The organism is Kitasatospora sp. NPDC051984 (assembly GCF_044593455.1).
Classification (GTDB): Bacteria; Actinomycetota; Actinomycetes; order Streptomycetales; family Streptomycetaceae; genus Kitasatospora.
On record NZ_JBIUCB010000023.1, the window covers coordinates 56,288 to 113,030 of the forward strand.

A 56,743-nucleotide genomic window follows, 5' to 3' on the forward strand; every position below is an offset into this window, starting at 1 on the left:
GGGGCCTCGCCATCGCCGCCTTCGGACTCGTCCACAACCTGCCGCTCGGCCTGCTGCTGCTCGCGGCGGCCGGCTGCGCCGACACCATCTCGATGATCTTCCGCAACACGATGATGCAGGTCGCCGCCCCCGACGAGATGCGCGGCCGCCTCCAAGGCATCTTCATCGTGGTGGTGGCCGGCGGCCCCCGCCTCGGCGACTTCGAGTCCGGCACCGTCGCCACCCTCACCACCCCCACCCTCTCCATCCTCACCGGTGGCCTCGCCTGCATCGCCGCCGTCCTCCTCCTCGCCACCCGCCGCCCCGCCTTCCTCCACTACGACGCCCGCCACCCCACCCCCTGACCCCGCCCCCCGCCACACCCCCCGAAACCTGGCAGCGAGCACCCCCCGACGTGCTGTATTGTTTTCCACGTCGCCGGGAAACACCGGAGACAAGGTCAGAAAGCCAAGAAGTCCACCGGGCAACGCGGCAGACGACCACGGGACGTGGCGCAGCTTGGTAGCGCACTTGACTGGGGGTCAAGGGGTCGCAGGTTCAAATCCTGTCGTCCCGACGTGAGTCGGAAAGGCCGCTGGCCGGGAGAAATCCCAGGTCAGCGGCCTTTTGCGTGACGGGCCGTCAGGGGCCACGGGAATTGGTTCGCATGCTGTTTGGGACCACTTTGGGACCAGGGCCCCGGGGGTGGGGGTCAGCCCCCTTGGCTGGGTCCGATTTGCCCGTTTTGCATGTCACTCTCAGTAGCCGATGCGAGATCGTAACAATTGATTTCCGGCCATGTTTTTGGCGGAAATCCCGCTTGCGTGGCGGAAGTTGGCCACAGCTGACGGCCCCTCAGGTGGCGGCATGGTGTCAAAGAAGAGACCTTCCGGCTGGGGCTGTCGATCGCCAGGTGATTCCGGAGCCGGAAAGGTGGCTCTGCGTGACGGCGCGTCGGTGTGACCGCCTCTCGCACGGCCCGCGCTCCGCGCTGGCCCCCTGGGCGGGAGCGCACTTGACCCGGGACCGAGTGGCCTTCCGTCCGGTTACGTGCCGGTGAGGCCCAGCCGGTCCAAGGCGGGATCGCCGGGGAACGCGATCGACTCGATGCGCGCCGGCGGAATCGGGGACGTGTAGTGGACGGTGGCGTCGACGGTTTCGCCCAGCGCCTTGCCCAGGAGCACGTGCGCCAGCGACGGTGCGGTGCCGACCGCCTTCGGTCAGGTCCAGGAGGGCGGTGACGACGGCCGGGCGGCCGAGCGACCGCAGCGGGCCCGTCATCTCCGGGTCGTCCTCCCTGGGCTGGTAGACCGCCCCCCCGCCCCAGAATGCCCGCAGGCGCCAGCCGAGGGCCTGGTTGGGGGGAGTGCGTCGCCGGACAGGGTCAGGAACACGAAGCCTTTCCGTCCGCCGGCCTTGCGGGTGATGAGGTTCGCTTCCTTCAACGCCGTGTACTGCGTGGTGGTGAGGTGGCCGAGGCCGGCGGCGCGGGCGAGGCGCTCGGCCACGCCCTGGCCATCGGCGAGAAGTAGTCCGTGCTCCCGGATGCTGTCCGCCTCGTGGTCCAGCAGGCGAGTGCAGTGCTGTGTCCGGACCAAGTACCGGGAGAGCAGCGGGGCCATCGCGTCCAAGTCGGCGTAGTCGCCGATGTCGGTGTCGGCCTTGTCGCCGGCGGTGAGCCTGTCGACCAGGTCGTAAAGGGTGCGGGAGGGGGTGCCGCTCGCGGCAAGGCCCAGGGCGAGAAGCCGCTGGACCTCCGTCCTCGGAAGCCAGTGCGTCCCATCGGACTCGCGAACCGGCACCGCGACGGTGAACGGGTTCACCTACCCGGGCTTGCCGCTGGGCGCGGCCACTACGTACGGAGATTCCCCGCTGCCTGCGGCGGCACGTCGATGAACACGACGCCATGCCCGGGGCTGTCGTGCTCGATCCACTCGATCGAGACGTTGCGCGGCGCGGGAGTGATCCGCTCCCGCAGGAGCTTGCGCATCTGGTCCAGGTCCACAGACGACCGGTCGAACGGCAGCAGCCGGTCGAGGATCTCCTGCCCGTTCTCCAGCCGGGTGCCGATGCCCAGGACGATGACGCCGCCTTCGGTGGAGTTGGCGAAGGAGGCGACGTCCTTGCCCAACTCCTCCACCGCCGAGGGGTTCTTCAACTCGTACGAGGCGCCCTTGGCGTCCAGCTAACGGCATTCCAGGAGGCCAAACAGGGTCGAAGGATCGTTGGCGTATAGGGCGGTTCGGGCCTGTTCAAGTCCGGTCTCTGGCACCGAACCAGTATCCCGTGCGCGCCAGCGAGGTCTGCCGAAGTCCGATACGGCGCCCGCCGGGTTCGCGGCATCCGATGCCGTGCGAGCACGGCAGATCCGGGAACGTCGCACTTATCGGGATTCGGGCCGGAGCGTGGGAGCGAAGCGGTTCCACAGCCAGCGAAGGCTGCGATGTTGCCGCACCGGGACGGTGCTGAGCAACGCGCCGCCCGTGGTGAGGAGGTCACCTGGCTTTTGGCTGCGATGGTGCCGCACCGGGACGGTGTGGAGCGACCGGCTACGGCCTGGACCTGCCCCCGGGCGCAGTACCTCGTGCTGTGATGGTGCCGCACCGAGATGGTGCGGAGCGGCATGGGCGTACTCTGACCTGGGGTCCACCGATAGCGGCTGCGATGGTGCCGCACCGGGACGGTGCGGAGCGACGGCGCGGCCGTCGTCCTGGTGATGCACAATCTGGAGCTGTGATGGTGCTACACCGAGATGGTGCGGAGCGACCTCGCGTCGATGGCCTCGCTGGACCTCGGCCCGATGCTGCGATGGTGCCGCACCGGGATGGGTGCGAAGCGACCTACAGGTCGAAGTCGGTATGCCGGGCCGTACCAGCTGCGATGGTGCTGTACCGGGATGGTGCGGAGCGACACGCGGGTACGCGCGGGTGGCGTTCGCGGACGTGCTGCTGCGATGGTGCCGCATCGGGCCGGTGCGGAGCGATCGGCCACCATGCGTTTTGAACCGGCAAGGAACAGTCGCTGCGATGGTGCCGCACCGGTGAGGTATGGAAGACATCCTTACCGCCGGAGAACGCGACGTAGAGGACCGGGCTGCGATGGTGCTTCGTGAGGTTCGGAGGAACTGGGCAGTCAGATCGCGGTCCTGGAAACCAAGGAACAGCCGCGATGGTGCCGCACCCGTGAGCTGCGGAGGCGCATTCGGTGGGTTGGTCGGAGTAGGGATCAGCCATCAAGCTGCGACGGTGCCGCACCGAGATGGTGCGGAGCGACGAGGGCCACACCGTAGTGCTCGGCACGCTGAAGTGCGTCCTGCGATGGTGCCGCGCCGGGGTGGCACGGAGCGACGACGTTCGTGGGTATGTGGCCGTCGGCCAGCAGCGGGCTGCGATTGCGCCGCACCAGGACGGTGTGAAGCGACCCGGTGCCGGGCCGAAGTACTGCTCGCGCGAGGACCAGCTGCGATGGTGCCGCACTGGGACGGTGCGGAGCGACAAGCACCTCTGGCGGGCGGCGGCCGGATGTCTCCAGCTGCGATGGTGCCGCACGGGGCGGTGCGGAGCGCCCCGCCGCCTGGTCCGAGAGGTGACGTTGACCTTGGAGCTGCGATGGTGCCGCACCGGGACGGTGCGGAGTGACCGGGTCACCCGGTCCGAACGCGACCACGCCACCGCGCTGCGATGGTGCCGCACGGGGCCGATGCAAGCGACGCGCGGTGACGGCGGCCTGTTCCTCCTCCGTGGCGGGGCTGCGACGGTGCCGCACCGGGACGGTGCGGAGCGACGAGGGAGTGACCGTGGTGACGTGCACCTGGAAGTCGCTGCGATGGTGCTGCGCCGGGACGGCGCGGAGCGACTTCGAGCGGCGGCCGGCGGATCGCCTCGGCGATCAGGCTGCGATGGTGCCGCACCGGCACGGTGCGGAGCGACACGGCGTCCACGTCGCGGTGGGCCGCACGGGCGATGCTGCGATGGTGCCCGCACCGGGACGGTGCGGAGCGACACCGGATACCGCGCGATTGATGCCCTGGCACCCGCAATGCTGCGATGGTGCCGCACCGGGGTTGGTGCGGAGCGACGATGCGGCAGTCGGTGAAGATCAGCTCACCGAAGGAGCTGCGATGGTGCCGCACCGGGACGGTGCGGAGCGACAGAGCGCCGGCGTTCTCCGCCTTCTTGGACAAGGTGCTGCCATGGTGCCGCACCGGGATGGTGCGGAGCGACGCGGCACCGTCTGTTGACCGAATGACGACCGCGCTGGCTGCGATGGTGCCGCACCGGAACAGTGCGGAGCGACGCGGGAGTAGTTGTTCATCGTGCCGATGGTGTCGGCGCTGCGATGGTGCCGCACCGCGACAGTGCGGAGCGACCTGTCGCCGGCCGCGACGAACGTCGGCAACCTCGCGGGGCTGCGATGGTGCCGCACTGGGACAGTGCGGAGCGACGGGATTCTGTCCGCAGGTGTGATCCCGTTCCGCAAGCTGCGATGGTGCCGCACCGGGACAGTGCGGAGTGACCTGGACGGTGCGCATGGTCGTGTCGCCAAGTGCGTCGCTGCGATGGTGCCACACCGGGATGGTGCGGAGCGACGAGCCGTTCGACCTCCCATAGATCGCCGTTCTTCACGCTGCGATGGTGCCGCACCGGGACGGTGCGGGAGCGACCGCTTGTGAAGGCCGATAACGGCGATAGCGGGAAAGCTGCGATGGTGCCGCACCGAGGTGGTGCGGAGCGACTCTCCGTCAACGACGAAGTCGTGCTCTACGCGAAGCTGCGATGGTGCCGCACCGGGATGATGCGGAGCGATCCGGATCGAGTTGTGGAAGTTGCTCAGCTGGGCTTCGGGGCCGCGATGGTGCCGCATCAGGACGGTGCGGAGCGACGAAGGCCCTGAGGCTGGCGCGGTTCATGGTTGGCCGGCTGCGATGGTGCCGCACCATGAAGGTGCAAAGCGACACGAAGTCTGCCTTGGCGACAACGTCGTGGTGCTCGGGGCTGCGATGGTGCCGCACCGGGACGGTGCGGAGCGACACGGACCTGAAGGGCCGTGCCCAACACCGTCAGGTGGCTGCAATAGTGCCGCACCGGGATGGTGCAGAGCGACTCCTCGACGGTGATGGCGTCGCGACGCCGTTCGAGGCTGCGATGGTGCCGCAACGAGATGGTGCGGAGCAACCGTCCGGCGGGCCCGTTCTCCGGAGGCCACCTGCCGGCTGCGATGGTTCCGCACCGGGATGGTGCGGAGCGACGTCCGACCACGCGGTCGGGGTGAGCGCCCGCAGGCGGCTGCGATGGTGCCGCACCGGAATGGTGCGGAGCGACGGCCATCGCGGCGTCGATCGCCGGCCAGCACCGCGTGCTGCGATGGTGCCGCACCGGTGAGGTGTTGAGGTGCTGTCTGACGAGGAAAGGCACATGTGACGGTTCGTCGAGCTGCGATGGAGCCGCACAGGTGAGGCGCGGCGGCGGCCGGTACCACATGTCGGATGAGGCGTGGGCTGACATGCTGCGATAGTGCTGCACCGTACCGGAGTGGTACGGAGCGATGCGGAGCATGGTGGGTTGGCACAGCTGGACGTAGTCGCTGCGATGGTGCCGCACCAGGACGGTGCGGAGCGACTCGTGTTGGTGACGTTCAGCGGCAAGGGGGGTGTGGGGCTGCGATGGTGCCGCACCGGGACGGTGCGGAGCGACTCCGGCTCTAGCAGATCCCCCAGTTCGTCGCCGAGCAGCTGCGATGGCGCCGCACCAGGCTAGTACGGAGCGAGCGACCGACCCGTCCGTGCCGGTCACCTGGTAGAGGGCGAGCTGCGATGGTGCCGCACCAGGATGGTGCGGAGCGACTACGGGTTGCCAGCGGCGATCGCATTGAGCTCGGTGCTGCGATGGTGCCGCACCGGGACGGTGCGGAGCGACCCAGGCGGTTCGTGGTGGGGGCCGACTCCGTAGAAGCTGCGATGGTGCCGCACCGGGACGGTGCGGAGCGACCGCCCCGACGACGGGGAGGAGCCCCAGGCCCAGCCGGCCGCGATGGTGCCGCACCAGGAAGGTGCGGAGCGACCCGGGCGGTCCGCGCTTGCGGACCGGATCGCCGGTGCTGCGATGGTGCCGCACCGGGATGGTAGGGAGCGATCAGGAGCTCGGGGATCAGGTCGGCCAGCTCGATCGGGCTGATGGTGCGGAGCGACGAGGACGACCGCGGAGCGCTCAGAGCTTCGCCCAGTTGCTGCGATGGTGCCGCACCGAGACGGTGCGGAGCGACGTGCTTGCGCATCTCACGTTCGAGCGGCTCCGACTTGCTGCGATGGTGCCGCACCGGAACGGTGCGGAGCGACGAGGAGGCGCTCGTCCGGCCACCCGTTGTACATGCAGCTGCGATGGTGCCGCACCGGGACAGTGCGGAGCGACCATCGGCGCCGACACCGAATGGATCCGCGACGCCGCGCTGCGATGGTGCCGCACCGGGATGGTGCGGAGCGACTGGACGAGCCGTCGGCCGAGGTGTTCCCCTCGATGGTGCTGCGATGGTGCCGCACCGGGATGGTGCGGAGCGACACGAGTTGGTGGTACTCGACGGCACCTCGGTCGCACCGCTGCGATGGTGCCGCACCGGGATGGTGCGGAGCGACCCGCAGTCGAGCCGGTCGGCGGGATCACCCGCTCGGAGCTGCGATGGTGCCGCACCGGGATGGTGCGGAGCGACGGTGTCTGAGCTGCAGGCTTGATGGTCCGACGAGTCGGCTGCGGTGCCTGCCTGGGTGTCTTTTTGGGCAATTCGGACTTGTTGCTTCGGTGCGGTGGGGTGTTTTCGTGTCTGCTTGTGGTTCCGAAGTCGTGTCCGGCCGGGATGCCGTTCTCTGTGTTGGCGCTGTGGAGTTGTCAAGGACCGTGTGGTGGGCGGTTGGTGGTGGGGTTCAGGGCCAGAGGTGGCGGCTTGCGGCGAGGGGGCCGTTGGACTGTTTGAGGCCGGTTCGGGATGCGGTGTAGAGGGAGGTGACGCCGAGGTCGGTGAGCATCGCGGTGTTGTGGTTCGTGCCGGGTTCGGTGGCGCGGACGGCGGGGTGTTCGAGTAGGACGGTGACGGCGGTGGAGGTGAGGGGTGGTGTCCAGGCGGGCCATCGTAGGGCGCCGCGGCGGTTGGTGGTGTCCCAGCTGGTGGCGGTCTGGGTGTTGCCGGTGGCGGTGAGGCGGAAAGTGCCGAGGGCGTGGAGGGCGAGCCAGGTCGGGCCCGGAGCTCCCCGCTGGTAGGGCTTGCCTTCGGAGTTGGTGTGGGCGTCGCCGAGGGAGCGGTGGTCGAAGTTGGCGGAGGCGTAGTCGGGGACGCGGCGCCAGCCGTCGAGGGCCGAGCGGATCTGCCGAGGGTCGTTGTGGCAGCCGAGGACGGCTTTCTGCATCAGGCCCGTGATGGTCATCTGGCCGGCGGCGGCGATCAGCGGTGTGACGGGCGTGCGTCGAACCGTGGTGGGCGTCGCCCCTTCGACAGGTTCCGGGTCGTTCTTGCCGGTCTTGGGTTTGTAGTCCTCAAAGCACATGACGTTAGTCAAGGCGGCGAACCAGCGGGCCTGGCGGTCGCCCGTCTCGCGTTCGGCCTGGGCGAGTCCGCGCAGTGTGTGGTGTGCGGTGTCGACTCGAAGGCGCAGGGCTTCGTTGGGGGCGGTGGTGTCTTCGCGGGTGCGGGTGAGGAGTCCGGGGACATGCGGGAAGGAGTCCCAGCCTTCGTCCTTCGTGCCGGCCGTGTCGGTGTCCTCGTCGTCTTGGTCCTCGGTGTCGGCCGTATCAGGCTGCCCGGCCGTGGGGGCGCGCTTGGGCGGGAGGTGGGCCGTGAGGAGGTCGGTGAGGGTGTCGAGGGTGAGGGGCTGGTCGATGGTGAGGACGGCGGGGCCGGCGGGGCCGTTCCAGTGGAGGCGGGGTTTGGCGGTGAGGGTGGCGGTGGTGAGTTCGAGGATGCCGAGGGCGGCGAGGAAACCGAGCGGGTCGTCGGCGTGCAGGGCGGGGAGTTCGAGTTGGTGCACGGTCAGTTGCCTTCTTCGGAGCAGGCGATGTCGGCGAGGCGGACGACGGATTCCAGGAGGGCCAGGCCCCAGAAGCCGTAGCGGTGGTTGAGCGTGTCGAAGCGGTCGGGGCCGTTCCAGTCGGTGCCGATCGTCGTGCTGGAGACGGTGACGGTGGTGTCGTCGGGCATGGTGCACTCGACGAGCACGGGCTCGGAGTCGGCGAACGCGGGCAGCATCGGGCGGGCGTAGCCGTGGTGCGCGGCGACGAGGTGGATGACGAGGTCGTGGTCGAGCCCTTGGGCGGCGGCGGGGCCGATGGAGAGCCAGGTCTGGACGGTGGCGGCGCTGAGGGCTTCGTGGCGCAGGTCCTTGGACCAGTTGGCCAGTCGGGCGGCGCGTCGCCGGGTAGCGCGGTCGGCGGGGTCCATGCCGGACTTGGCGAGGGCGTCGGGCAGGGATTCGGCGAGCAGGCGGTCACCGGAGCAGAGCATGCACTGGAATCGCGGGTGGTGTTTCCCGCAGTCGTGGGCCTGGGCGGCCAGCTCGACGGCGTCGACCAGGTCGTCGGGCAGTCCGACGGCCCGGGCGAAGGCGCGGGCGCGTTCGCCGACCTTCTGGTGGTGGTGTTGGAGGGTGACGGTGCGGGTGAGGCTGCTGCTGTCCGGGTCCTCGTCGTCCACGGAAATCCGGTAGCGGCCGGCGTCGGCGCGCCGCGGCGGGAGGAGGACGATCCGCCCCTGACCATCGCGGTCGACCAGCACCGCCCCGGCCGCAGCCGACCGTCCGGTGCGCCACTCGGCGACCTCCAACAGGCTCTCCAGGCGCCGGCGCAGCGCCGGGGTGTGCCGGGCGGGGCCGTCGGGTGCGGTGTCGGTGGGCAGGGTGGTGAGCAGGCTGGTGATCGCGGTGCGGATGGCGTCGGTCGTGCTCACGGCGTCCGGGTCGTCGGGGTCGGTGGTCAGGTCGGTGATGGCCTGTTTGACGATCGGGGTGAACTGCTCGGGGGCGGTGCCGGTGGTGCTGGCCAGGACTGCCGGGTCCAGGCGTAGCGGGGTGCGGGTGTGGTCGGTGGGGTGGTCGCCGAGGTCGGGGACGGGGGTGTTGGGGTCGGCGGTCCAGCCGTAGGCGTCGTGGCCGCCGGCGGTGGTGGGCAGGACGAGGGTGGTGCCGGGTTTCAGGTCGTCGGTCGTGTGCGGGGTGGTCCAGGTGCCGTCGGCTTCGCGTTGGAGGACGGTGGTGCGCAGGCGGGTGGGTGGGTTGCGGGGTTCGGGTGTGGTGTCGGCGTCGGGGCCTTCGAGGTCGCTGGTGTCGGGGGTGCGGCGGGGTTCGGTGAGGAAGCGGCGCACCGCGGCGAGGGGCATGGAGAGGGTTTCGGCGGTGTGGACGGGGGTGGTGGACAGGTGTTCGGCGAGGGCGTCGGGGTCGGTGGTGTCGGTGGTGAGGTCGGCGCGCCACAGGAGTTGGACTTCGGGCTGGCCGGTGTCGAGGCCGTGGAGGAAGGGGGCGGGGGATTCGTCGGGGACGGGGATGGGGCTGGTGCGGGCGAAGGCGTCCACGCGCACCTGGTGGACAGGGGGGATGTGTTCGCCGGCGCGGGTGAGCGGTGCGGTGTCGGTGCCGTCGAGGAGGCCGGGCAAGGTGGCGGGGTTGAGGACCAGGCCGTCGAGGAGGTGGGGGGTCAGTTCGGCGGGGTCCTGGGTGTCGAGGGTGGGGGTGTGGTGGGTGAGCCACTGCCAGGTACGGGCGGCGGCCGGGCCGTAGACGGGGATGCGGTCGGCGTCCTCGGAGTTGTGGGTGCGTACGAGGATCGCGGGCACGGGGCCGAGTTCGCCGCGGCGGTCGAGGCGCCCGAGGCGCTGCAGGGCGGAGGCCCAGTCGCCGCATTCGCTGACCATGGCTCCGAAGGTGCAGTCGATCCCCACTTCGAGGGTCTGGGTGCTGATCACGACGATGGGGCGTTCGCGGTCGGGGTCGATGCCGGTGAGGAGTTCGGCCAGCGGGCCGGTGACGAGCAGGTCGCGCTCCGCTGGCCGGCAGCGCCCGGTCAGCAGCAGCACGTCTACGTCGGTGCGCCGAGAGAGTGCTTCGTGGGCGGCGCGAGCGTGGGTGATGGTGTTGGCGATCACCGCGACCGCGGGCAGCTTAAGGAGGGGAAGGACGGCGTCCAAGCCGGTTTCGGCGGCGAGGGCGAACGCCTCGGCGGGCTTCTTCGACCAACTGCTGGCGTCCAGCAGCGTTACGTGGCGCTCGGCGGCGATCCGCCGCCCGGCGATCGGATGGGCGCGGTCGGCGTCGCCGATGCCCAGGCGGGGCCGCCCTCCGGTGGCGCTGGTCGCCGACAGGCTCACCACCCGAAGCGCCCGTAGCGCTAACTCCGCTCGCGCCGCTGTCCGCTGGTAGAGAGCGGTGTCGGCGGCGGTCGCCAGCAGGGCCTTCGACAGGTGGGCCTCGTCCAGGGCGAGCAGGGCGTCGTACCCGGTCAGGGCGGCGTCGATCGGAGCGCGCTGCGGTGAGGTGTGGTAGCCGCGGAACAGCAGGCGGCTGCCGTACTGGTCCACGGTCGACGTCACCACCAGCGGCTGGGCCGGGCTGCGTACCCAGTTCGACTCCCACCTGGTGCCGCCGCGCATCCGCACCACCTCCAGAGGCGCTGTTCCTCCGCCGAGGTCGCGCAGCGATGCGGCGACCTTCGCCCGCACGGAACCGGCCGGTGCCCCGGCGAGGGCCGCGGCCAGCTCGAGGGAGTGCTGGTGGGCCTGGTCGACCACCAGGCGCCGGTCGACGCAGAAGAACAGCCGCAGCGGCACCGTCCGGTGCTTCCGGCCCACCCCGCGGGCGTGTTCCCAGGCGAGGAGGAAGAGCCAGATGTCGATGAACGTCGTCTTGCCCAGCGCGGTCGGCACATCGAGGTCGGGCCACCTCGCGCCGTCGGCCACGGCGTCCAAGTAGGCGCTTTGCCAAGGGAACGGCGCCCAGCCCTCGCACCCGTCGCACACCACAGTCGCGGCCCCGTCCGGGCAGTGGGTGTGGTGGTGGACTTCCCGGAAAAAGGTCGGGAACTCAGCCGCCTCGATCCTCGGCAACCGCTCGGTGCCCGTCACTGGTCGTCCTCCTGGAAGTCGGGCTCCGGACGGCACAGGCCCAGGCCGAAGTTCTTCTTGCTGCCCAGCACCACCGGTCCCGTCACCGGAGCAGGGAAGGTCAGGCGTACGTGGCAGCTCGGCAGCGGCCGCTCTCCGTCCTTGCGGCGCACCGGGAAGCCGTCCACCCTCGGGGCTCCGGGCATGAGCGCGCCGCGCGGGCTCACCTGTACCTGCGCGGGTTCGGGGAGCCCTGCTGCGACGCAGCTGGCGGTGACCGAGTGGGCCCACGAGGCTTCGTCGTACTTCTTGGGGAAGCGGTCGAGGACCATCGGCAGCACTGTGGTCCACACGGTCGAGGGTCTCTGCCACGTCCCCGGTTGGAGGGTCTGCGGCCACGAGTCCTGGTCGGCGGGGCTGACCCGTACCAGGTCCAGCGGCTGCCCGTCCGCCTGCCGGATCCAGCGCAGGCCCCCGTCGTGGCGGAGGAGGGCTGCGAGCAGTGCCTTGCGGTCCTGCCTGGGCATCTCGCGGGGCAGGGCGATGCCCAGGCCGCGAAGCATCCCGTCGGCGTGATGGTGGCCGATGAACGGCAGCGCGAGGTAGGCCACCGGGCGTGGGTCGTCCGGGCTGTTCTTGTGGCCGTGGACGGTGGTCATCGCCTCGACGTCGTGGCCCATCGCTTCCAGGGTGCCCAGCACCGTGCTTCGCAGCCGGCCGGTCAGCTCCAGCGTCCACCGCGGATCCAGCGCCACGCCCGGGGCGAAGGAGAACGTCAGCAGGTCACCGAACGGGCCATCCGCTGCTGGCGTTCCGGGCCGGTCGTCGTGGTCGGGGTCGAGGTAGTGGTGGGTGACCGACTGGCTCCAGGCCGGCCGCTGTTCCTCGAACGCCTCCTCCAGCCAGGCCAAGTAGCCGCGGTAGGGGACGCGGATCGGCCGCGAGCCCTTCGGGTACTCGCCGGCGGGAGCTGGCAGCCAGCGCAGCCGCCGCCCATCGCCGTTGCCGGGCTCGTCGGGCCCGCACCAGGCCTCCAGCAGCCCCGCCCCGGTTGAACGCCCGAAGTACGGCACCCGGCGGACCAGTTCCTTCAACACCGGGGCGAGATCCTCCCCCGGCTCCGCGGCCCAACTGAACACCATCCGCGAACCCGACAGCGTCTTCTGCGCCCACCTCCGGGGGACACCGCCCGCGGTGCGCCCGGGCAGCAAGGTGTGGGTCGCCTTCGCCGGGTTCACGATGTTGGTCACCACCCATGCCGCGCGCGGGTGTTCCGCCTCCAAGTGCTTGGCCGGCACCGTGACCACCGGCGGCTCCTGGGCCTCCAGCCACGTCAACGCGATCCGGTGCGCGGCATTGTCGAGGTCGGCGTGCGCGACGAGCGCGCAGAACAGGCGGGCCGGGTGGGGCGGCCACTCGGCCTTCTCACCGTCCATCGCGGTCGCCTGGTAGAGCGGTTCAAGCAGCTCCACCGAGATGTGGAAAGGCATGACGCTCTACTCGCCTTCCGCCTCGCCGATGCCCTCCAGGCGGAAGGAGCGCTCGATCGCCTGCTGCACCTGCGCGTTCGGCCGCAGCCGCACCGGCTCCTTCGACCACATAAGGCCCGCCTCCTCGGCCCGCGAGCGCGCGAACTCGAACAGCTCCAGAGCCTGCCCTGCCGTCTCCAGCTCCAGCGGCTCCGTCACCGCCACGCCCTCACGCCCGCGCCCGACCCACTCGATGCGCTCCGACACCAGCAGCAGGTCGCAGCCCGACCGCAGCCGTACCGCCGGCGCCGCGAACGCCAGCCGATCCCCCAGCAGCGCGAGCGCCGCCAACAGCGCCCTTGCTGCCCGCACGTACTCCTTCGATGCGTCGCCGAAGCGCAGCGCCCTCAGGCCCGCCAAGGCCAGTGACGCGTTCCGCTCGATCGCCTGCACCGTCACCCCGCCCATCCCGGCGACCGGCGGAATCATGCCGTGCCCGACCGCCGACGCCTTGAGCGTCTTCCCCTTGCCGCTCTTCTTGCCCGCGCCGTCGACCGGCCGCCAGCCGTCGGCGGTCAACTCCACGTTGTCGCCGGGGAAGTTCCACACATCCAGGCGCCCCGCCGCGCGCTTTCCGGACAACGGACGCAGGCCCACCATCTCCGAGGTGTAGGCGCGCGGTACCTTCAACTGCACGCGGCGCTTGCGGTGCGAATCCCACAGCCCGTACACCAGGTCCGAGGGCGCCGACTCCAGGAAGGCGCGCACGTCACCGGTTCCCGTGTCGCGCAGCGCTCGCCCCGCAACCGTGTCGTCGAACTTCGCTCCGGACTCGTCCAGCGCGTCACGGAAGTAGGCGTCACGGGAACGGTGCGGGGCGTCCAGGTTCGTCATCCGCAGTTCCCGGCCCTCCGCGCTCACGTGCAGCGCCAGATGCGGCAGCAGCACATCGCCCTGGTCGACCGCTTCCAACAGAGCAGTCTCGCACCGGTTCGCCTGCGACTGCCGCTGGTCCAGCAGCACCACCTCCGCGGACTCCTGCCCGACCCACCGGTCCTCGAACAACTGGCCCGGCCCGTCGACCTCCCGCTCCTTGCCCGTCGCCAGATCTCGGACGGTCCGGGTGACCTTCACGGTCGGCGGCGACACCGGCGTTCCCACGCCCGCCACAGGCTCGTACCGGGCCGTCACCCGGATCGCACCGTCCACCGCAAGGCCGCTCGCTGCCTCGGCCAGCCGCTCGTACAACGCCTCCATGGAACCCTCCTTGTGCAGGAATCTCTCGGACAGTTCGCATCGAAGCAGCCCCCGCCGACAGCCCCCACCCATTTGGATGATGACCCGTCAGAACACTTTCTAGAGGTAGCAGTTGCCCTAAGATGGTCCGCTCTTCCAGTCGGGGCTCGCTGGCGGGCCGTCGGTTCTCCGATTCGGTCCCGTGCAGGTCCGTGCCCGCCGTAAGCGATGGGGGCGGGATAAGCGAACTGCACCCCCGCGCCTGACTCCGAGAACTCGCCCGGCTCGCTTTGTAGCGTTTTTGCATGCCACGCTCCGCGCCGACGGGCGCCTACCACGAACTCATGGTCCTGACGGCCGCTGACGGGAACCCCGTCAGCCACGCCCAGCTCGAACGCTGGCGGCGCGAGAAGCTGCTGCCCGCCCCCGACAGGGTGTACCTGGGCGGGCAGGCCGGCACTCGCACCTCCTACCCGCAGGAGGTGAAAGACCTCGCCCGCGCGCTGGCACGTCGGCACCGGCCCGGTCGCCGGCTGGACGACACCGTCCTGCTCGCCTTCTTCTGCGACAGCGCCCGAATCCCGGAGGTCCCATTGAAGTTGGCGCTCATCAGGACGTACTTCCCCGACCGGGAGCGCCACCGCGACGCGGCGGCCAAGATCGTGGACGCCGTCCCCGCCGACCCCGGCTCCGAACGGGACATCTACTACGACTGGGCGGAGGCCGAAGCCATCCTCGAAGTCAAGAAGGGCGGGATGGTCATCCGGAAGATGCGCGCGAACCTGCGGCGACGGCCCAATCTCGCGCACGCCTCGCGGGAAGAGATCGACGGCCGCCTGCTCGGCGTGCTGACCCACCTCAACTCGCCCCACCTGCCCGAGGACGACCTCGATCTCATGCGCGACCTGGAGGCCGCGATCGACCTGGACTCCGATGAATCCAGCGTCGCCCGCCTCGCCGTCTGGGAGTGCGTCGCCGCGGCCCACGCGTGCCAGATGGCCCGTTTCGGGGAGACGAACGCCGAGGAGCGCTTCGACACGCTCTGCCGCACCCCGCCGGAGGAGCTCCACCGTCTGCGGGACGAAGTGGTTGCCGCCCAGCAGGAGGTCTGGCGGCGCGCCACCGGCGGGCGCCGAGGCACCCTGGCTCCCGAAACCGTGTCGATGAGCAGGAGCGCCGCCCGCGCGCTCGCCGAATGGACCACGGCCCGAAAAGCCCACCCCGAAGGCTCCTCGTACGCCGACGTCCACTTCACCGACAGCCTCCTCGACCTGGCCCGCGCCACCGCCCTTGCGTGGCTGCTGAACCACGCCGGCCGCGAACGGGCTGCGATGCCGCCCGTCGACAAGGCGGGAGAAGGGCGTACGGCGTTCATTGCCCGCACCGCTGGGGCAGCCGGCCGGCGGCGCCGGACCCGCTGACCCTTGCTGGAGCGTCGGCGGGCTTCGTGGAACCCGCGATCCGCGGGTTCCAGGTGGCACTGCAGGTCCGGGCTCGGGGCCGGCGCGAGGTGGCGGCGAAGGTGCAGGGGCTCGGGGCGCTGACCCGGTTGGTGAATCCAGCCGGGCTGCTCCGTCGAGGAGGTGTGCAGCTGGGCTCGGCCCTGAGGGCTGTGAGGAGGTTGACGTCGCTGGCGTCGTTGGCCTGCTCCTGGCCCGGCTTCTCCTCGGCGGTCGCTCTGGCCGGCGCGCTGCTTCCAACAGTGGCCGCGCTCGTCTTAGCCGCAACCGAAGTAGATGCCGCACCAGGCGCTCTGCGCGGGGAAGTCGGAGGGCTCGCCCCGGCTGCAGTCTTACTCCGTGCGGCTCGGCGCTGGCCGCCCGCTTCGGAGCAGCGAATGGATGGAGCCGATGAGCGGAATGACGTGATCCACTAATTCCCGTGCGGGAATCATCGTTCACTCGAACGGGCTAATGCCGCGACCTCTTTGTCGATCCAAACTCGACCATTTTCTGTCGGCTTGGGCGGCGCGATGCGACGACTATCCCGCTGTTGGCGGGCTCGACGATCGATCAAGGGCCGCTTATGACTGATTCCGACTGATCCAATGGCAAGTATGTAATTCCCGCCGAGCTGCCGAAAGTTGGCAGCATCGACGAATGGCGAGGGACGGGCATTGGGAGTGTGTAGCGTTCTTCCTGTGAGCCGACAGGCACACAAGCGCACGTATGGAAAAGCACCTCGGTGCGGGTGGTCGAGACCCGCACCGAGGTCCCTAGCGAGGAGTGCAATTGCAGTACCGCGCAATCTCAGGGCGACCCATCCGCCCCGTGATCATCCCCGAAGCTACCAGTTGGCCGCTTGCCCGAGACGGCTTCGTTTCCTGGGAGGTCAACGTCTCCCTGGGTGCGATCGTGGCGCCGCTGGCGGCCATGTGCGTCGCGTTCGGAGTGGTGGTGGAGCCCTGGGCGGGGGTGGCGCTCGGCGGCTTCGTCGGTGCGGCGAGCCGCGCCAGGCTGGCCTATCGCCGCGTCCGTCTCCTCTGAGACGTCTTGTGGGGCCGGCGGGTGATCCCCCGGCCCCACGGGGCGGGGCTGCCGTCGGTGGCGGTCGTTTCAGTGTTCCGCACCGGTGCCAACTCACCCGGAGCGGCGGGAGAAAACTAGGCGGGGACGGATGATCACATGGGAGACGGTGCGGTGCGCGGTGTGCGAGCGGCCGTTCCGGCGGGAGCGGGGGCGTCCGGGACGCCCCCGGGTGTATTGCGGGCGCAGGTGCCGTCGCGTGAGCCAGCAGGTACGGGACGCCGCCAAGCGGGAGCCGCGGAAGACCGAGCGATGGGCCAGCCGGATCGCCGAGGACACACTCGCATTGGCCGGCGACATGGTGGAGGCCGAGCACGAGCGGGCCCCGCTGGCGGTGCAGCTGCGCCTGGCACGGGAGTTGGCAGCGGACGTGCAGAACTTCATTGCGGCGGCCGTCCACGACGCCCGTACGGTCGGCCATTCGTGGAAGGCGGTCGGTGAGGCCGCAGGGGTGAGCACCGACACGGCTCGGGGGCGATGGGCCGAAGGGAAGGTGCTTCAGCAGTTGCAGCGCCGTGACCGGCGGCGCGCACCGGCCCCGCACGCGGTGTCGCCGACGTCGGGTGAGCCGGGCGTGCCGCAGGTACGCGCCACCCGGCGTGAACAGCTGGCGTCGGCGCTGGCCACGCTCCACCGCCGAAGCGACGTCACGGTCCAGCGGGCGGCCGAGCTGGCCCACTGCTCGCCGTCCTACGTGTCGAGAGTGATCGTGGGTGAGCGCGTGCCGTCCTGGCCGTTCGTCCACATGCTGGTGACGATCCTTGGCGGGAACCCGGCCGAGATCCGGCTGCTGTGGGAGGGAGCTAGGGGGCTGGCCCCGTCGGGCAGGCTCGCTGTCGGCGATGCCGCCGAGCAACTGCTGGCCGCGCTGCGGGGACTCCACCTTGCGGCCGGCGAGCCGGACCTTGGCGACGAGGAGGCCCGGGCGGTGCTGCGCGGGGACGTCGTGCCCGAGTGGCCAGTGGTAAGCGCCGTCGTTGTCGCCCTCGGGGGACAGCCCGCTGATGTGCGCCCCGTGTGGGAGGACCTCCACTATGCCGCACTGGCGTCCGCTTTCGACGACGCCCTGCCACCTTACGGTGCCTTCCAATGCGCGACGGTGGGCGAGGCCGGGGAGGTGCCCGAGGCGAGCGGGGGCGGGGGGAACGGGCTGTGAACCTGGCGATCGGATACGCCGCATTCGCTCTACATCACCGGGTGCCCTACCAGCGGTACGCAGCGGCACGGCTGAACAGTGACGAACTCGGAGACCTGGTGACCGAGCGCGTGCTGGACGTTTTGTCCCGCCAGTGGCCGAGGGTGGTAGGAAGCGAGAGCCCGGCCGCCGAGGCGTGGGCGTTGCTGCAGCAGGAGGTCGTGGCCGAGCTGGGTCTGCGCGGGAGCTGTCCTGACGTGTTGCACCGCAACCTGGCGCCGGCCGCCGCCGACGTAGCTCTGCTGCACTACCGGCTCGGAATGCGGCTGACGGAGGCGGGCGTGCTCATGGGAATACGCGCTTCATCGGTGGCCGCGCACCTCTTGGCGGCCGAGCGGGCCCTTTCCCCCGCGATCGCACGTGAGCTGACGAGCCATCACCGCCATTGACCGTGGCGCGTTTTTCCCGGACAGCGGGGGGTGGCGCGAGGTTTCGCACCTACGCCACCCCTTCGCTCATGTGCGCCCCTCTGTCACTCCAGGGGTTCAACCGATCGAGTTCCTGACGGCGTGCGACCTGGCGGCCCTCCAACCCGGCTCCCTACGATGGCACTTCGACCGCCGGCTCCACGCTGGCCGAAGGCCGAAGGGGGCGCCGCATGGACAACGAGAGAAAATACGAGGCACGCGATTTCGATCCCGACGAGCCCAGCGTCGCAAGGATGTATGACTACTTGCTGGGCGGAGTCCACCACTACCCTGCCGACCGTGAGGGCGTCGAACAGCTGCTGATGATCGCACCCAGCACAGAGGCCGTTGCAAAGATCAACCGGGCCTTCCTCGGCCGTATCGTCCGCACCTTGGTTGAGGACTACGGCGTGCGGCAGTTCCTGGATCACGGGTCGGGTCTGCCGACGCAGCAGAACGTGCACCAGATCGCGCAGGCGATCCACCCCGACTGCAGGGTCGTCTACATCGACAACGACCCCATGGTGCTGGGAGCGGGCCGCTCACTGCTGGCCGAGAACGACAGGACGGCCGTAATCCATGCGGACATGCGCGAGACCGAGAGGATCTTCGCGGACCCGGAGGTGCAGCGCCTCATCAAGCCCGGGGTCAAGACCGCGGCGCTCTTCGTCTCGGTGCTCCACTGCATCCGCGACGACAGCAACCCGACACCTGCCGAACTCGTCCGCTCCGTCGCGGACAGGCTTCCGCAGGACGCGGAGTGCTACATGGTGATATCGCAACTCGTCAGCGACCGCGCCTATGTCAGGGACGGCATCACCCAGCTCATGGCAGAGCTGACCCATAACACCTGGGGGCAGGTCCGCACGCCGCAGGAAGTGCTCGGCTACTTCGATGGGATGGACGTTCTGCAACCGGGTGTCGTGGAGGTCTCCAGTTGGAGGCCGGCACAGACCGGACTGCGGCCCGTCCAGAAGACCGACGAGTGGATCGAGTACGGGGGGGTGGCACGGCTGCGACGCTAGCTGATCGGCGACCACCGCCAGCCGGAGGACTGTTCGTCGCCGGCCCAGCCGATGGCCTTGTCAATGAGGTCAAGACTGGTCCGGCGGTCGGCGACCTGCATCTTCAACCGATCGAGCAGATAGCGGTACAACTCGACCTCGGAGTCCTTGCTCACGTAGGAGGCGCCGTTCTGTATCTGCTCGACGTACACCACCTCTGCTGGCCCGGCCGGGTCGAAGCTGAGGTAGGTGAAGGCGGTGCGTGGAGGGGTGACCCCGGATTCGACCGGCAGGATGCGGACGTTGACCTGGTCGTCGGACAGCTGCGCATCGCGTAGACGGTGCAACTGGCCGATCAGGACCTCCGCACCGCCGATCCTGCGGTAAAGGACGCTCTCGTCCAGAAGTACCAGCAGCGCTGGCGGTTTCTCGCTGCGCAGGATCCGCTGGCGCTCCATCCGCTGCTCCACGAGGCGCTGGACGTCCTGCAACTGGTTGGAGGCTTTCTTGTAGCGTCCCGCGCGGATGATGGCCTCGGCGTATTCGCGAGTCTGCAGCAGACCCGGAACCACCACGCCCTCCCAGATTTGGATGCGCGCCGCAGCCCGTTCCAGGCCGATCAGTCGTCGGAACCACCCCGGGGTGATGTCCGAGTACTCGCCGGCCCAGGGCGCGGCACTGATGTGCCGCAGCAGTTCCTCGATGTCGGTGATCTCTTCAGAGTTTTGAACGCCGTAGATCCTGACCAGCGACCACACGTCTTCCGCTGCTGGCGTGCACTCTCCCCGCTCCATCCGGCTGATCTTGGAGATAGAAGCCCTAATCGCGGGGGCGATCTCCCGGATGGTCAGCCCGTTGGCTTCGCGCTGGCGGCGCAGGTACGTGCCGAGGACCTTCGCAGCAGCGGCGGGTGGAGCGCCGCCCAGACGGCGGTTCGGCGGATCCGGCAGGCTGCGGACGACCGGGTCGGCGGACATGCGGGACTCCCAGGCAAGCGACAACTGCGGTCACTATGCCACGCGTCGGACTCCCGCATGCCCGCTGTTCTAAAATCCGACCGGCCTCACGCCCCTGCGGGGATCAGGTGATCGAAGGCACCAGACTTGACGCCCTGGGCGAACGCGACGGCCTCCGCACCGGTGAAGACGAGCGCCGGACCGGTGGGGAAGCGGGAGTTGCGAATCGCCAGGCCACCCCCCGGGAGGGGTGCCAACTCCACACAGTCGCCCTGCTCCATGCTCTGCGGCGCTTTCACCCACACTGCGGGGATCGAATCACCGGGAACACCGTTGTCGAAGATTTCAGGCATGTCTGATCTCCGTTCAGCTATGGTATGAATAGCCCACAAGACGCATTCAAGGGGTGGGGATTCGGCCATGCAATCCCATCTGCAATTGCATGCCGGGCGGGGCTGGCGAAATACTAGTGTCCGGCGAATCGAACGCGGTGTCCTCCGAACGGGTGTCGTTCGGGAGCGGCGGGCGCGGGTTGAGATCAGTCCTGCGGGGGAAGACCATCACTGGGCGGCGGGAGAGGGTGCCGATGAGCGAAACCCGCAAAGGCGGAGGGCACCTGTTCGACCTGGGACTGGAAGCCGGGCTCGGTACTCCCCTATTCACGGCCTGCCGCATCCGTCACGAGTCCGCTGCTCTGGCAGACCTGCGCAGATTCATTCATCGGACGCTGGCTTTTTGGGGCCTGGACGCCATGGGCGAAGACACCTCCAGCGTCGCCACTGAACTCGCCCATCGCCTCATACCCGAACCGGGATTCCCCTTTGGTGCCACCACCGGCTGGGTGAGCCTGGCGGTTGTCGGCGGGCCGAACGCCACCCTGCTGTGCGTAGCCAGCGGCCTACCCGGTAAGAGCCCGCAGCCTCCGGCTCCTTCCGCCCACTCTGATCGCATCCTCACCGCGCTCACCCGAAACTGGGCGCACGCAGCTGGCGCGACGTGGGCGCGGCTTCCCCTGCGGTGAGCCATCCCGCATGGTTGCCGCCCCGAGCGCACTGAATCGGAGTCTGTATATTTCCTGCCCCCCTTGGGGATGGTGATGTCGCCGGCCCAGCAGATCCCCGTTGGGGCCATGGGGCGGGCTTGCGCGGCTTGCCCGCACGGGGCCGTGCGGCATGTGCCGAACTCCGCCAATGATCGATCAGTCGCTCGGCCGGATGGTGCCGCTTGCTGCCCGATCGAGCTCTGATGCGACCCCCGAACCGCCCGACACGCGCCCCGGCTGTCGGCGCCGACGCGCAAGTCAGCCGAAACGGCGACGGTTTGCCATGTAACTTCCGGGAAGCTGGGTGTGGGGGCGGCCGGCCGCTCGGTATCGAATTCCAGAGCATGGGTCGCATGCATCTTCGACGCATCATCGTCAAAGGGCCGACGGCGCAGGCCGAGCCGGTCATTGATCGCGGCGGTCACAGAGGTGTTCAGCGGAGCGGCGAGGGCGATAGTGGCCTGGCCGCTGAGCTACTGACAATGATTCAGTGAAGCTCGCTCCGGCCTGGCAATCGGCCAGGCCGGAGCGAAGCGAGGCACTCTCGTGGCCGGAGTGGGGTAGATCAATGGGGCCCGTGAGGTGCTGGCTCCCGGCTTCGTCGAGGGTTGGGCGCAGTCCTGCGAGGCAACCGCGCTCGTAGTAGCACGCTCAAAAGTTGAACTCCCTCTTGATGACGCCGAGTTGAAGGCCGGGTAGGTGGCGCGGCAAGGTGTCAGAGTCCGCGTCAGCGGAAATAGTTCAATCATTCATACGCCTGCGTTCGAATGAATTATTCGCCCTGCTTTCCTGTGATTTGTCTGATCTGAGTGCTGCACTCGGCGCATGATAAGTACACGCACCATCCGTCGGGGGGGCGCGTCCCCCGGACGATGAGGACCAGGACACGATCGTTCAGCGTCTGCTGGACCGCGAGGAAAGCCGGCTTCTGGCCGAGGCCTGGGAGCCGGAGTCGGGCGACGGCTGGCTCGGGCTGGTCTCCGACGCGGGTTTCGTGCGCAAGTGCATGGTGCTGGCGCACTCGGCGCCATTGCACCGGATCGATCAGCGGCAGGCGTGGCAGCAGTTTCCGACCGGCCTGTACGACCCGCGCACGATGGCCCTGGCCGCGCTGGAGGCCGTGGTGAGCCAGCAGGGCATGGAGCGGGAGGCGACGACCGAGGAGGTGGTCGTCTTCCTGGCGGAGCTGGCCCGCAGGGCGGCGCCAGATCGCGACGGTGCGGAGCACGTGGCGGTCGCCCGGTTCGTCCTAAGGGAACTGCTCAACGACAACGGGGCCGCGGAGCAATTCGCCCTCGGCTACAGCGACTACCGCGAGGGTCACAGCCGGGACGAGGTGCTCTTTCGCTACCTCGAAGAGGACATCGGCCTCCGGGGCGAGCCGGTGCTCAAGGCCAGTACCTCCGCCATCAACATGCTGCTGTCCGGGCTCGACCACGACCTCGAGGACCAGCAGGCGGCCTACGACGAGATGCTGCGCCGCCAGGTGTCGACCGGCCGCTGGGGCCGGGCGGAGGAGAGCGCCGCGCAGAGTCTGAAGCTCTCGCTGCTGCTGGCCGAACGCGTCCGGACGGTCCTGGCCGAGACGGAGCGCGACGTGCGGTCGGTCGACTGGTCCGGCCGGGTCGCGGGCCTCCTCGACTCCTCCCGGACGCACTTGACGGAACGCCAGGGCGTCGAGGCCGGCCTGATGGAGCTGATGCGGCAGGCCCGCAACAACATCACCGACGGGGACGTCCGCATGACCTGCGTGCGCATCCTGCGCCTGCTGGAGCGGGCGAACCTGCGCCACACCCAGCTGCTGAAGAGGGTGATCGGCGCCAGGTCCGCCTTCCTGCGGGCGCAGGCAGAGCAGTGCTTCCGGCCGCGGCAAGACCGACGCGCTCTGGCAGGCCATGGTCGCCGTTACCGCCGCTGCCGCATCCGAACGGGCCGCCGCCATGCGGAAAGTGGTCGAGCTGGCCGGCGGCCAGACCGCAGCCGCGCCGATCCTCGGCCTCGACCAGACCACGATCAGCCGCACCCTCGGACGGGAGCGGACCCTCCCTCCGCTCCCGGCAGACGCGGTAGCCGCGTTGAGGGAGCGGATCACGCAACTGCTGGACAGCGGGCCCGTGTTCGCGCCGATGGATGCCGAGACCTTCGCCCACTACCGAGGCGTGCTGGGGCTGGACAGCTCGAAGGCGAAGGCCGTCAAGAACAAGAAGTCCGCCCACAAGGCCAACGGCCTGAGCGGCAGGCCCAAGAAGCCGAAGGGCGCGGGGAAGAAGAAGCCGGGCGGGACATGGCCGCAGTGACGGTGAGCGCCTGCCCTCCGGAGTGCACGCGACAGGGGAGGGCGTGGCACCCCGGAGGGCCGTGCTGGCCGGTCACTGCTCCGCCGGCCGCGTCCGTCCCGCGCGTGTGTGGGGCACCCAGGACGGGGCTCGTCTGCGACTCGTCAGTTCCAGCCGCTGTCGGAATCGGTCACGCCTCCTCCAGACGAGTGCCGGACGGCAGATCTGCCGGCGGTGGGCCGCCCAGTGGGCGAGCGTTGTGCAGACCGTAGACCTCGCCACTGACGCTGTCATGCCAGTATGCCGTGAACGGCCGGGAATCCGCCATCGAAGGAGGCCGCCGACCGGTCGAGTGGCGCCGGTCGGCGGATGGGGTGTCGATCGTCGTGTTGGCCGGCCCAAAAGCCAGCCGGGAGATTCATCCTGCGTGGGAACTTGGGGGCTGACCTGCCCCGCGGTTCATGAAATTAATTCGCAGATCGCCAGAAAAATATCCGGAAGCGATTACACAGGTACCATCCGGATTCGACCATGCCGAGACAGCTACTCCCGTAAGGGACCGGTCAATCAGTTTTCCACTTGCAGCATCCCACTGGTGAAGGATTTCATCCGTATTTGATGCAATTATTCTGCGGGATCCGAAAATGTTAAAAGTGGCCAAGGAGGGGACTCCTGGCGAGAAATCGATAGGCTGGCTGGCGGGTCTTCCGCTGGCGGCATCCCATCTGCAGATTTTTCCGTTCACAAAAGCGGCGATTAGTTGAGATGAGCCATCCTCTAGCCTAACGGACGACATTCGCGTGACAACGGTTTCCTGCCCTCCCGTGAGGGTCCCAAGGAATTTTCCGGTCACCGCGTCCCAGCGGGCGATAGTGCCATTGTCGTCTCCACTGAAAATAATTTGCTGCCCACCTTCGACGTCAACGACTTCGACCGTCTTGACGCTGGTTCGATGGCCAGCCAGGGGAGCGCCAACCATCTGGCCAGTGATGGCGTCCCACCGATAGATGAGATGATCATGACCTGCCCCGACGAACATGGAGCTGCAATTCGGAACCGTGGCAGATCGAATTGACCAGGCCGATAGCGTCTCCAGCCAGCTCGGTCCTAGGATTCTACTCCCCGATGCAACGTCCCAGCAGAATACTCCGTCTTGAGTGGCTGCTGCAATTATGTTTGCCCCACTCGCGCAAATAAGACTCAGTCCATTGACGCCAACGTCGCTCTCGGGGTACTGAACAATCAGGCGGCCAGTGGATGGATCCCATCTGCGAATTCCCCCGCCACCCGCAGATGCAGAAAAAAGCAACAAATCTCCATCGGGTGAACCGCCAAGAAGGATCGGCCAAACGGTGCCCGGATGGGCCTCGCAAACCGTTACTTCCCTTATTTCAATTCCAGATTCCATGCAGCCTCCATAGTCCCAAAGTAATATAGCATCCCATGGTGTCAATTTGCAACACCATGGGATGCTTAATTTCGACTCAGTGCGTGGTTCCTCTATTTCCACCGCCTCTCGTTGTAATCCTCATCATATTGCCTATCTTGAGTGCTGTGCCGACAGCGTTGTTTTCCTTTCTATATTTGTCCATTTCGGCCTTTCCTATGACCTTCCCGTTAATGTATGCTATTGAAGCAGTGTCCTTGTCGATGTTCTTCCCGGTGAATTTCAAGCTAGGATCACCTATGAACTTTGCGAAGTTGTCGGCACACCCCTGCTGGCATGAGTATATGTTCATGATTGCCGTGTTTACGCGGATTAGCCTCCCCTTGAATGTGGACTTTTGCTCAACCTCGTCTTCTCGAAACGCGCTGGCGGCAAATTCGGCATGGCCCCCGGGGTCGCTCTTTGATGCCTCTGGAGCCTTGTAAAGCGTGACGCCGAGATTAGTCAGTGACTTCATTAGGTCGGGCGAGCCCTCTAGGCCGTTCTTACTGACAAACCCCACTGTTCGTGGCACTGTCAAGCCGTTTTCCCACTCCATGTCCACTTGGGTAAGCATGAGCGTGAAATCGCTATTTTTGAAGAAATTCTTCCTCATGTATTCTTCATACACCCTCATTGCTTGGTCGTAGCCGCCGTCGGACTGGTTGATCTGGGCTTGGTTAAATCCCTTTGGGGGATAGTAGAGCTTTGGCGCATTAATTCGAGAATAGCGCGGTGTGCTGGATGATTTTTCGGCCTGCTCCTTGATTTGTTCAAAACTTCCCCCCGAGTAGCCAGATTCGGGGTCCCAAACGACAAGGCCGGTTGGGTCACTGAAAGTTACAGGGTTGCTTTCTGCATAGTTGTAGCCGCTGAGTTGCTGAGCGTCAGTAGGCGTGAAGAGCGGGTCGATGCTGATGAATCGACCCGTTGTGGGGTCGTACTGGCGGGCGCCGAGGCTGGTCAGTCCGGTGTCCTGAGAATCTGGCGCGTTGAGGAATCCTCGGTTGTCGGGCCAGCTGGAGGCGGTGCCGCGCGGGGCGCCGTAGGGGGTGAACTGGCGCCAGGTGGGGGTCTGGCATGTTCGGTCGAGGATCAGGCCGGCGGTGCCGTGCGGGTCCGCGATCTCGAACCGGTAGTTGGTCAGGCTGCCGGTACGGACGAGGTTGCCACCGCCGGGCAGCGGGAGGTAGCGGGTGCCGGAGACGGCACTGGTCCCGGTGTTGAGCGTGAACTGCTGTCCGGGCAGGTAGAGGATCGTGCTTCCCGGGTCCTTCTGAAGCAGGACCTGGCCGCCGGCGTCGTAGATATAGGTGCTGTCGCCTGCCGTGGCGTTTTTGATGGAAGTGAGGAGGCCTGCGTCATCCCAGGTCAGGTTCTGGGTGCCGCTCGCGGCGGTGACGCGCTTGGTGGCGTTGCCCGCGGTGTCGTAGTCGAGGCTGGTGCCGCCAGTGGCGGAGGTCAGGGTGTGGGGCTGGTTCTTTCCGTTCTCGTTGTAGGTGTAGGTGGTGGTGGCATCGGCGCCGTTGGTGGTGGAGTGTTCCACCTGGCTGGTGCGGTTGCCGAGGGCGTCGAAGGCCCAGTCGGTCCAGTAGGCGCCGCCGGTGATCGCGTCGCCGACCTGCGTGTGTGCTGCCTTGGTGGGAGCGGCCGCGCAGGAGTCGGTGGCGGTCCACGCCTGGGTGAGGCGGTCGAGCTGGTCGTAGGTGAAGCACTGCGTCTCGGAGGTCGCACCGAGGCGGGTGGAGACCTGCCGGATGGTGTTGCCGGACTGGTCGTAGTCGTAGTGCTGGCGGTCGACGTCGCTCGGGGCGACCGTGCTGGTGCCCCGCTGGACGAGTTGTTCGTTCAGCCGACCGGTGTGCTTGTCGTAGGAGTTGGTGATGACGCCATATCCGAGTGTGGGACTGCCGATCTGCGACTGCGAGACCCGGCTGTAGGCGTCGTAGTACGTGGCCTGGGTGTACGTGTAGCTGCCGGTGGCGAGCCCGTTCGGCAGGTCGAGATCGGTCTTGTACGTATGCATCACGGTCTCGGCTGGCAGGCCGTTTCCGTTGGGGTAGGTGTCGGTGTAGGGCAGGCCCGCGGTAGTGGTGTACGTGTGCGTGAACGCGTACGACTTGCCGCCGAGCACGGTGCCCTCGGCGTCCGGGATCTTGACCGTCTCACCTAGGGGCGCGCCGAAGACGTTGAAGCCCGAGGACTGCGTCTCGTAGGCGGCGCCGTTGGCGTAGGACGTCACCGTGGTGGTCTGGCCGATGGGGTTGGTCATTCCGGCAACGGCGTTGTTGTCGTTGTCGAACACCCAGGAAGCGGTCCGGGTGGCGTCCGACTGCGCGGTCACCGCGGAGGCGAATGCTCCGGTCTTGCGATTCAGCGCGTCGTAGCTGTAACTGACACTTCTCCCACGCGAATCGGTGGACTGGATCAGGTTGCCTACGGCGTCGTACTTCATCGTGCTGGCACCGGCGTCGGGGTCGTTCTTGCCGGTGACCTGGCCGAGCAGGTTGTACGTGCTGGTCCAGGTGGAGCCGGCGGCGGTGACGGTGTTCTGCCTGCCGTGGCCGTCGAAGCCGTAGGTGATCGCCTGGCTGGTGCCGCCGGTCACCGTGTAGTTGCCGGTGAAGGTGTCGGCCGGCGCGGTCACGGTGGGACGCGCGGTGTAGTCGTCGAGTTCGACGGTGCGGCCGAGCGGGTCGGTGACGGTCGTCTTGACCGTGGCCCCGTCCGGCGGGATCACCGTGGTGCGGTCACCACCGTAAACGGTGACCGTGCTCTCCTTGACCACCGTGCGATCGACCGAATCCACGCGCACAGCACGCCCGAGGCCGTCGTAGGTGGTGAGCTCCTGAGTCGGGACCAACTGGTCCAGGGCATCCGTGGCGAGTGCCATCGTAGAGAGGTGGTCCGGGTCCCAGAAGGCCTTGTTTGCCTTGGTGACCCAGCCGTGGGAGTCGAAGAACGATTCGGTGATCAGTCGGCCGCCCTGCGGGGTCGGCGACTGGGTTTGCCGGACACGGCCGAGGGAGTCGTAGATGGTGAACGAAGTGACGTACTGCAGAGCGTCGTTGAGCTTGTCCGTCGTCGTTCCGGACAGGCCAGTGTTGGAGACGGTGTAGCCGAACTTGAGGTTGGCCGGCTCCGACGTCTTGCGGGACTGCGTCCACACCCCGGTGAGCCGGCCGAGCGCGTCGGACTGGCTGGTGACGTTGATGTTGTTGGCGTCGGTCGCCGACACGGTCAGACCACGAGCCGGTGCCATCGCCGACTTGACGGTCTGGTTCTTGGCGTTGGTGACCGTGGTCCCGGTGGTCAGCCCGACGCTGTTGACGGTGTACGCCGTCGTGGTCGAGCCGCCGTTCGCGTCCTTGATCACGAGCGGACGTCCGTACGTGTCGTACGTGGTGCGCGCTCCGGTCTGCCAGGTGTAGGCACCCCCGGTGTAGTCGGACGCGGTCTGCGTCATGGTGACGTTGCCGACTGTGGGCGCGCTGGTCTGCGGGAACCCGGTCCCGAACTGCGCGTCGTCGTAGAACGTCCGGGTCGCGGACTGCACCTGCGCGGGCCGGTTGACCGTGGCGGGGGCGGTCAGCGTGTTGTAGCCAGCTGGGGCCGAGGCCTTTCCGCCCTCGGTGAAGCCACCGCAGGCCACCGACACCGTCTCCTGCGAGGCGACCAGGCCCACCAGGTTGAGCCCGGTGTTCGCCGGAGCGTAGGTATAGGTGGTGCACCGGTCGTAGGCGGGGTCCGCCGGTACGGTGTGCGAGTAAGTGGCCTTCAGTAGGCCGAAGTTGGCGTCAGCTCGGTCCGAGACGTAGGTACTGTTCGTCTCCGTCGTGCGCCAGGCAGTGGGCTGCACGGAGGTGACGGCCTGTCGGTCGTAGCTCTCGGCCGTCCTCACCGTTCTCGCGGTGAGTGCTGGCAGTCCGGTGCGGTTACGGGTCGCGGCGGCATCGGACACCCAGTACGAGGTGATGGACAGCCGGTCGACCGCGCCGCCGTCGCCCTTGTAGACCGTGCTCTCCAGCACCGCACCCGACAGCTGGTCGCTGTCCGCGTGGGTGGCGCCCTGGGAGTCCGTCAGGGAGACGGACCGGGTGGAGGTGGACGACAGCCAGTCCTCGTCCATGCCGCGGTAGTAGCTGGTCTTCTGCTTGGTCCGACGGTCGCTGGTGCCGTTGCCCACCCAGGTGGTGACGTCGGCGTAGCCGCGGAACTGGCCCCAGGTGCGGTACTTGGCCTGCACGACCTCGTTGTCGTCGTAGTGCCAGGCCGCGCCGCCGCCGTACTCGTAGGAGGTGACTTTGGTGGCTGCCTGGCCGGTCTGGTCGGTCTCCCGGATCTCGGTGACGGCGTATTTCTGGAACCAGTCGGTGACCGGCTCGGTGTAGAACTTCGGCGTCCAGCTCACGGGGTAGCAGGAGTTGGTGTTGGTGGAGGCGTTCGCGGAGGCGACGTAGGCCGCGGTGCACGGGTTCGGCTGGCCATAGCTGATGCCGGTCAGTCCGCCGAGCTCGGAGGTGATCGAGGTCAGGCGGTAGCGGTACATGCCGGGGAAGTCGGTGGTGTTCACCCGGTTCTTCATCGTGGTGCCGCCGAAGACCACGGGCCGGAGCGTGACCGGGCCCGATCCGCCGGCTGTGGTGTCGTTGCCTGTGCGGGTGATCGAGGCCAGCCACAGGGTTGATGAGGTGCCGTCACCGGTCGGCGGCTCGGTCTGCGCCAGGTCATAGGTGTCGACCGCCTCGGGCTTCGAAGTGGCCGTCGAGTACTGCTTGGTGACGATCTGCTTCAGTCGGACGGTCGAGAAGAACGACGGCGATTTCGAGGTGCAGGTCGCACCGCTGTTGCAGACCAGGTCGAACGGCACGTCCGGGTACTGCTCGCCGGCGTTCGAGGACGAGATGGGGTCACAGGCGGCGGCCACGCAGCGCGAGTCGGTGACGAAGTGCACCTGGTCCGGGACGGTGCCGAAGGCGCCATTGTCGAGGAAGCCGTAGTCGATGCGGGACAGGTAGGAGTCGCGGACGTACTTGGTGTTCGACGCGCCCTTGTTCTGCCCGTAGTAGTTGGTGTCCTGCGTGTACCAGTAGGACATGGCCTGGCTGCGGACGTCCTTGACGTAGTCCAGGTGCCACTTGTAGGCCATGGTGCAGGCCGAGGAGTTGAACCCGGCAGCGTTGTAGCACGGGTCGCCCGGGTGCGAGGAGTACACCGGCACCGAGTCGACCGAGTTGGTGACCGGCTTGCCGGAGCTCCAGCCCGGCAGCTGGTTGCGCCCGAAGTAGTACACCGTGCCGGAGCGGTCGGTGACCGTCCAGTAGTCGGTGTTGTAGGTGCCGGTGCCGTTGTTGGAACCGGTGACGTGGCTGATGATCTCGCCGTTGTCGTTCTGTGGCTTCCAGGTGTTCTTCCCGGAGTCCCAGACCAGAGCGGTCGACGAGCCGTTCAGTGAGAGAGTCAGAATCGGCCCTGCGTAGCACTGGTCGTTGGTCTCGGAGGGCGATGCGGTGCCCTCGGGCTTGTCGGCGCAGGAGGTGAAGGTCTGCTCGATGAAGGAGTCCGGGGTCGACCAGCCGTCACCCACCCAGGAGGACTGCGCCTGGGTGGAGGCGGTCTTGCCGTCCACGGACGCCGAGTCGTATGCGAGTCCGACATCGGGCGTCAGCGACGTCGTGGCAGCAGGCGTTTGGATCGGGTACTTATAGGCGAAGGACCCGCCCGCGCTGCCACCTGTCCATGACCCCGCCGGTGACAGTGAGCTGGCAGCGTAGTTGCCCGTAGGGCCGCCGCCTTGGTCGCCGGAGTCGGTCGCGGCCAAGACCTGCGTACCGGACGTTGAGGAGAGTTCGACCTCCGCCGATACGCTGGAGGCTTTGGCGTCCCGCTGGGTCGGGAGCAGGGTCTGCACACGGCAGGACGCCACCTCGGGTGTGGTCAGCGCACAGGCTGGCAGGGTGACGAGTTGGAGGCGGGAGCTGTAGTTTCCGCCGTAGGCCTCGGCGAAGGCCGAGTAGTCGATGCCAACCTGGACCTTGCCCTTGTCAGCGGTGCCGGCCGGTTCGACGGTGAACACCACGCCGGAGATGCCGAGTGTGGCGGACTTCTGGTGGTCCAGCACTGTCACATCGATGTCCGACGGGCCATGGTAGGCACCGCGGTCGAGTTTGGTTGCCTGCAGCCAGACAGGTGTTCCGATGGCGGTCTGCCTGGCGCCGTCGGACTTCTCCGAAGGCACGGCCACCCTGGCGGTGCCCTTGGAAGCCTTGGGCCAAGTCGTGGCACGTGGCGTGTAAGTGTGTTGAGCCCGACTGGGCTGCTGAGTGATCTCGGGCTTGAGGTCCTTGATGCCCTTCACGGCAGCCGTGGAGGGCGTGCTGGGCTTCCATGGTTGGGAACTGTCGGCGGCTTGGGCCGGTGAGGCGATCAGTGCGGAGACCAAGGCGGCCGCCGAGACTCCTCCGGCCCATCTACGGTATTGAACTTGACGTCGCGTCAGATTTGGTTCAAGTCTTTCGACTTGTCGCTTTGCTCTGCGGAGCATGGACTCGGTCACACCTTTGGCGGTTGGCTGCGCGAGGGCAGCACTGACTACCCGGCGTGATGATCATCGCCGGATTTGGCGCTGACTATGACAAGAGCAACCGCTTTGCGTCATCGGCTGTCCGTGCCCCACTCCTCCATTTTGTGAACTCTTTACCTGACTAGTAATCGACATAGACGGACAAATTAGCCGCAAGTGGCCCAATACATTTTGAGTACCCGTCAGGCCATGGCTTGCACGGGCTTCACGCTGTGCGACCCTCGTCCCCGATGTCGGTACACCGCCGATGTCTGACGCGATGAACGAAAAGGCGGGGGCTAACTAGTGCCACCTTCCATGCCAAGACGGGTGCTTGCAGCGGCAATGGGCGCGACGCTGACAGCATTGACATTCACTGCGGCGGCGATACCTGCGCAGGCGGACACCGTTACGCCGCAGTCTTCGTCAACCCAGGCTGCCAACCCGCAGGCGGCGGCGTCCTCACAGGCCCGGGCCTCCGGGAAGGCCGTCATGGTGCAGGCTGCGACCACGCCGACCGACCAGTTGACCGCAAACCCGGACGGCAGCTTCACCTTGGAACAGTCCGTCACCCCGGTGCGCACTTTCCAGGACGGCGGCTGGAAGTCGCTGGACGCCACCTTGGTGAAGCGCGCCGACGGCTCGATCGCACCGAAGGTGACCAGTAGCGCCCTGACCCTCTCCGGCGGAGGCTCCGGCCCACTGGCGGAGATGAAGAGCGGTAACCGCTCACTGTCGATGTCCCTCCCCGCCTCGCTGGTGGAAAACCTGCCCAGCCCCGTGCTGGACGGCCCGACCGCCACCTACAGCCTGCTGCCCGGCATCGACCTGAAGGTCACCGCCGACCCGCAGGGCGGCTTCTCCGAGGTCCTGGTCATCAAGGACGCGGCCGCGGCCGCCAACCCGGCCCTGAAGAAGCTGTCCTTCACCACCCGGACGACCGGCGTCGACCTGGGCCTCGACGAGGGCGGCAACATCACCGCCAAGGACAAGCACGGCAAGGTCGCGTTCTCCGCGCCCGCGCCCGTCCGCGGCGTCTGGGACTCGGCGGTCGACACCTCGGTGCCGACTGTCACCGACCCGACCGACGGCAAGCTGTTGGACGCCCGCAGCGGCAGTCCGGCCCGCTCCAGCGCCGCCGGACCCGGCGCCACCGCACACACCGCGCCGCTGAAGGCCGAGTACGCGTCGGGCGCCATCACCCTCACCCCCGACCCGGCGCTGCTCTCCGGCACGAACACTGTCTGGCCGCTCTACCTCGACCCGACCTTCGCCCCCGATCCGCCTAGTAAGGGCGGTTCCGCGCTCGGCTGGACGTACGTCAGCTCCGCGTTCAAGACCACCAGTTACTGGAACACGAAGGACGACGAGGGTCTGCGGGTCGGCTACAACAACTGGTTGTCGCCCTTCTATGTAGGCCGGACCTACGCGCGGATGTCGGTGCCCAACAGCATTTACGGCGCGCAGGTCAGGTCGTCCACGTTCTACGCCACCGAGACCTGGTCGCCGTCCTGCGACGCCAGCGAGGTGGAGCTGTGGCAGACGGACGCCATCTCGTCCTCGACGACCTGGAACAACCAGCCCGGCTGGACCACCAAGAGCGCGACCAAGAACGTCGCCTACGGCTACAGCAGCAAGTGCCCTGCCGCTTCGGTCGGTTTCGACACCACGTCCGTGATGCAGAGCGCGGCCAACGGCAGCTGGGGCGACATCACCCTGGGCCTGCGCGCGACGAACGAGTCCGACGGCAACGGCTGGAAGAAGTTCCAGCCCAGCTCGATGCGCATGTCGACGACGTACAACCACGTCCCCAACACCCCCAGCACGCTGACCACGTCGCCGGCGACCTCCTGCACCGCAGCCACCCCGACCGTGGTCGGCAACGGTGACGTGGTGCTGCGGGCGGCGGTGTCAGACCCAGACAATGGTCCCCTCGGTGTCGCGTTCCGTCTGGTCAAGACGTCCACCGGCACTGTCGTGGCGTCGTCCACCGTCGACAACATGACGGCCGACTCGGGCACGACGGCACAACTCCAGGTCAGCAGGCAGACCTTGGTGACCGCCGCTGGCGGCGCAGCGACGATGTTCTCCTGGAACGTCACCACCAGCGACGGCATGGACAACAGCGGCACCAGCGCCACCTGCCGGTTCACCTTCGACCCGACCTCGCCGGGCAAGCCGAACGCGAACATCGGCCCTGGACCGTTCAAGGTCGGTGCCCCGACCCAGGTGACCATCTCCGCCAACCCGGTGGGAAGCGTCCCCGCGAGCTACACCTACCAGCTCAACGGTGCCGCACCCAGTACGGTCCCCGCCGCGTCCGGCAGCGCCACCGTCACCATCAAGCCGACCCGCGCGCACAACGTGCTGACCGTCACCGCGCTCTCCGCCGGCGGCAATCCCAGCGGTGACAGCGAGGTCGTCGAACTCAACGCGATACCCGCCGCGACCGCCCCGGAGAACGATCTCACCGGCGACGGCCTGCCCGACCTCGTGGCAGTTGGCGGCAAGTCCGCCCTGCCAGCCGGTCTCTGGCTCGCCAGCGGCGCCACGGACAAGTCGCTGAACACCGCGGCGGACAACCTCGGCACCAAGGGAATCGTCACCTCCAACCCGTCCCCGGCGGACTGGACCGGCACTCAGGCGATCGTCGGCCACTTCCGCTCCGGCGCCGGCTTCAACGATGTTCTCCAGTACAACCCGACCACCGGCGCCGGCCTGGTCCTCTACGGCAACGGCGACGGCTCCGCCCTCTCCCCCTACGACAGCAACAACGTCCCCTCCGTCGCCTTCACCTCACCTGCGACCAGCGCGAAGGCCACCTGGATCGCCAACGCCGGGCAGCTCTACACGACCGCGGCCCAGGGCGAGCCGAACCCGTTCCCCTCGCTGCTGAGCGTCCTTGACGGATCGCTCTACCTGCAGCCGACCACTGCGATGTCCGGCGGCTTCTTCCCCGCCGAGGTCGACCTCTCCGACACCAACCCCACCGGCAGCGGCACCTGGGCCGGCTGGACGATCGTCACCGCCCTCGGCGCCGACGGCATGCCTGGCTTGTTTGCCCGCAACGACACCGGCGGCCAGTTGTACTACTACAGCTCCGCGAACCTGCTGGCCATGACCCTCGGCAACGCCGCCGCCCCGGTCCTGGTCGCCTCCAGCGGCTGGACCAAGGCCGCCAAGCCGACCCTCCAGGCCGCGGACATCGACCGCAACGGCACCCTCGACCTCTGGTCCGTGGACGCCAACGGCGCCGCCTCCGCCAACCTGTTCAACGGGACCACAATCAGCGGCCGGCCCGCCCAGACCCTGATCACCGCCACCCACAGCTGGGCGCTGAACGACAACGTTACCGAGGGTGCGGCCGTCACCACCGCCGCCGACCGCACCGGCAGCCTGAACCTCACCGGTCAGGCCGGCACGACCTGGAGCACCAAGGACCTGTTCAGCCCCGACGTCCGTCTCAACGGCACCTCCGCCGGTGTCCTGAGCACCACCGGACCGGCGCTGGACGTGGCGAAGAGCTTCACCGTCTCGGTGTGGGCCAAGCCGGACATAGAGGGCGGCGTACTGCTCTCGCAGGACGGCAACAGCACCTCCGGCTTCACGCTCTACCCGGACAGCACCACCCACCAGTGGACCTTCTGCATGGCGAAGGCCGACTCCGGCTGGTCGTTCGACTGCGTGCGCCCCGGCGTTGTTCCCATCCAGACGGGCACCTGGACGCACCTGACCGCGACCTACAACAGCACCACCGGCGTGATGGCGCTGTACGTCAACGGAATCGTGGTCAGCTCGACGACGCACACCGCTGTTCCGGGCTTCACCAAGGGCTTCCGGGTCGGAGACTTCCTCAACGGCGGCACCCGACAGAGCTTCTACAAGGGTTCTGTCTCCAATGTCCAGACCTGGGCCGGCACCGCGTTGACTCCCAGCCAGGTGGCGCTGCTGTCGGGTACTCCCGGGTACGTGCTGTTCCCGAGTGACGACACCAACTACCCGAGCGGCACCACTTGGGCGGCGGGTAAGGCCCGGATGCGCTTCGATGGCGGCGAGCTTGTCATCAGCAGCCCGGGCTACGGCACGTGGAAGACGGGACCCGGAGGCCGGGCCGGCGCTGTGCTCAGCCTCCAGGCCGACGGCAACCTGGTTGCCTACCCTCAGGTCGCCCACACCGACGGCACGGCTTTGTGGGCCAGCGGAACGGACACGTCGGGCAACGTCATGTTCTTCCAGCCCGACGGCAACCTGGTGATCTACAAGGCCGACGGGACCGCGATTTGGTCCTCCGGGTCGTTCAGCTACGGCCGCCACTCCGCCGGCACCGAGTCCGGTGGCGACGGCAAGCTCCGCTGGGGCGACTTCAACGGTGACGGCCTGATGGACGCGATCACCATCGCCGACAACGGTGCGGTCAGCGTCAAGCTGAACAATGGCGGTGACGGCCACGGTGGCTGGACCGACCTCGGCCAGGTCGCCGTCGGCTTGACCAGCGACCGGGCGAAGGTCCGCTTCGCGGACTGGGACGGCGACGGCAGGGTGGACTACCTGTACTTCACCTCCAACAGCGCGGTCAGCGTCTACCTGAACAAGGGCGGCGACGTCCCCGGCGGCGGTGGCTGGCAGGGCATTGGCCAGATCACCACCGGCAGCGCCGACTACGCGCACGTCCGGTTCGCCGACTGGGACGGCGACGGGAAGACCGACTACGTGATTTTCAACGACAACGGCGCACCCAGCATCTACCTGAACAGGGGAGGCGACACCGTAAGCAACGGTGGCTGGGACGGCCTCGGCCAGGTCGCCGTCGGCATGACCAGCGACCGTACCCGGATCCGCATGGCGGACATGGACGGCGACGGAAAGGCCGACTACAACATCATCAACGACGACGCCGCTGTCACCACCTACATCAACCAAGGCGGCGACGGCCGCGGCGGCTGGTTCCTACGTTTGAAGACCATCACCGGGACGACCACCAACCAGAACCTGGTCAACTTTGCCGACATCAACGGCGACAACCAGATGGACTACCTGGTCACCAATGGCACCACCACGGCCCGACTCTCCAACGGCGGCGACGACCTCGCTACCCCGGGCTGGATCGACTGGGGCCAGATCCTTGGCACCACCTGACCAGTAGAAACATGTAGCACGCAAGGAGAGACGCCTTTGCCTCGTTCGGAAACTGCCGCAGTTCTCGACTGAGGCAAAGGCGTCTGCGGCCGCTGGGGCTACGGTCGTCATCGGCGGTGGATATCTTGAATCTGAGCGGTCTCCGGTACCGAGTGGCCGCAGCAGGGGCCTGCCCGGACGTGTCGCCGGATCCGCTGCCGGTGACGCTGTGCGGCCTTGACACCGCGCAGATGGAGGACTCCGAGTACCAGCGCACCCGCCCGAGTTTGCCGAGGTGCGGCGTCGAGAGTGTGAGCGGGTGCTGCGGCAGACCTAAGGTGGCCGCTGGCGCCCAAGGGGGGTGTGGCGATGCTCTCCGGCGAGCAGCCCCTGCGCGCCCGGGCCGGACGAGGCCAGCAGGTGCCGGGTGATCAGCGAGACCGGTCAGCCCCTGTGCGCCCGGGTCGGACCGCCGCCCCGACATCGCGGTGACGGTGCTGCGCGGTCAGCCTCTGCGCGCCCGGGTCGGACGCATGGTTGCCCGGTTCCGGGACCTTCACGGCCTTGCGGGCTCGCCTTCGGCATGCCGTCGGCGATCAGGGCGTCGACGGCGGCGCACCACTGGCGGTTCGCGGCGACCTTCGAGCCGAGGGCGTGGTTGAACGCCCACCGGCTCGCGCCTGCGTGCCGGTTGAGATCGGTGAGCTGGTCAGTGGTCGGGTCCAGGGGGAAGCGACGAGCTGTCGGCCCGGTGTGGCTGGGACCCCGCCAAGACCTCCCGCCTCCAGGCCGGGAAGTCGGCGCCGTCCGACGCGGACATCAGGGCGTGGTGCGAGGCGTGCGACGCCGACGGCCAGGTTCAGGAGCTGATCGCCGCCTCCCGCGCCGTGGAGTCGATGTACGTCGAGTGGCGCCGCCTGGAAACGGGCGGGCTGCGCCAGGCCCAGGACTCGGTACTCGAGCTCTACCGCAGGACCCGACGGTTCCGGGTCTATGCCTCCCGGACGATTCCCGGCATGGTCCAGACCCGCGCCTACACCGAGGCCGTGCTGCGCGCTGTTCAGCGGTCCCGGGCGACCGTGGACGACGTGGCCGCCGCGGTGGAATCCCGGATGGCCCGCCAGGCCATGCTGTTCGCCAGCCAGGCCACCTTCGCACTCCTGATCGAGGAGACGGTGCTGCGCGGCGCGGTCTGCGACGCGGACACGATGGACGGCCAGCTCGGCCACCTCATCACGGTCAGCACCCTCCCGCAGGTGAGCCTCGGCGTCATCCCCCTGACGATGGACCGGAGCCGGTCTCCGGCCGAGGACTTCTACATGTTCGACGACGCCCAGACCTCCGTCGAACTCGTCAGTGGCCACCTGCGGTTGACACAGCCCCACGAGATGGAGATGTACTCCCGCACGTTCACCGAGCTGTCCCGGATGGCCCGGTTCGGGCCGGAGGCCCGCGCCCTGATCGCCTCCGCCATCGCGCGCCGAAGGTAACCCGCAAGAACTCGCAAGATCGTGGATCCCCGCCGCACGCCCCTCCTAGCGTCTACCTGACGCCACTTCACGGAGAGGCACCAGATGCGACCAGCGCCGACAATGCCGGCAATCCACCCGCCGACGCGCGACCCCAGGGCCCGCTACCTTAGCTGGATCAACGACCGGCCCCGGCAGGTCGTCCTCCAACCCACAACTCACTGCAACCTTGACTGCTCCTACTGCTACCTGCCCAACCGCGCGCGGAAGACCGCGATGCCCGTCGAGGTCGCCGAGGCCGTCGCCCGCTCGGTCGCCGACCTGGCCGACGCCGGAGGGCCGCCGGTGCGGATCATCTGGCACGCGGGCGAACCGCTCGCGCTCGGCCGGGCCCGATTCGCCGAACTCCTCGCGCCGTTCCAGGCTCTGCGCACCGAAGGGCGCGTTCAGCACGCCGTCCAGACCAACGCCACGCTCGTCAACGACGCCTGGTGCGATCTGCTCGCCGCCCACGGCGTCCGCGTCGGGGTCAGCATCGACGGCCCGCGCGCCCTCAACGCGCGCCGCGCCGACCGCGCCGGACGGCCCGCCTTCGACCGGATCCTGCGCGGCATCGACCGCCTGCGCCAGCACCGTCTGCCGTTCTCGGTGATCTCGGTCGTCAGCCGGGAGAGCCTCCACGCCCCGGAGGCGCTGCTCGACTACCTCGCCGACCTGGGCTGCCACTCCATCGGCCTCAACATCGAGGAGCGCGAAGGCGCCAACACCGACCGGGCGACCCCCGACCTGGCCGATACCGTCGGCTTCTGGGCGCGGGTGCTCGCCTGGAGCCACGCCCACCCCGACGCGCCGCCCGTCCGCGAACTCGACCAGCTCGGCGCCTACCTGCGGATGACCCGCGACGGCACCCGCCAGCAGTGGGAGAACGCTCGGCACGACCCGATCCCCACCATCGCCGCCGGCGGCGACGTCGTCCTGCTCAGCCCCGAACTCACCGACACCATCGCCCCCGACTACGACGACTTCCGGGCCGGCAACGTCCTGGAGCGGCCGCTCGCCGCGATCCTCGCCGACGCCCACCGGCTGCGCTACGTCGCCGAGTTCCTGACCGGCCTGGACAACTGCCGGGCCGGCTGCGAGTTCTACGTGACGCACACCCGCGATCCAGCCGACCACCCCAAGCAGCAGGCATGCCCCACCTCGATTCCGCGCGGGATACTGACGGAGGCCCGCACTGCCGCGGGCCCGCCCGTGACCACCCTTGCGGAGGCCAGCAGTGCCCGACGAACCGACCCGCCCCCGGTTGCCGAAGCCGCGCGACCTCGACCTCACCGGGGCGCAGTGGCTGGCAGCCCCGGACGCACCCGAAGGCCCGCAGATCGCGTTCGTCGACGAGTACATCGTGATGCGCCACGGCGCCGACCCGGCCGCCCCGCCCCTGGTCTTCGACCAGGACGAGTGGGCGGCCTTCCAAGACGGGGCTGCTGCCGGGGCGTTCAACAACCTGACCTGACCAGACAGCTGGGTCCGGTCAGGTCGCGGGGGAGCACCACCGGAATGCACGCGGGCGGACGTACCGGAGCCGCGGCAACCGGCCGAGGCGGACCTGCCCGGTCAGACCACCGGCACGAGCTGGCCGGCGGCGACAGCGGCGAGGAACGCACCGACAGCACCCGGACGGTGGACGTGCGCGGGACCGTCGGGGTTCTTGCTGTCTCTCACAGCCACGGTACCGCCGTGGCGCGCCAACTCCACGCAGTCTCCGTTGCCGCCACTGGCGGATGCCTTCGTCCACGTCACGGGCATGGCGGAGGCATTCGCGAGGTAGGCCATCGCTTGCTCCTCGTCTTCGTGCCGGACAGCTCGGCCGCTGTCCTGCGGCCGGGCCACCGTAGCGCCACTGCCCCAAGCCCGGTAGACGGCGCCGACATGCCGACGGCCCGGCACCCGCCAGGGATATCGGGCCGCGCGGAGGCGTTTGGATCAGGCGACCGGCACGAGCTGGCCGGCGGTGATGGCGGCGGGGAAGGCACCGACGGCACCCGGGCGGTGGCCGTGCGCGGGGCCGTCGGGGTTCTTGCTGTCCCTCACGACCACGGTCCCGTCGTGGTCGGCCAGCTCCACGCGGTTGTCGTTCGGGTTGCTGGCGGATGCCTTCGTCCACATCACGGGGAGGGCAGAGGCGGTCTGGTGGTAGGACATCGCTGGCTCCTCGCCTGTGCATCGAACGGGCTTCTCGGCTTGGTCACCGTAATGCCGACAGCGCCCCGTGGACAGATGCCCGCTGGAACGCCGACGGCCCGACACGAGGTGGGCGTGCCGGGCCGTGCAGCCGGGATGGGTGGGTCAGGCGACCGGGGCGAGTGTGTTGTGGGCAGCAGCGGTCACGAAGGCTTCGAACGCCGCTGCGGCGTGAATGTGCGCAGGACCGTCCGGGTCCTTGCTGTCTCGGACAGCCACCGTGCCGTCAAGAGTTCCACACTCGACGCAGTCATCGTTGGGGTTGCTCTTCGCTGCCTTGCGCCAGACGACAGGGAGGCTCGATGCAACAGGAACGTTCGAGTCGGTCACTTGAGCTGGTCTCTCTTCTCTCGATGAGATCGGAGCTGGAGATTTGGGGACTTACCGGGGACCGCGCGTCGTTCATCGCCGTCGCTGAGGTTCTGGGGGTCAAGGGGTCGCAGGTTCAAATCCTGTCGTCCCGACGTGAGTCGGAAAGGCCCTCGGCCGGGAGAAATCCCAGGTCGGCGGCCTTTTGCATGATGGGCCGTCAGGGGCCAGGGAAATTGGTTCGCATACTGTTTGGGACCACTTTGGGACCAGGGCTCAGGGGGTCGGGCTCAACGCTCCCTGGCGGGGCCTGATTTGCCCGAATTGGCAATCACTCTCAGTGATCGAGGCCGGATCGTAACAATCGATTTTCGGCCAGGTTTCTGGCAGAAATCTCGCTTGTGTGGCGAAAGTTGGCCAGAGGTGACCACCTTTCAGGTAGCGGGCTGGCGTCAGAATCGACACATCCCTCCCCGCCTGGCTGGCTGCGGAATGACTCGATGGCTCAGTGGGGCCGCCTGGCTGGTCGCCCTGGGTGATGAATCCCGCCTGACCGCCCTGAGCGCAGCGTCTTCCTGTCATGCCGGATCGGCCAGTCGGTGACGCACTTGACCCTTGGCCAAGGGGCCTTCTCCTCGACCACGTGTCGGGTGGCTCAGCCTGTCGAAAGCAGGACTGTGGTCCGATCTCCGGAGACTTCGCGCGGCCAAGGGCAGTGAGCGGCGGGTACCTGTTCCCGGATCAGGCCGCGTGTTCCGGGGACGGCGCCGCCTGCAGAATCACCTCTACGCTGTCGCGGGTGAGGAACACGAAGGCATTCAAGGAAGCAGCCGCCGAGACCCTGGCGGCGCTGGCCCGTCGGGGGGTCACCGTCCGGCCCGGCATGGTGGAGGACATCATCGAGGAGAGGGTGACTGGTGTCGCCCAGCAGTTGCGTGTCCAGGTGCGTTCCGCCTGGAGGTACTTCAACGCCGACGTACTCGCCGATGCCATTGCCAAGCGGCTCCAGGAAGTGCAGGAAAGCGCAGAGAGCGACGAGGCAGGACAGGCGCCGATGCCCCCGGTCGACAACCCGGAGCTGGCCCTGATCCTCGCGGGCGTGCCCGACGCGCTCGTCGAGTCGGGCGGTGACCTCTACAGCGTGATCGTCAACGTCGCGGTGAACGCCTGGATGGCTGGCCACATCCACGGTGAGGACGGCTGCGCGGGGTGTGAGGGCGCTCGCGGTGAGGCTGGCCACGACTGGGACGCTCGGATGGCAACCATTACTTCGTTCAAGCCGGACATCACCAGGTGGTTTGACCGGACGGTGTGGACTGCCGCGCTCCACGACAGTGGTTTCAGCGTCGAACGCCGCTGACCGGCGGCCAGCCCAGTACTGTCACGGAGCAGAGGGCGGTGCACAGGGCTCTGCCTGGTCCGCGTCGGGCAGCGTTCGGTGAACGGCGTCGGTGGAGGGCCGGACGGCGGATCCGGTTCTCAGCCGGCGGGATCGGTGACGCGCCGCCCCAGCTGCCACCGGCCGCGTTCGACTTCGCAGAAGGCCGGGTACCGGGTCAGGATGTCGAGGACTGCGGCCATCCGCGCCTTGTGTCCGCTGTCACCTGTGCCGATCTTTTCCACGATCCAGGTGCGGTTCACCGGCTCGGGCGCTTCGGCGAGCAGGCGGGCGACGTGGTGGAGCAGGCTTTCGCCCGGGGTGCCGCGTTCCGCCTCTCGCCATAGCCGCTCGCCCTGGTCGTGCCTGTCGAGGGCCTCGGTCAGCTTGGGCTCGAGGTCGTTCCACAGCAGCCGCCAGAATCCCGGTCGGTCTGCTTCCTGAGGCTTCTTTGGATGCCACCGGAGGTAGAGCGTGGTGGCGATTGCGCCGGCCGCAACCGTGCCGGCCGCGAGCACCGGGGCCTTCGCGGCGATCCGGGCGATGCCGACGACGCCGTGCCCGGTCAAGGTCAGGAGCACGGCGGCCGTCTCGGTGTAGTCGCGCGTCTTGCCCTCGACGATGCCGACCTTGCCCAGTGCCGCGCGGAGCTTGCGCCAGTCCTCGTGCGCGAGGTTGCTGCGCAGCAGGTCCTTGTCCTCGGCGATGATCACGACGGGGGCTATGACGCCGGCGAGCAGGAGCATGCCCGTGTCGGATGGGTCCTCGCGTTCGAGGACTGCGGCTTCTGGGGTCATCGGCAGGCCGTCGGCCGCGACTACGTACAGGTGTGGCAGGTAGCGTTCGCGCCAGATCCACAGGGCCAGCTCAAGGTCGAACCTCCCGCCCTCGGCGTGCCGGTCGCCCAGGACCCGGGGAACTTCCGCGAGGACGTGCTCAGGGATGTAGGCGCGGACGCTGCCCCTCGCGGCAGCCGCTTCGAGGGACGAGGGCTGGCCCCGCTTGATGGCGGCGATCACGTCCGACGTCAGTGCCGAGGTGTCGAACAGCGCGCGCCGCAAGGGGTGAGGGCTGGTAGGTGTGCGCCGGGCCGGAACGCCGGAGAGAGTGGCTGGGTCCATGCCCGCTGATCGTAGGGCAACTGGTGCGGTTCGGGGCCGTCATGTCTTAGCAGACGGTGGGGACCAAATTGATCCGTGACGGGCGTGCGATCCAGTGCCGGTCATGGTGAGACGGGATCCGTGGACGCCTCGACGGCTTCCCAGGGCAGGACGACCTGCTTGGGCATCCTCGACAGCGTCTGCACCAGGTCGGGGCGGTGCAAGGAGTGGCCGGACGCCAGAAGCAGCCGGACGTAGCTGTCCAGCACCCGCAACAGCTCCTCCGGCACCCCGCGCTGAGCTGGAACCTCCCAGACGCCGGTGAGCAACCTGTCCGCCTCCTCCCCGGTCACGCGGAAGAACGAGTGCCGGTCCCAAGGGGGCATGCGCTGCAGGGTGCCCCGGTCGCTCCGGCTGTGCCGGCCCATCAGGCGGTTGCCCACCAGTTCCAAGACCCGGATCACCGCCATCTCGGACACCGCCACAACCACCGCCGTCGGCTGAGCCATCGTCTCTCCCTCGACTGTGCACTCCTCACGCCCGGCCGCGGTCCCACGGTCCGAGGCGGGCGAGCTGCCGTAGCGCCCTGTGGACCTCCCCGGGAGAAGGAGGGCGCACTCGTCTGACAGCATGTCAAATATTGGGCCATCCAGGAAAATAAAAAGAAGTCGCCCGATTTCGACCACTACGCTGTGCCAGACATCAGCTGGACCGCGACGCGGACGCCCGCGCTTCCGCCCGGGGCCGGACGGCGTTCGGAGAGCCTCTCGGAGAGGGAGTCATGACCGTGATCGACAGTGCGACACTGGCCGCCCTCAACGCGGCATCCCAGGGCTTCGTGTCCTACCCCGACATCTCCGACAGGCTGGGTGCCGCGCCGAAGGACGCCACCGGCGAACTGGACGAGGAGCACATCGAGGCGCTCCGGGCCGGGTTCCTCTTCTCCTTGCGCCCCGACGACACCTTCGCTGGCTGGTATGTAGGCGCCGGCCCGCAGCCGTGGCCCCGTGAGCTGTCCGGAATCAGCGGGCGGACGATCGAGATCTGGGCCGCGTACGCCGCAGCGGCCGGCCACCCTGGTGCCCGCGCCCGCCTTCACGACCTCCTGCACGCCGTCAGCTCGGGCCGCCCCAAGATCGAACACCTTCGCGCGGCAGTGGATTCCTACGTCGAGTCGACGGACTGGTTCGAGGCGGCCCCCCAGGTGTCGAGCGGCAGGCTGCGTGCGGCGGACTCACTGGTGCGCGCGTTCGAACTCGCGCTCTCGGTGAATTTGCCTGCCGCCGCGGACATCGCCTCGACGATGGTCGCCCGGACCAACGCGGAGATGGACAGGGACGACGAGGGCCCCGGAGTCGTGGGAGCTCTGCTCGATTCGCTCGTGAAGCGGCCCAAGTGGCACGCCCATGCCTTGCCTGTCGCACAACGGGCGGCCGAGCACTACCGGCGCGATCCGCACGTCCGGGCCTCCTTCCTCCGCGATCTTGCGACGACCACCAAGGGCGACCCCGGCGGTGTCGAGCAGATCCACCGAGCCATCACCGCCACCTACACCGACGCGGCCGACCAACTCACTGGCGTCGCGAGGCTGATGATGCTCACCGAGGCCGCCGTGCACGCCCGAGACAAGGGCCTCACCGACCTGCACACGGACGTCCGCATGCAGCAGCAGGCACTGACCCGCGAGGACCTGGAGCTCCAAAAGGTACGCTTCGATGCCGGCCTGCCGGAGGAACTCTTCGACGCCGCCCAGACGTACATCGGCGAGGCCCAGGACCTGGAGGACGCGCTGCAGCGCATCTCTGGTCACCCGGCACCTCCGCAGACCGAATCGATGGCCGAGGCCGATGAACAGGGGCTGCAGCCGTCATTCCTCCGCCTCGACACGAACCGGATCAACACGGCCGGCCCGGTACTTGTCCACAACACGGGACACCAGGAGGACCCCGGGCAGGACCAGCGCGTCATTCGCCTCGAACTGACCGGCGTCCTGATCAGCTACCAACTGGATGCGCTCTGGGAGCGCTTCGAGCCCAGCATCCGGGAGATGACGACGACGCTCACCGACCCGGTCGTTCTGCCCGTCGAGCGTGCCAGACTGCTGGCCCGCGCCTTCCGCCTGTACTGGGAGCACGACGAGACCGCCCTGTTCGTCGCAGTCCCCCTGGTGGAGGGCGTCCTGCGCCGCTACCTCAAGCAGCACATTCCGGTGATCAACCTGGCCAAGGGCGAATCGGCCGGCGGTGTCGGCCAACTGGGGGGACTCCTGCGCTCCCTGGCCGATATGCCGGACCTGGCCGGAAGTGCATGGGCCAGGAGCTTCCTGCTGCTGCTCGCCGAGCCGGCCGTGGGGCCGAACATCCGGAACATCGTCGCGCACGATCTGTGGGAGTCGTTTCCCCCGCGCCATCAGACGGCGATGGTGCTGCTGGCCTCGCTGGTTTTCCTCCGTGCGGCGTCGGCTGGTTCGACCGGCGAGGCAGGGTGAGCCGCTCCGGCCAACTGAAGGCGGCGTCGACGGTCTCTCGCAATCGAGCCTGTTCGTCGCGTTCAACACTTGGTGCGAATTCCTCCTGAGCGTGATCCGTGCCGCTGGTCTGGGATGGCTTCGCGGGCTTCTGGCTGATAGCACCTGGGCCGGGCTTCCCCGTGGAGAGGGAAACCCGGCCCAGGTGCTGACGTCGCTCTCAGGGCGCGATGGCGAGTTGGCGGATCTGCTCGACCTCGACCTTCGGGCCGGGAAGGCCGCGCGAGGCGTTGATGTAGGTGGTGAGCTGGGCACCGGCGCGTTTGATGGCGCGCAGGTCGGGGTGGAGGTATCGCTGGGTGGTGGTCAGCTGGCCGTGTCCGGCGATTCGCATGAGGACGTGGGGCGGGACGCCGGCGTCGGCGAACCAGGTCAGTGCGGTGTGGCGAAGGTCGTGGCGGCGCAGGTACTCGTAGCCGAGCTTGACGACGACGTCGTCCCAGTGGGTGGCGTCGCGCAGCACCGCGGTGGTGACCCGGCCGCCGCGGGGGCCGGTGAACAGCCGGGCGTCGGGGCGGTTGCCGACCCGGGAGATCCGCCAGGCGATGTTGGGTCGCAGCTCTGGGATGATCGGGACGAGGCGGGAGCGTTTGCCCTTGGTGCCCTTGTCGATCAGTCCCCCGGGGGCGGTGGTGGTCTGCCGGCAGACCCGCCAGATCCATTTGTCGGTGTCGATGTCGCCGGCGCGGACGCCGGAGATCTCACCGATGCGGGCGCCGGTGCCGCCGGCGAAGCGGACGATGTCGCCCCAGCCGTCGTATTGGTTGGAGGAGGCGGCGACCAGGGCGGCGGCGAGGCGGTCGAGCGTGTCCCAGTCGCGCAGGGCAAGGCCGCGGGGGTCCTGTTCCTCGTCCTCGGCGGTCTTGATCAGCTTCTGCCAGCCGTTCAGGCGGGCGGGGTTGATCTCTATGAGGCCGTCGCGGATGGCCTGCTCCATGACCCTGACCCACATCGCGATGGTGTTCTTGAGGGTGGAGATGCCGGCGCCGTCGGCGATCCAGGCGTTGAGGGCGCGGTCGGCGATGCCGGCGGTGATGCCGACGACCTGGAGGTGGCCGACGGTGGGTTTGACTCGAAGGCGCCAGCCTGCCGAGTACGGGGCGTGGGTCTTGAGTTCGAGGCCGCGCATCGCGAGGTCCATGACGGAGTCGCCGTACTCGCCGAGCGAGGCGGTGGCGAGGTTGACGCTGACGCCGCGGCCTGCGGCCTTGGCGATGCGGTCGAGCCAGTCCTGCGCCTCGTCCCCGGTGGGGAACATGGACGAGCGGGACGGGCGCGCCTTGGTGACCGGATCGACCCAGCGGACGCGGGCGCGATACGGGTTGGGGTTGCCGGGCCGGTACTCGATGTCGGTGGAGATCTTGACGCCGACCGGGGCGTCGATGCGCTCGGGCGTCGTCATCAGGCCGCCGCCTTCGGCACCACGAGGCGGCTGGTCAGGTAGTCGGTGAGGTCCTGGTGCCGGTAGCCGATCCGGCCGCCGACCCTGACATAGGCCGGCCCCGTGTTCTCGCGGCGCCAGCGGCGCAGCGTTGTTGGGCTGACCTTGAGAATGGCGGCGGCCTCGTCGGCGGTGTGGACGAGTGCGAGAGCGTCCGGGTGCGAGCACGTGCAGGCCCCGGTTGACGAAGGGGAAGGGGGAAGCGCGCTGAGTGCGGCCCGTGTCCGGGCATGCGGCATGATGGGGCGAGCCCTCTCTGGTCGATGGCCAAGGGGTGGCTGGGTCTCCGGGACGGACGGAAGCTGCCAGGCGAAGGCCGTCTCGGAGATCGTCAGTTGTGACGGTGGGAAGGAAGTCGGGGGAGACCGCTGCGGAATGCACCGGGCCCCGACACCATGAGTCCGCGTTACTCGGACTCGGGTTCGTCGGTGGCATCGACGAACCCGAGAGTCGTCGGAAGCGGTGCTGGCCGGAGGCCGGCGGCACGCATCTGGTCCCGGACCGTCTTCAGCCGGGCACAGTCCTCATGGGCCATGCGGTCGAGCTCTTCCGCTTGGCGGGCCAGCTGCTCGTAGCGCGGTGAGCCAAGGGCCTGACGGGCCCGCTCACGGCGGTTGTGGGCCTCGCGGGTTGAGAACAGCGCAGTGCGAACGTCGACGTCGTGTTCGCGGAAGACAGCGAGCACGGCACGGGCCGACCCGGGCGGCGGCGCTTCGTCCACGCAGTCCTCGCCGGTGATCCAGGCTGCTGCCTCCCAGGCAGGGATGGTCACATTGGGGAGGAGATCGATGTCAGCCTGACCCTCCAGCGGAATGAGCAGTGCCACGAGCGGCAGGTCGAGGGCGTGGGCCAACACGATCACCTCTTCCAGCTTGAGTGAATCCCGCTGCCCCTTCTCGATCTTGGTGATGGTGTTCGCGGCGATCGGTACCCCCCTCGTCGCGCATGCTGACGACAGGTCGGCTGTCGTCATGCCCAGTTGACCCCGCCTCGTTTTGACTGTCCGGGCGATCCGCGCCGTCAGCGCTGCTGGCCACTGCTCCATGGAATCTGTCACGAGAGAAGAATACATGCGCCCAGTTCTGCGTCCATGGCAAGTGTGATAGTAGTTTCTCGCACAGAGAACACGCCTGGGAGGGAAAGGTTCCATGAACGCACTTCGAGCTGCCCGGCCGGGGAAGTACTCGCCGGAAGCTCTCGCGGCCCTCCCGCCCGCGATCCCCCTGTCGATTGCGAACGAGCTGCTCTCCCTGAGCAGGACAGCGGGCTATCGCATGGTCCGCGAAGGCCGCTACCCGGTCACCGTCGTGGAGGTGGGCGGCAACTACCGCGTGATCACTGCGGACCTGCTCCACTTCCTGCGACCGCGCACCTCTCGAAGCGCGGCGTAGGTGGCAAGCAGCGGGCCCGGGCGCGTCGCCGGCATCGCGCCTGCCTGCCTCCCGCAGCCCGCTGCGTGCGCTCGCCCTGTGCCCATTGGGCGGCCCTGGCACCAGTCGTAGCCCGGATTGTCGGACCCACCAAGTAGCCTGCTGCGAACGGAAGGCAGCCTGCACCATTACGTACAAGCCCGAAGAGATTACCCCAGGTCGAAAGGCCGCGAACCGTGCCGTCTCGCAAATCGACGCCCACCCGGACACCGCAGTTCGGTTCGATTTACGCGCTCACCGATCCGCGCACTGGGAGCATCCGATACATAGGCCAGACCACCCAGCCAGTGCTCGACCGTCTGGCAGGCCACCTCGGTAAGCCAACCAATGCGGGAATGAAGATCTGGTTCGAGATCCTCTCGCGCCTCGATCTGGAACCGGCGATCCGTGTGATCGACAGCGTCCCGATCGACCAGCTCGACATCGCCGAGCGGCGGCACATCCTCAAGCACAGCAAGCTCAGCCAACTGCTGAACAGCCCGTACTACCAGCAGTACCTACCCGATCTTGGCCACGAGCTTCACTGCCTCGACTCGCCGACAACGGCCGGAGCCCCGGCCGTGACAGTGCCAGCGAACGCGGGCTTGCCGTTCGTCATTCAGGTCGTGCAGCAGGGAATCGAGCCCTCCAAGGCGTCGGTACTGCGGGCAAGTCACGGCGACCTCCCGTCCGCGAGGGGCGACGAAGACGCTTCGACGCAGAGCACGAGACGGCCGGGCCTCGCGCAGCCAGCTGACCGCGTTCCTCTGCCACTCGGCCTGGCCGGGGCATGCCTCGTTATGGCGGTGATCATCATCGTGGTCAGCTACGGCGATCAGATCAACGAGGGCGCCGATGCCGTCGTGCAGAGCGTGATCCAGCCCGTACACGCCTACATTCGCGACCACTCGCCCGCGGCCGCGCCGTTGGCCAACGCCTTCTTCTTCACCTGGGTGATCGCCGTGGCCTTCACGGCAAAGCCGAGAAGCGCAGGGCGGTACATCGCGAATGCCTGCGTGTGGCTCGCCACCGCCGCTATGGTCTGGGCTGCGACCCCTGATGCCGCGAGACCCGTCAGCCTCGGAGTGACAGTTCTACTCTGGGCCGGCGTGATGTACCGCGGCACCATTCTCTTCTGCGCACTCATGGTCGCCCTCCAACCGGTAGTGAGTCACCATCCCGCCGTCTTGGGGATCGGCCTTCTGGCAGCCCTCGCCGCCGGCTTGTACAAGCTCGCCGACTAGGTCGCGTATTTGGTCGTGATCAAGCGGCAGCTTTGGTGAGGTCCTTGATCCAGATCATCGCGCCGCGAAGGTGGAGGCCGGCGAGGTAGCTGCCAGGTGTCTTGTCATACCGGGTGGCTACGCCTCGCCAGGCCTTCAGCCTGTTGATCAGGCGCTCGACGGTGTTCCGGTCCTTGTAGAGCTCGGCGTCGTGGCTGACGGGCCGGCCGCCCCGGCTGCCCTTCTTCTTCCGGTTGGCGGCCTGGTCGCGCTTCTCCGGGATGACGGCCTTGATGTGGCGTTTGCGCAGGTGGGCGCGGTTGCCGCGGGACGAGTAGGCCTTGTCCCCGGCGACCGCGTCGGGGCGGGTCCGGGGACGGCCGACCGGCCTGCGGACCCGAACCTTCCGCAGCACGGGGATGAACTGCGGACTGTCGGCGGCCTGACCCTCGGTCAGAACGAAAGCCAGTGGCCTGCACTTCCGCTCGCCGGCGACGTGGACCTTGCTGGTCTGCCCGCCCCTGGAGCGTCCGAGCAGGGCCTCTTTCAGCCGGAGCTTTCGCCTGCGCCGGACGCGTCGCTGATTGTCCCGTTTTGGGTCGTCTGCGGGGGCCTGCCCGTCTTGTTCCTCCGGGCCGCCCCTTTTTGCCGGGCCTTCTCCGCCTCGTCGGCGGCCTTCTCCAGGTCGGCGAGCGTGTCGGGGTCGAGGTGCATCCCGGCGGCGTCGTGGTGGGCCCGGACGGTGGTCGAGTCGACGCTGACCAGGGACAGGTCCACCTCACCCCGCTTGGCGGCTTCCGCGATCGCGCCCTCCAGCAGGGCCTCGAACACGCCCGCGTCCCGCCACTGCCGGAAGCGGTTGTGCACGGTCGACCAGGCGCCGAACTCCCGCGGCACCTCCCGCCACTGCGCGCCCGTCCGGAACCGCCAGATCACGCCCTCGAACTGCCGCCGCAGCCGCTCCGGGTACGGGCCGTACTCGCCGATCGGCAGGTACGGCTCGATGAACTCCCACTCCGCATCCGTCAGTTGCGCTCGCGTCACGAAGAACGGTCTACCGGACCAAGCCCCGCTGCGAGACAGAAACCCGCAGATTGATCACAATCCGATACGCGCCCTAGTGTCCTGAGTCCTTGATCCCTCGCCAGCTACTGCCGACGGATCAAGGACTCAGGACACTAGGTGCGCGGCGTGGCTGTGCCCCGACAGCTTGCGGTGTCCGGTGGTTCGATCTGCCCGCCGCCCGCCTCGGTCATGCTGTGCGCCGGCCTCCCGGCAGGCCGCGGCCGGGACGGGACGTGCGGTGTCCTGGGCTGATGCTGGACCCGGCTGCCGGGTGGCGGACTGACCACCACGCCGGCCAGCCGGTCGGTGACCAGGCGGGCGGAGTACAGCCGGCGAGCACGTCTTGGATGTACTCGGGTAGCTCGGGAGCGCGGGCCGCCAAGCACCCCTGTCATGGTCAGCAGACAGCGGGGTGGTGATCAGCGCCTGCCTACTGTGGCGAAGTCCTCACCATGGCCCGGGGGTGCGAATTCCGCGAGCGGGTCCGTCACGGCCGTATGCCAGCGCTCGCGGTGGCCGGCGGCGCGCAGCCGGAAGTACACGGTTTCGCGGCGCTCGTCGTCGGCTGTGCCGAAGTGGCCGCCGATGTTGTGGGCGAGCAGGTAGTGGACGAGGACCATGCTCCCGGTCTTGCCGGTCACCTGGATCGGCGCGGGAAGCTCGACCGGTGGGTAGGGCGCGGCACCGCGCAGGGCGTCTGCGCCGTGGTGGCGCAGCCATGCGGCGGTAGTCAGGTGCGTTCCAGGCCACACCCACAGGTTCCCACGGTCGGGGTGGAGCTGGTCGGTGAGCAGGAGGCCCGCGAGCACGGTGAAGGTGCCTGGGCGTCCGTCGTCATCGGGGGGAGTGAGACCGTCGATGTGCGGGGCGCCGGGATGATGTGGGTGTGGGGGCAGGGTAAGTGCCAGCTGGGCGACCTCGGGTTCCGGGAGGGCGAGCTCGGGCCGCAGGAACGGGCGGACCGCGTCACTGATGCCGCTTTCCTCGTAGAGGTCGCGCAGGCTCCTGTGTTCGGCGAAGGCCGGCCACAGGAAGTAGGGGCCGGTGACGCTCGGGGCGGGTGGCTGATCCGCCAGGTGGTCTTCGATCAGCGAGCGCCAGCGGCGTACCTGCCTGGGGCTGAGGACGTCGGGCACGACGCAGTAGCCGTTCCGGTGAAATCCATTGATGAGAGAGCGAGTTGTCGTCTCCATCTCGCCATGGAATCGGCAACCGGCGGCGGTGGGCAACCGGATTTCGAGGTTGGAGGTCAGGTACGGCGCGTGGAAGGGAACGTGCGGGCGGTACCCGGTGGCGCCGGAGGGCCTGTGGTCCTGAGGGGTTACCGGGCGCCGGCCGGCGGCGGCTGGTCATCTGCCGCGTCGGCGGTCGACGCCGGACCGCCGGTTGCGATTCGTGCGCGGACCTGGGCGGCGATCGCGGCCATGTCGGCGGGGAACCGGGCTTCGAGGTCGATGCCCGTCTCCTCCGCGATTACGAGGAGGGAGAACGGGCAGTCCGACAGTTCGTGGGCGAGGCGGTCGGCCGTCACGTCGGTGCGGTGACCCTCGTGGGCCATGACCAGCTTCGCGAGGTCGCCGACGAAGCCGAGTGCGTGGTCGGTGAGGTCCAATGCCGTCCGAGCCGTTGGTCATTGAGCTGGTCGTAGGTGGTGACGACATCGCGTACAGCGTTCCGCAGCCGCTTGGGATCGGACATCGTGTGCTTCAGGTGGCGGACGGGGGCGGGCACCCGGGCCGGGTGCCCGCCCGGCGGTGGTCAGGCGGTGTCCGTCGCCAGCTCGCTGCCGCGTTGGTGCGGTACGGCGGAGGCGTACTGGGCGGCTTGCAGGAGGTAGGAGGCGCGGTATCGGCCGTCAGGGTCGGCCATCAGCTCTTCGTGGGTGCCCTGTTCATCGAGGCGGCCCTGGTGGAGGACGTAGATGAGGTCGGCGTCGGCGGTGGCGGCGAGGCGGTGGGTGATCAGGATGACGGTCAGCCCCTGGTCGGCGAGTTCGCGGATGCGGGCGAAGGCGGCCACCTCGGACTGGGCGTCGAGGGCGGAGGTCGGCTCGTCGGCGATCACCAGGTGGGTGGGGCGTCCGCCGGGGCCGTGGGTGGTGGCGCGGTGGTGGGTGCGGGCCATGCCGACGCGCTGCCACTGCCCGCCGGACAGCTGCACTCCGCCTTGGAAGCCGCGGGCGGCGAGGGTGTCCCAGCCGTTGGTCTGGGCCTCGACGATCGGGTGGAGGTCCGCGTAGTCGGCGGCGCGTTTGAGGAGAGCGGGGTCGTCGCCGTGATCGGGGCGGCCGACGAGGACGTTGGCGCGCAGGGTGAACGGCCAGCGCTGGAAGTCCTGTTCGAGGACGGAGACGGAGGAGAACAGCTGGTCGCGGTCGGCTCCGGCGGTGTCGGTGGCGTCCCAGAGGATGCGGCCGGTGTCGGGGAGGTAGAGGCCGCAGAGGAGCTTGACGAGGGTGGACTTGCCGGACCCGTTGTCGCCGACCAGGGCGACGACCTGCCCGCGCGGGATGGTCAGGGTGATGCCGGTCAGGGCTGGGGTGTTGCGGCCGGGGTAGGTGAAGCCGACGCCGTCCAGGGTGATCGTGTCGGGGCGGTGCGGGAGGTCGGTGCCGCCGGTGGGGATGGCGCGGCTTTCGGACTCGCGTTGGAGGCGCTCCAGGTCGGCGACGAACAGGGCCTCCTCGTAGAGGCGGTTCGCGGTGTTGACGAGGGAGGTGATGTCGGCGGCTCCGGTGCGGATGCCGACGACCGCGGTGCCGGCGACTGCGAGGGCCATCTGCCCGTCTGCGAGGGCCATCGGCCCGTCGTGGACGAGCCAGCCGAGGACGGCGAAGGTCGCGGCGGCGGCCAGCCCGGACAAGGCGGAGGCGAGCATGGAGGTGCTGGCGGCGGCGCGCGCGAGCCGGTTCTGCTCGCGCTCGGACGCTTCGGCCATGGCGGTGTAGTGGCCGAGGATGAACGGGCCGATGGCGTGGACGCGGACCTCGGGCGCGGAGTGCGGCTGGGTGATCAGCTGGGCGAGGATGGCGGCGGCCCGGTGGTGCTGGAGCCAGGCCATCATCGAGCCGTAGCGGCGGCGGGCGGAGCGCACCGCGCCCCAGCCCTTCGGGGCCGCGATCAGCACCAGCATGGGCATCAGGACCGGGTCCAGGGTGAGGAGGACTCCTCCGGCGGCGACGAGGCCGAGCAGGGCGGTGAGGACGGCGATGCTCTGGCTGATCAGGCGGCGTACCGCCGCGGTGCCGAAGCGGGCGGACTCCAGCAGCCGGCTGAAGTCCGGGTCCTCCAGGGAGGCCAGTTCGACGCGGGCCGCGCGGGCGAGGAAGGCGACGGTGGCGGCGCGTTCGGTCTTGGGTTCGAGGCGGTCGCCGGCCCAGGTAGAGGCGATTCCCAGGAGCGCGGAGAGGCCGGAGGCGCTGCCGACGGCGAGCGCGGCCGGCAGTGCGGCGCGCAGGAGCTGGTCGGAGCTGCCGGAGGCGAACAGGGAGGCCAGGGCCCGGTTGGTGGCGAGGAGCCCGAACGCGGCGGCCAGGGCGCGGCCGATCTCGGCGAGGTCGGCCTCGTGCTGGGCCAGGCGGGTGCGCCAGCCCTCGGGGCTTGGGCCGGTGAGGACGAGGCGGGCGTCGGGACGGTGGGCGAGGGTGAGGTGCAGGCCGCTGCTGTCGACGCTGGCGACCGCAGCCCCGGAACGCCGGGAAAGTCCCTGGGGTTCGGGCCGTCGGGTGATTGATGGGGCAGGAGGCGCTGGAGGGCGAGGAGGGTGTTGCTGTAGCGGTGGTTGCGGGTGTCCAGTGCGACGGGGTCCAGGCGCACCACGGTCCGGTCGGGCGGCGGCAGGGTCCAGGCGATGCCCAGGAGGTGGGCGGTGGACAGGCCGCCGTTGCCGCGCAGGTGGAGGAACACCTGGTGTTCGAGGAGTTCCTGGTCCGGGTCGGCGGCGTGTAGCAGCTTGGGGCGGGCGTCGGGGATGCGGGTGCCGCTGGGCACGCCGGTGTAGCGGCGGAAGGTCCTCACTTCGAGGGCGCGGCGGTGTTCGGGTGTCACGGGTGCTCATCCGATCGGTCGCGTCTCCCGGCCGGCCAAGGGGGTGCGCGACGGACGGGGCGAGAGATCACCGCGGACACGCGAAAGAAAAAGGGGGGTTGTGCGGCAGGTTGCGGCCGGGCGGCTTCGACTTCTTCGGTGCCCGCAAGGCCGGCCGAAACCCGGAGAAACGGACTCCTGTCGAAGCCCGAAGGCGATTGTCACCGGCCACAGCATGTCAGGACAAGTCCAGGGAGCCGCAGTTCACTCGATTGGGGGGCCGATTCCTGCCGCCAAGTCCCCGGGCCCGAAGCCCTCGGCCTCGACCGACGTCGACACCGGCTGTCGGCGCCCCGGGTCATCTCCGAACAGGACGGCCGCACCTCTCGTGTGCGCGCGCTTGCCTCTCACGCCGCCTGGGAGCAAAGCGGGTTGGCGTGGAATGGCTTGGAGCGCGCAGCCGGCCCAGCGGCTGCCGCTCGCTACGATGGCCCGTCAACGAGGGCGGCCGCATCCCGCCCGCGGATCAGGCCTTTGTGGGCTGTCTGTCTGAGCTGTCATCTAGAATGCGCATCTGACAGGGGGCGGTACGTGACGTGATGTCACATCTGACGTGTGGCGTCGCCGCATCTCCGCTGCTCAGAAGTCAGGTGCGCTGGACGCCCTTCTGCTCTTGGTGGACCGACACCTCGGAACTTCTCGTCTTAGGAGAACACTTGGCCAGCTTCACCGACCCGAGGCTCACCATCGGCGTTCTCAATGTCGAGATCAACACCAGCGTTATCGGCGCCTACTGGGCCGGATACCGCGAGGGGTACCTCCTCGCCGCAGACGGCCCAGAAGTCTTGCCCGGGTATACCGAGACAGCCGAACGACTGGAGTACCTCGAAGATCTACACGCCATCCTCGAAGAGCAGCCAAGTACCTTCGCCAATCGGCGCAGGATCAAGAAGATCAAGGAGGAAAAGTCCCAACTGAGGAACGCCATAGAGGCGTTCAACCCCGAGAATGTTATCAAGAAGAGGTCGAGGGAGGTCGACGCGCAGCTCGGCTTTGCAAAGCTTATCGGGCAGCGCGCAATTTCGGGTACCGACGGCGCCTATTCGGCAGGAATTATCAACGGGTGGGTCTGGTCCACCTATCAGCGCGACAGTCATATGCTCGACTCCCTCATCCCACGGCAGGCCCAGGAGTCATCCCAGAAAGACCAGGAGATCCGAACCCGCATCTCCTACCGCAAACCGCTCACCGGAGCAAACGTTCCCCACGCGAGTCGAACTCACGTCTACATGATGACGGCCGCAGGATCTCGGCTCATTAAGATCGGTGTGGCAAAGAACCCTATGCAGCGCCTTCGGGAGCTGCAGACCGGAAGTCCAGGAAAGCTTGATGTCCTGTGGCTTGTCGAGGGAACTCTCGCCCTTGAAAAAGCACTGCATGGCAGGCTTTCCGCTTATCGCGCCCGTGGCGAATGGTTCGATATCAAGCCGCTCGGCAACCCCGTAGAGGTAGTCGAGAAGCATATCGCCGAGATCAGAGAACAGTACAAGGGTCACCTGTCCCGATATTTCTACGAAGACGACACCACGGCCCCCTAACGGCGACCTGTCTGGCCCAGCGCGCGAAAAAGCCCAGTGGCCGCTGCCCGCCCCAAACATCCCATCGAACGACCAGGTGTCGACGCCGTGCGCGCACGGAGCGTCCTAGGGACTTTCTTTTGGATCGGCGGGCGGGTCAGATGAAGATGCCTGCGATGTGGCGTCCGGCCTGGAAGACGGTGGCGGTCTTCTCGTAGCGGGTGGCCAGGCCGCGCCAGTTCTTTAGGCGGTTGATGCAGCGCTCGACGGTGTTGCGCTGCTTGTAGGCCACGCGGTCGAAGGCCGGTGGTTGGCCTCCGAGCCGGCCCTTGCGCTTGCGATGGGCAATCTGGTCCGAGGGCTGCGGAATCACCGCCCGGATGCTCCGTCGGCGTAGGTGATCTCGGATGGCCCTCGACGAGTAGGCCCGGTCCGGCAGGACCACGACGGGTCGGGCGCGTCGCCGGCCTGGCCGGGCGTGAGGTGGAAACACAGTGGGCGGCAGCGGCCGTCCGCGGCGAGGTGGATCGTCGTGGTCAGTCCGCCGCGGGAACGTCCGAGGGCGTGGTGGGCGGGTTCGTCGGCCGGAGCCCCTTTTGACGGGCCCCGGCCTCAAGGGGGTGGTTTCTAGGGGTCGTTGCAACACGTGGTCGGTTGTTTAGGCTGCGATGAGTTTATGCAGGCGCTCGGCTGGGGTTTCCCAGCCGAGCGTTT

At 68.3% G+C, this 56,743-nt stretch carries 39 protein-coding genes, 1 tRNA gene and 3 pseudogenes (1 of these 43 only partly in view); 18 read left to right on the forward strand and 25 right to left on the reverse strand.

The genetic code is table 11. The annotated features are described in order from the left end of the window. A protein-coding gene (locus ACIHEI_RS30820) for an MFS transporter (RefSeq protein ID WP_396609046.1) crosses the window boundary here: on the forward strand, positions 1–344 show its final stretch. The gene continues 919 nt to the left of window position 1, outside the view; only the last 344 of its 1,263 coding nucleotides appear in the window; its start codon lies off the left edge, out of view; the stop codon is at positions 342–344. A 138-nt stretch (positions 345–482) separates the two neighbouring features. Beyond that, positions 483–556 (forward strand) — tRNA-Pro (locus ACIHEI_RS30825). Between the two features lie 469 nt (positions 557–1,025). Here the strand turns inward: ACIHEI_RS30825 and ACIHEI_RS30830 are convergent. The 7 genes from ACIHEI_RS30830 to cas7u form a co-directional block, all read right to left on the reverse strand. Then, positions 1,026–1,163 carry a hypothetical protein gene (locus ACIHEI_RS30830; RefSeq protein WP_189276467.1) on the reverse strand — a complete coding sequence of 46 codons (138 nt, stop codon included), beginning with the start codon at positions 1,161–1,163 and terminating at the stop codon, positions 1,026–1,028. A gap of 93 nt (positions 1,164–1,256) precedes the next feature. Then, the gene (locus tag ACIHEI_RS30835; protein WP_396609011.1) at positions 1,257–1,802 is read right to left on the reverse strand and encodes a hypothetical protein; all 546 of its coding nucleotides are present in this window, start codon (positions 1,800–1,802) and stop codon (positions 1,257–1,259) included. A gap of 29 nt (positions 1,803–1,831) precedes the next feature. Next, positions 1,832–2,137, reverse strand: coding sequence for a helix-turn-helix domain-containing protein (locus ACIHEI_RS30840; protein ID WP_189276462.1), 306 nt, complete (start codon positions 2,135–2,137; stop codon positions 1,832–1,834). A 4,755-nt stretch (positions 2,138–6,892) separates the two neighbouring features. Beyond that, positions 6,893–7,990, reverse strand: coding sequence for a hypothetical protein (locus ACIHEI_RS30845; RefSeq protein ID WP_396609012.1), 1,098 nt, complete (start codon positions 7,988–7,990; stop codon positions 6,893–6,895). A gap of 2 nt (positions 7,991–7,992) precedes the next feature. Further along, positions 7,993–11,073 carry a type I-U CRISPR-associated helicase/endonuclease Cas3 gene (cas3u, locus tag ACIHEI_RS30850; protein WP_396609013.1) on the reverse strand — a complete coding sequence of 1,027 codons (3,081 nt, stop codon included), beginning with the start codon at positions 11,071–11,073 and terminating at the stop codon, positions 7,993–7,995. Further along, the gene (gene csb2 / locus ACIHEI_RS30855) at positions 11,070–12,542 is read right to left on the reverse strand and encodes a type I-U CRISPR-associated protein Csb2 (protein WP_396609014.1); all 1,473 of its coding nucleotides are present in this window, start codon (positions 12,540–12,542) and stop codon (positions 11,070–11,072) included. Before csb2 ends, cas3u begins: the two co-directional genes overlap by 4 nt. Before the next feature lie 6 nt (positions 12,543–12,548). Then, positions 12,549–13,778: a type I-U CRISPR-associated RAMP protein Csb1/Cas7u gene (cas7u, locus tag ACIHEI_RS30860; protein ID WP_189276452.1), complete on the reverse strand. Its 1,230-nt coding sequence runs from the start codon at positions 13,776–13,778 to the stop codon at positions 12,549–12,551. Between the two features lie 284 nt (positions 13,779–14,062). On the opposite strand from cas7u, the gene ACIHEI_RS30865 reads away from it, so the two are divergent. The 5 genes from ACIHEI_RS30865 (at position 14,063) to ACIHEI_RS30885 (ending at position 18,909) form a co-directional block, all read left to right on the forward strand. After that, positions 14,063–15,178, forward strand: coding sequence for a hypothetical protein (locus ACIHEI_RS30865; protein ID WP_396609015.1), 1,116 nt, complete (start codon positions 14,063–14,065; stop codon positions 15,176–15,178). An 849-nt stretch (positions 15,179–16,027) separates the two neighbouring features. Beyond that, a complete protein-coding gene (locus tag ACIHEI_RS30870) occupies positions 16,028–16,243 on the forward strand; it encodes a hypothetical protein (RefSeq protein ID WP_396609016.1) in 216 nt (71 codons plus the stop codon). Between the two features lie 238 nt (positions 16,244–16,481). Continuing rightward, on the forward strand, positions 16,482–17,438 hold the full coding sequence (locus ACIHEI_RS30875; RefSeq protein WP_396609017.1) for a helix-turn-helix domain-containing protein: 957 nt from the start codon (positions 16,482–16,484) through the stop codon (positions 17,436–17,438). Then, a complete protein-coding gene (locus ACIHEI_RS30880; RefSeq protein WP_396609018.1) occupies positions 17,435–17,866 on the forward strand; it encodes a hypothetical protein in 432 nt (143 codons plus the stop codon). Before ACIHEI_RS30875 ends, ACIHEI_RS30880 begins: the two co-directional genes overlap by 4 nt. A gap of 209 nt (positions 17,867–18,075) precedes the next feature. Further along, positions 18,076–18,909, forward strand: a complete 834-nt coding sequence (locus ACIHEI_RS30885; RefSeq protein WP_396609019.1) for an SAM-dependent methyltransferase — start codon at positions 18,076–18,078, stop codon at positions 18,907–18,909. On the opposite strand, the gene ACIHEI_RS30890 is transcribed toward ACIHEI_RS30885, so the two are convergent. Further along, positions 18,906–19,865 carry a helix-turn-helix domain-containing protein gene (locus ACIHEI_RS30890; protein WP_396609020.1) on the reverse strand — a complete coding sequence of 320 codons (960 nt, stop codon included), beginning with the start codon at positions 19,863–19,865 and terminating at the stop codon, positions 18,906–18,908. The genes ACIHEI_RS30885 and ACIHEI_RS30890 overlap by 4 nt on opposite strands. 86 nt (positions 19,866–19,951) lie before the next feature. Continuing rightward, on the reverse strand, positions 19,952–20,197 hold the full coding sequence (locus tag ACIHEI_RS30895) for a DUF397 domain-containing protein (RefSeq protein ID WP_396609021.1): 246 nt from the start codon (positions 20,195–20,197) through the stop codon (positions 19,952–19,954). 233 nt (positions 20,198–20,430) lie between these two features. On the opposite strand from ACIHEI_RS30895, the gene ACIHEI_RS30900 reads away from it, so the two are divergent. Then, positions 20,431–20,865, forward strand: a complete 435-nt coding sequence (locus ACIHEI_RS30900) for a hypothetical protein (RefSeq protein WP_396609022.1) — start codon at positions 20,431–20,433, stop codon at positions 20,863–20,865. Positions 20,866–22,135: 1,270 nt separating this feature from the next. On the opposite strand, the gene ACIHEI_RS30905 is transcribed toward ACIHEI_RS30900, so the two are convergent. Continuing rightward, entirely contained in the window at positions 22,136–22,828 is a 693-nt protein-coding gene (locus ACIHEI_RS30905; protein ID WP_396609023.1) for a hypothetical protein, read from the reverse strand. Between ACIHEI_RS30905 and ACIHEI_RS30910 the strand changes: the two genes are divergently transcribed. Next, complete coding sequence (locus ACIHEI_RS30910) at positions 22,827–23,183, forward strand: hypothetical protein (protein ID WP_396609024.1); 357 nt, start codon at positions 22,827–22,829, stop codon at positions 23,181–23,183. The genes ACIHEI_RS30905 and ACIHEI_RS30910 overlap by 2 nt on opposite strands. 1,463 nt (positions 23,184–24,646) lie before the next feature. Here the strand turns inward: ACIHEI_RS30910 and ACIHEI_RS30915 are convergent. Continuing rightward, on the reverse strand, positions 24,647–31,030 hold the full coding sequence (locus ACIHEI_RS30915) for an RHS repeat-associated core domain-containing protein (RefSeq protein WP_396609025.1): 6,384 nt from the start codon (positions 31,028–31,030) through the stop codon (positions 24,647–24,649). 612 nt (positions 31,031–31,642) lie between these two features. Between ACIHEI_RS30915 and ACIHEI_RS30920 the strand changes: the two genes are divergently transcribed. Further along, positions 31,643–36,286: an FG-GAP-like repeat-containing protein gene (locus tag ACIHEI_RS30920; protein WP_396609026.1), complete on the forward strand. Its 4,644-nt coding sequence runs from the start codon at positions 31,643–31,645 to the stop codon at positions 36,284–36,286. Positions 36,287–36,709: 423 nt separating this feature from the next. On the opposite strand, the gene ACIHEI_RS30925 is transcribed toward ACIHEI_RS30920, so the two are convergent. Continuing rightward, positions 36,710–36,991 (reverse strand): helix-turn-helix domain-containing protein, encoded by a 282-nt coding sequence (locus ACIHEI_RS30925; RefSeq protein ID WP_396609047.1) that lies wholly within the window; start codon positions 36,989–36,991, stop codon positions 36,710–36,712. A gap of 170 nt (positions 36,992–37,161) precedes the next feature. Between ACIHEI_RS30925 and ACIHEI_RS30930 the strand changes: the two genes are divergently transcribed. From ACIHEI_RS30930 to ACIHEI_RS30940, 3 genes and pseudogenes are all read left to right on the forward strand, one after another. Continuing rightward, positions 37,162–37,755, forward strand: a complete 594-nt coding sequence (locus tag ACIHEI_RS30930; RefSeq protein WP_396609027.1) for a DUF5753 domain-containing protein — start codon at positions 37,162–37,164, stop codon at positions 37,753–37,755. Between the two features lie 102 nt (positions 37,756–37,857). Continuing rightward, positions 37,858–38,823, forward strand: a pseudogene (locus ACIHEI_RS30935) (radical SAM protein); the annotation flags it as partial. A gap of 187 nt (positions 38,824–39,010) precedes the next feature. Further along, positions 39,011–39,247 (forward strand): DUF397 domain-containing protein, encoded by a 237-nt coding sequence (locus tag ACIHEI_RS30940; protein WP_396609028.1) that lies wholly within the window; start codon positions 39,011–39,013, stop codon positions 39,245–39,247. Positions 39,248–39,348: 101 nt separating this feature from the next. Here ACIHEI_RS30940 and ACIHEI_RS30945 read toward each other — a convergent pair whose 3' ends face one another. The 3 genes from ACIHEI_RS30945 to ACIHEI_RS30955 form a co-directional block, all read right to left on the reverse strand. Beyond that, positions 39,349–39,567, reverse strand: a complete 219-nt coding sequence (locus ACIHEI_RS30945; protein WP_396609029.1) for a DUF397 domain-containing protein — start codon at positions 39,565–39,567, stop codon at positions 39,349–39,351. 150 nt (positions 39,568–39,717) lie between these two features. After that, entirely contained in the window at positions 39,718–39,936 is a 219-nt protein-coding gene (locus ACIHEI_RS30950; RefSeq protein ID WP_396609030.1) for a DUF397 domain-containing protein, read from the reverse strand. A gap of 144 nt (positions 39,937–40,080) precedes the next feature. Next, positions 40,081–40,305 carry a DUF397 domain-containing protein gene (locus ACIHEI_RS30955; protein ID WP_396609031.1) on the reverse strand — a complete coding sequence of 75 codons (225 nt, stop codon included), beginning with the start codon at positions 40,303–40,305 and terminating at the stop codon, positions 40,081–40,083. A gap of 778 nt (positions 40,306–41,083) precedes the next feature. On the opposite strand from ACIHEI_RS30955, the gene ACIHEI_RS30960 reads away from it, so the two are divergent. After that, a complete protein-coding gene (locus ACIHEI_RS30960) occupies positions 41,084–41,644 on the forward strand; it encodes a hypothetical protein (RefSeq protein WP_396609032.1) in 561 nt (186 codons plus the stop codon). 119 nt (positions 41,645–41,763) lie between these two features. On the opposite strand, the gene ACIHEI_RS30965 is transcribed toward ACIHEI_RS30960, so the two are convergent. Both ACIHEI_RS30965 and ACIHEI_RS30970 read right to left on the reverse strand, forming a co-directional pair. Continuing rightward, positions 41,764–42,723: a hypothetical protein gene (locus ACIHEI_RS30965; RefSeq protein WP_396609033.1), complete on the reverse strand. Its 960-nt coding sequence runs from the start codon at positions 42,721–42,723 to the stop codon at positions 41,764–41,766. A gap of 161 nt (positions 42,724–42,884) precedes the next feature. Then, a complete protein-coding gene (locus ACIHEI_RS30970; RefSeq protein ID WP_396609034.1) occupies positions 42,885–43,271 on the reverse strand; it encodes a hypothetical protein in 387 nt (128 codons plus the stop codon). Between the two features lie 272 nt (positions 43,272–43,543). Between ACIHEI_RS30970 and ACIHEI_RS30975 the strand changes: the two genes are divergently transcribed. Beyond that, on the forward strand, positions 43,544–45,250 hold the full coding sequence (locus ACIHEI_RS30975; RefSeq protein ID WP_396609035.1) for a hypothetical protein: 1,707 nt from the start codon (positions 43,544–43,546) through the stop codon (positions 45,248–45,250). 199 nt (positions 45,251–45,449) lie between these two features. On the opposite strand, the gene ACIHEI_RS30980 is transcribed toward ACIHEI_RS30975, so the two are convergent. The 3 genes from ACIHEI_RS30980 to ACIHEI_RS30990 form a co-directional block, all read right to left on the reverse strand. Beyond that, positions 45,450–46,691: a tyrosine-type recombinase/integrase gene (locus tag ACIHEI_RS30980; protein WP_396609036.1), complete on the reverse strand. Its 1,242-nt coding sequence runs from the start codon at positions 46,689–46,691 to the stop codon at positions 45,450–45,452. Next, a complete protein-coding gene (locus ACIHEI_RS30985) occupies positions 46,691–46,969 on the reverse strand; it encodes a helix-turn-helix domain-containing protein (protein WP_396609037.1) in 279 nt (92 codons plus the stop codon). Before ACIHEI_RS30985 ends, ACIHEI_RS30980 begins: the two co-directional genes overlap by 1 nt. Positions 46,970–47,136: 167 nt before the next feature. Beyond that, positions 47,137–47,787 (reverse strand): helix-turn-helix domain-containing protein, encoded by a 651-nt coding sequence (locus ACIHEI_RS30990; protein WP_396609038.1) that lies wholly within the window; start codon positions 47,785–47,787, stop codon positions 47,137–47,139. 91 nt (positions 47,788–47,878) lie between these two features. Between ACIHEI_RS30990 and ACIHEI_RS30995 the strand changes: the two genes are divergently transcribed. Further along, positions 47,879–48,121, forward strand: a complete 243-nt coding sequence (locus ACIHEI_RS30995) for a hypothetical protein (RefSeq protein WP_396609039.1) — start codon at positions 47,879–47,881, stop codon at positions 48,119–48,121. A 374-nt stretch (positions 48,122–48,495) separates the two neighbouring features. Next, on the forward strand, positions 48,496–49,383 hold the full coding sequence (locus tag ACIHEI_RS31000; protein ID WP_396609040.1) for a hypothetical protein: 888 nt from the start codon (positions 48,496–48,498) through the stop codon (positions 49,381–49,383). Between the two features lie 19 nt (positions 49,384–49,402). Here ACIHEI_RS31000 and ACIHEI_RS31005 read toward each other — a convergent pair. The 4 genes and pseudogenes from ACIHEI_RS31005 to ACIHEI_RS31020 all read right to left on the reverse strand — a co-directional run bounded on the left by ACIHEI_RS31005 (position 49,403) and on the right by ACIHEI_RS31020 (position 54,483). After that, positions 49,403–50,406 (reverse strand): annotated as a pseudogene (locus tag ACIHEI_RS31005) (IS5 family transposase). A gap of 440 nt (positions 50,407–50,846) precedes the next feature. Beyond that, positions 50,847–51,656, reverse strand: coding sequence for a phytanoyl-CoA dioxygenase family protein (locus ACIHEI_RS31010; RefSeq protein WP_396609041.1), 810 nt, complete (start codon positions 51,654–51,656; stop codon positions 50,847–50,849). A 92-nt stretch (positions 51,657–51,748) separates the two neighbouring features. Further along, a complete protein-coding gene (locus ACIHEI_RS31015) occupies positions 51,749–52,039 on the reverse strand; it encodes a hypothetical protein (protein WP_396609042.1) in 291 nt (96 codons plus the stop codon). A 146-nt stretch (positions 52,040–52,185) separates the two neighbouring features. Further along, on the reverse strand, positions 52,186–54,483 hold the full coding sequence (locus ACIHEI_RS31020; protein ID WP_396609043.1) for an ATP-binding cassette domain-containing protein: 2,298 nt from the start codon (positions 54,481–54,483) through the stop codon (positions 52,186–52,188). A gap of 685 nt (positions 54,484–55,168) precedes the next feature. On the opposite strand from ACIHEI_RS31020, the gene ACIHEI_RS31025 reads away from it, so the two are divergent. Beyond that, positions 55,169–56,050 carry a GIY-YIG nuclease family protein gene (locus tag ACIHEI_RS31025; protein WP_396609044.1) on the forward strand — a complete coding sequence of 294 codons (882 nt, stop codon included), beginning with the start codon at positions 55,169–55,171 and terminating at the stop codon, positions 56,048–56,050. A 136-nt stretch (positions 56,051–56,186) separates the two neighbouring features. Here ACIHEI_RS31025 and ACIHEI_RS31030 read toward each other — a convergent pair. Further along, positions 56,187–56,590: pseudogene (locus tag ACIHEI_RS31030) on the reverse strand (transposase); the annotation flags it as partial. Between the last annotated feature and the right edge of the window lie 153 nt (positions 56,591–56,743).

What these genes read in the sequence shown, in the direction of transcription:
- ACIHEI_RS30975 (WP_396609035.1), top strand. Translation starts at nt 43,544, where the DNA reads ATGACCGTGATCGACAGTGCGACACTGGCCGCCCTCAACGCGGCATCC.
- ACIHEI_RS30945 (WP_396609029.1), bottom strand. Translation starts at nt 39,567, where the DNA reads ATGGCCTACCTCGCGAATGCCTCCGCCATGCCCGTGACGTGGACGAAG.
- ACIHEI_RS30995 (WP_396609039.1), top strand. Translation starts at nt 47,879, where the DNA reads ATGAACGCACTTCGAGCTGCCCGGCCGGGGAAGTACTCGCCGGAAGCT.
- ACIHEI_RS30895 (WP_396609021.1), bottom strand. Translation starts at nt 20,197, where the DNA reads ATGCCTGAAATCTTCGACAACGGTGTTCCCGGTGATTCGATCCCCGCA.
- ACIHEI_RS30950 (WP_396609030.1), bottom strand. Translation starts at nt 39,936, where the DNA reads ATGTCCTACCACCAGACCGCCTCTGCCCTCCCCGTGATGTGGACGAAG.
- ACIHEI_RS30890 (WP_396609020.1), bottom strand. Translation starts at nt 19,865, where the DNA reads ATGTCCGCCGACCCGGTCGTCCGCAGCCTGCCGGATCCGCCGAACCGC.
- ACIHEI_RS30970 (WP_396609034.1), bottom strand. Translation starts at nt 43,271, where the DNA reads ATGGCTCAGCCGACGGCGGTGGTTGTGGCGGTGTCCGAGATGGCGGTG.
- ACIHEI_RS31000 (WP_396609040.1), top strand. Translation starts at nt 48,496, where the DNA reads ATGAAGATCTGGTTCGAGATCCTCTCGCGCCTCGATCTGGAACCGGCG.
- ACIHEI_RS30885 (WP_396609019.1), top strand. Translation starts at nt 18,076, where the DNA reads ATGGACAACGAGAGAAAATACGAGGCACGCGATTTCGATCCCGACGAG.
- cas7u (WP_189276452.1), bottom strand. Translation starts at nt 13,778, where the DNA reads ATGGAGGCGTTGTACGAGCGGCTGGCCGAGGCAGCGAGCGGCCTTGCG.
- ACIHEI_RS30985 (WP_396609037.1), bottom strand. Translation starts at nt 46,969, where the DNA reads ATGCCGCATGCCCGGACACGGGCCGCACTCAGCGCGCTTCCCCCTTCC.
- ACIHEI_RS30920 (WP_396609026.1), top strand. Translation starts at nt 31,643, where the DNA reads ATGGTGCAGGCTGCGACCACGCCGACCGACCAGTTGACCGCAAACCCG.
- ACIHEI_RS30930 (WP_396609027.1), top strand. Translation starts at nt 37,162, where the DNA reads ATGTACGTCGAGTGGCGCCGCCTGGAAACGGGCGGGCTGCGCCAGGCC.
- ACIHEI_RS30865 (WP_396609015.1), top strand. Translation starts at nt 14,063, where the DNA reads ATGCCACGCTCCGCGCCGACGGGCGCCTACCACGAACTCATGGTCCTG.
- csb2 (WP_396609014.1), bottom strand. Translation starts at nt 12,542, where the DNA reads ATGCCTTTCCACATCTCGGTGGAGCTGCTTGAACCGCTCTACCAGGCG.
- ACIHEI_RS30905 (WP_396609023.1), bottom strand. Translation starts at nt 22,828, where the DNA reads ATGGCGGCGGCCCGTTCGGATGCGGCAGCGGCGGTAACGGCGACCATG.
- ACIHEI_RS30910 (WP_396609024.1), top strand. Translation starts at nt 22,827, where the DNA reads ATGCGGAAAGTGGTCGAGCTGGCCGGCGGCCAGACCGCAGCCGCGCCG.
- ACIHEI_RS30980 (WP_396609036.1), bottom strand. Translation starts at nt 46,691, where the DNA reads ATGACGACGCCCGAGCGCATCGACGCCCCGGTCGGCGTCAAGATCTCC.
- ACIHEI_RS30900 (WP_396609022.1), top strand. Translation starts at nt 20,431, where the DNA reads ATGAGCGAAACCCGCAAAGGCGGAGGGCACCTGTTCGACCTGGGACTG.
- ACIHEI_RS31020 (WP_396609043.1), bottom strand. Translation starts at nt 54,483, where the DNA reads ATGAGCACCCGTGACACCCGAACACCGCCGCGCCCTCGAAGTGAGGAC.